The 53749-nt window shown below is 72.3% G+C and carries 63 protein-coding genes, 1 tRNA gene and 2 pseudogenes (2 of these 66 running past the window's edge); 27 read left to right on the top strand and 39 right to left on the bottom strand.

All coding sequences use genetic code 11. The annotated features are described in order from the left end of the window. On the top strand, positions 1-168 hold the final stretch of the coding sequence (locus ACLQ21_RS06935; protein ID WP_425662530.1) for a glycoside hydrolase family 13 protein. 1497 nt of this gene lie to the left of the window's left edge; only the last 168 of its 1665 coding nucleotides appear in the window; its start codon lies off the left edge, out of view; the stop codon is at positions 166-168. A 57-nt stretch (positions 169-225) separates the two neighbouring features. Here the strand turns inward: ACLQ21_RS06935 and ACLQ21_RS06930 are convergent, their stop codons facing one another. Further along, entirely contained in the window at positions 226-1425 is a 1200-nt protein-coding gene (locus tag ACLQ21_RS06930; protein ID WP_425662529.1) for a M23 family metallopeptidase, read from the bottom strand. 182 nt (positions 1426-1607) lie between these two features. Continuing rightward, positions 1608-2411, bottom strand: coding sequence for an inositol monophosphatase family protein (locus tag ACLQ21_RS06925; RefSeq protein ID WP_425662528.1), 804 nt, complete (start codon positions 2409-2411; stop codon positions 1608-1610). A 92-nt stretch (positions 2412-2503) separates the two neighbouring features. On the opposite strand from ACLQ21_RS06925, the gene ACLQ21_RS06920 reads away from it, so the two are divergent. The 4 genes from ACLQ21_RS06920 to ACLQ21_RS06905 all read left to right on the top strand — a co-directional run bounded on the left by ACLQ21_RS06920 (position 2504) and on the right by ACLQ21_RS06905 (position 5185). Next, a tRNA-Tyr gene (locus tag ACLQ21_RS06920) sits at positions 2504-2585 on the top strand. Between the two features lie 62 nt (positions 2586-2647). Beyond that, a complete protein-coding gene (locus ACLQ21_RS06915) occupies positions 2648-3028 on the top strand; it encodes a nitroreductase/quinone reductase family protein (protein ID WP_425662527.1) in 381 nt (126 codons plus the stop codon). A 213-nt stretch (positions 3029-3241) separates the two neighbouring features. After that, positions 3242-3730, top strand: coding sequence for a YajQ family cyclic di-GMP-binding protein (locus ACLQ21_RS06910; RefSeq protein ID WP_425662526.1), 489 nt, complete (start codon positions 3242-3244; stop codon positions 3728-3730). Between the two features lie 9 nt (positions 3731-3739). Continuing rightward, complete coding sequence (locus ACLQ21_RS06905) at positions 3740-5185, top strand: phospholipase D-like domain-containing protein (RefSeq protein WP_425662525.1); 1446 nt, start codon at positions 3740-3742, stop codon at positions 5183-5185. Positions 5186-5199: 14 nt separating this feature from the next. On the opposite strand, the gene ACLQ21_RS06900 is transcribed toward ACLQ21_RS06905, so the two are convergent. From ACLQ21_RS06900 to ACLQ21_RS06885, 4 genes are all read right to left on the bottom strand, one after another. Next, positions 5200-5964, bottom strand: coding sequence for a sulfite exporter TauE/SafE family protein (locus tag ACLQ21_RS06900; protein ID WP_425662524.1), 765 nt, complete (start codon positions 5962-5964; stop codon positions 5200-5202). A 1-nt stretch (position 5965) separates the two neighbouring features. Beyond that, a complete protein-coding gene (locus ACLQ21_RS06895; protein WP_425662523.1) occupies positions 5966-7318 on the bottom strand; it encodes an FAD-dependent oxidoreductase in 1353 nt (450 codons plus the stop codon). 67 nt (positions 7319-7385) lie between these two features. Next, positions 7386-8396 (bottom strand): polyprenyl synthetase family protein, encoded by a 1011-nt coding sequence (locus ACLQ21_RS06890; protein ID WP_425662522.1) that lies wholly within the window; start codon positions 8394-8396, stop codon positions 7386-7388. Then, entirely contained in the window at positions 8396-9157 is a 762-nt protein-coding gene (locus tag ACLQ21_RS06885) for a class I SAM-dependent methyltransferase (RefSeq protein WP_425662521.1), read from the bottom strand. Before ACLQ21_RS06885 ends, ACLQ21_RS06890 begins: the two co-directional genes overlap by 1 nt. A gap of 67 nt (positions 9158-9224) precedes the next feature. Here ACLQ21_RS06885 and ACLQ21_RS06880 point away from each other — a divergent pair, with 67 nt between their 5' ends. From ACLQ21_RS06880 to ACLQ21_RS06870, 3 genes are all read left to right on the top strand, one after another. Further along, entirely contained in the window at positions 9225-10433 is a 1209-nt protein-coding gene (locus tag ACLQ21_RS06880) for an isochorismate synthase (protein WP_425662520.1), read from the top strand. Positions 10434-10523: 90 nt separating this feature from the next. Further along, a complete protein-coding gene (locus tag ACLQ21_RS06875) occupies positions 10524-11003 on the top strand; it encodes a hypothetical protein (protein WP_425662519.1) in 480 nt (159 codons plus the stop codon). A gap of 3 nt (positions 11004-11006) precedes the next feature. Continuing rightward, positions 11007-11210, top strand: coding sequence for a helix-turn-helix transcriptional regulator (locus ACLQ21_RS06870; RefSeq protein ID WP_425662518.1), 204 nt, complete (start codon positions 11007-11009; stop codon positions 11208-11210). Between the two features lie 438 nt (positions 11211-11648). On the opposite strand, the pseudogene ACLQ21_RS06865 reads toward ACLQ21_RS06870, so the two are convergent. The 5 genes and pseudogenes from ACLQ21_RS06865 to ACLQ21_RS06845 all read right to left on the bottom strand — a co-directional run. Beyond that, a pseudogene (locus ACLQ21_RS06865) lies at positions 11649-12479 on the bottom strand (PPK2 family polyphosphate kinase); the annotation flags it as partial. A 64-nt stretch (positions 12480-12543) separates the two neighbouring features. After that, positions 12544-13698 (bottom strand): AI-2E family transporter, encoded by a 1155-nt coding sequence (locus tag ACLQ21_RS06860; RefSeq protein WP_425662517.1) that lies wholly within the window; start codon positions 13696-13698, stop codon positions 12544-12546. Then, positions 13698-14585, bottom strand: a complete 888-nt coding sequence (locus ACLQ21_RS06855) for an SDR family oxidoreductase (RefSeq protein WP_425662516.1) — start codon at positions 14583-14585, stop codon at positions 13698-13700. The genes ACLQ21_RS06860 and ACLQ21_RS06855 overlap by 1 nt, the downstream gene beginning before the upstream one ends. Beyond that, positions 14569-16260 (bottom strand): 2-succinyl-5-enolpyruvyl-6-hydroxy-3-cyclohexene-1-carboxylic-acid synthase, encoded by a 1692-nt coding sequence (gene menD / locus ACLQ21_RS06850; protein WP_425662515.1) that lies wholly within the window; start codon positions 16258-16260, stop codon positions 14569-14571. The genes ACLQ21_RS06855 and menD overlap by 17 nt, the downstream gene beginning before the upstream one ends. Further along, the gene (locus tag ACLQ21_RS06845; protein WP_425662514.1) at positions 16253-16690 is read right to left on the bottom strand and encodes a PLDc N-terminal domain-containing protein; all 438 of its coding nucleotides are present in this window, start codon (positions 16688-16690) and stop codon (positions 16253-16255) included. Before ACLQ21_RS06845 ends, menD begins: the two co-directional genes overlap by 8 nt. 48 nt (positions 16691-16738) lie before the next feature. Here ACLQ21_RS06845 and ACLQ21_RS06840 point away from each other — a divergent pair, with 48 nt between their 5' ends. Next, the gene (locus ACLQ21_RS06840) at positions 16739-17038 is read left to right on the top strand and encodes a DUF4229 domain-containing protein (RefSeq protein ID WP_425662513.1); all 300 of its coding nucleotides are present in this window, start codon (positions 16739-16741) and stop codon (positions 17036-17038) included. Between the two features lie 16 nt (positions 17039-17054). Here ACLQ21_RS06840 and ACLQ21_RS06835 read toward each other — a convergent pair whose 3' ends face one another. The 10 genes and pseudogenes from ACLQ21_RS06835 to ACLQ21_RS06790 all read right to left on the bottom strand — a co-directional run bounded on the left by ACLQ21_RS06835 (position 17055) and on the right by ACLQ21_RS06790 (position 25146). Next, positions 17055-18026, bottom strand: a complete 972-nt coding sequence (locus tag ACLQ21_RS06835; protein ID WP_425662512.1) for a 1,4-dihydroxy-2-naphthoate polyprenyltransferase — start codon at positions 18024-18026, stop codon at positions 17055-17057. Positions 18027-18043: 17 nt separating this feature from the next. Continuing rightward, complete coding sequence (locus ACLQ21_RS06830; protein ID WP_425662897.1) at positions 18044-18286, bottom strand: AMP-binding enzyme; 243 nt, start codon at positions 18284-18286, stop codon at positions 18044-18046. A gap of 285 nt (positions 18287-18571) precedes the next feature. Continuing rightward, positions 18572-19051: pseudogene (locus ACLQ21_RS06825) on the bottom strand (AMP-binding protein); the annotation flags it as partial. A 25-nt stretch (positions 19052-19076) separates the two neighbouring features. Next, complete coding sequence (locus tag ACLQ21_RS06820; protein WP_425662511.1) at positions 19077-19976, bottom strand: 1,4-dihydroxy-2-naphthoyl-CoA synthase; 900 nt, start codon at positions 19974-19976, stop codon at positions 19077-19079. 78 nt (positions 19977-20054) lie between these two features. Next, entirely contained in the window at positions 20055-21056 is a 1002-nt protein-coding gene (locus tag ACLQ21_RS06815) for a hypothetical protein (protein WP_425662510.1), read from the bottom strand. Positions 21057-21072: 16 nt separating this feature from the next. Beyond that, complete coding sequence (locus ACLQ21_RS06810; protein ID WP_425662509.1) at positions 21073-22125, bottom strand: hypothetical protein; 1053 nt, start codon at positions 22123-22125, stop codon at positions 21073-21075. Between the two features lie 43 nt (positions 22126-22168). After that, the gene (locus tag ACLQ21_RS06805) at positions 22169-23242 is read right to left on the bottom strand and encodes a hypothetical protein (RefSeq protein WP_425662508.1); all 1074 of its coding nucleotides are present in this window, start codon (positions 23240-23242) and stop codon (positions 22169-22171) included. Between the two features lie 48 nt (positions 23243-23290). Next, positions 23291-24325, bottom strand: a complete 1035-nt coding sequence (locus ACLQ21_RS06800) for a hypothetical protein (RefSeq protein WP_425662507.1) — start codon at positions 24323-24325, stop codon at positions 23291-23293. A gap of 47 nt (positions 24326-24372) precedes the next feature. Next, positions 24373-24768: a hypothetical protein gene (locus ACLQ21_RS06795; protein WP_425662506.1), complete on the bottom strand. Its 396-nt coding sequence runs from the start codon at positions 24766-24768 to the stop codon at positions 24373-24375. Between the two features lie 45 nt (positions 24769-24813). After that, positions 24814-25146 carry a hypothetical protein gene (locus ACLQ21_RS06790; protein WP_425662505.1) on the bottom strand — a complete coding sequence of 111 codons (333 nt, stop codon included), beginning with the start codon at positions 25144-25146 and terminating at the stop codon, positions 24814-24816. A 34-nt stretch (positions 25147-25180) separates the two neighbouring features. On the opposite strand from ACLQ21_RS06790, the gene ACLQ21_RS06785 reads away from it, so the two are divergent. Continuing rightward, on the top strand, positions 25181-26149 hold the full coding sequence (locus ACLQ21_RS06785) for an o-succinylbenzoate synthase (protein WP_425662504.1): 969 nt from the start codon (positions 25181-25183) through the stop codon (positions 26147-26149). Between the two features lie 226 nt (positions 26150-26375). Here the strand turns inward: ACLQ21_RS06785 and ccsB are convergent, their stop codons facing one another. Genes ccsB through ACLQ21_RS06760 form a run of 5 tightly spaced genes read right to left on the bottom strand, consistent with a single transcriptional unit; the run spans position 26376 to position 30915 of the window. Further along, positions 26376-27251 (bottom strand): c-type cytochrome biogenesis protein CcsB, encoded by an 876-nt coding sequence (gene ccsB / locus ACLQ21_RS06780; RefSeq protein ID WP_425662896.1) that lies wholly within the window; start codon positions 27249-27251, stop codon positions 26376-26378. 47 nt (positions 27252-27298) lie between these two features. Further along, positions 27299-28927, bottom strand: coding sequence for a cytochrome c biogenesis protein ResB (gene resB / locus ACLQ21_RS06775; RefSeq protein ID WP_425662503.1), 1629 nt, complete (start codon positions 28925-28927; stop codon positions 27299-27301). Further along, positions 28911-29693 carry a cytochrome c biogenesis CcdA family protein gene (locus ACLQ21_RS06770; RefSeq protein ID WP_425662502.1) on the bottom strand — a complete coding sequence of 261 codons (783 nt, stop codon included), beginning with the start codon at positions 29691-29693 and terminating at the stop codon, positions 28911-28913. The genes resB and ACLQ21_RS06770 overlap by 17 nt, the downstream gene beginning before the upstream one ends. Then, positions 29690-30250, bottom strand: a complete 561-nt coding sequence (locus tag ACLQ21_RS06765) for a TlpA family protein disulfide reductase (RefSeq protein WP_425662501.1) — start codon at positions 30248-30250, stop codon at positions 29690-29692. Before ACLQ21_RS06765 ends, ACLQ21_RS06770 begins: the two co-directional genes overlap by 4 nt. A gap of 11 nt (positions 30251-30261) precedes the next feature. Continuing rightward, positions 30262-30915 carry a histidine phosphatase family protein gene (locus tag ACLQ21_RS06760; protein ID WP_425662500.1) on the bottom strand — a complete coding sequence of 218 codons (654 nt, stop codon included), beginning with the start codon at positions 30913-30915 and terminating at the stop codon, positions 30262-30264. A gap of 106 nt (positions 30916-31021) precedes the next feature. Here ACLQ21_RS06760 and ACLQ21_RS06755 point away from each other — a divergent pair, with 106 nt between their 5' ends. Together ACLQ21_RS06755 and aspS are read left to right on the top strand one after the other, a co-directional pair. Beyond that, on the top strand, positions 31022-31315 hold the full coding sequence (locus ACLQ21_RS06755; protein ID WP_425662499.1) for a hypothetical protein: 294 nt from the start codon (positions 31022-31024) through the stop codon (positions 31313-31315). A gap of 40 nt (positions 31316-31355) precedes the next feature. Further along, a complete protein-coding gene (aspS, locus tag ACLQ21_RS06750) occupies positions 31356-32663 on the top strand; it encodes an aspartate--tRNA(Asn) ligase (RefSeq protein WP_425662498.1) in 1308 nt (435 codons plus the stop codon). A gap of 144 nt (positions 32664-32807) precedes the next feature. On the opposite strand, the gene ACLQ21_RS06745 is transcribed toward aspS, so the two are convergent. The 3 genes from ACLQ21_RS06745 to ACLQ21_RS06735 form a co-directional block, all read right to left on the bottom strand. Further along, the gene (locus ACLQ21_RS06745) at positions 32808-33071 is read right to left on the bottom strand and encodes a glutaredoxin family protein (protein WP_425662497.1); all 264 of its coding nucleotides are present in this window, start codon (positions 33069-33071) and stop codon (positions 32808-32810) included. Positions 33072-33216: 145 nt separating this feature from the next. Next, positions 33217-33315 (bottom strand): 30S ribosomal protein bS22, encoded by a 99-nt coding sequence (locus ACLQ21_RS06740; RefSeq protein WP_021011861.1) that lies wholly within the window; start codon positions 33313-33315, stop codon positions 33217-33219. Positions 33316-33441: 126 nt separating this feature from the next. Further along, entirely contained in the window at positions 33442-34143 is a 702-nt protein-coding gene (locus ACLQ21_RS06735; protein ID WP_425662496.1) for an ArsR/SmtB family transcription factor, read from the bottom strand. 131 nt (positions 34144-34274) lie between these two features. Between ACLQ21_RS06735 and ACLQ21_RS06730 the strand changes: the two genes are divergently transcribed. Genes ACLQ21_RS06730 through ACLQ21_RS06720 form a run of 3 tightly spaced genes read left to right on the top strand, consistent with a single transcriptional unit; the run spans position 34275 to position 36766 of the window. Then, entirely contained in the window at positions 34275-35702 is a 1428-nt protein-coding gene (locus tag ACLQ21_RS06730) for a TrkH family potassium uptake protein (protein ID WP_425662895.1), read from the top strand. Continuing rightward, positions 35695-36366 (top strand): potassium channel family protein, encoded by a 672-nt coding sequence (locus ACLQ21_RS06725; protein WP_425662495.1) that lies wholly within the window; start codon positions 35695-35697, stop codon positions 36364-36366. Before ACLQ21_RS06730 ends, ACLQ21_RS06725 begins: the two co-directional genes overlap by 8 nt. 10 nt (positions 36367-36376) lie before the next feature. Then, positions 36377-36766, top strand: coding sequence for a YchJ family protein (locus tag ACLQ21_RS06720; RefSeq protein WP_425662494.1), 390 nt, complete (start codon positions 36377-36379; stop codon positions 36764-36766). A gap of 1 nt (position 36767) precedes the next feature. On the opposite strand, the gene proC is transcribed toward ACLQ21_RS06720, so the two are convergent. Beyond that, positions 36768-37592, bottom strand: coding sequence for a pyrroline-5-carboxylate reductase (gene proC, locus ACLQ21_RS06715; RefSeq protein WP_425662493.1), 825 nt, complete (start codon positions 37590-37592; stop codon positions 36768-36770). 63 nt (positions 37593-37655) lie between these two features. Between proC and ACLQ21_RS06710 the strand changes: the two genes are divergently transcribed. After that, a complete protein-coding gene (locus tag ACLQ21_RS06710; RefSeq protein ID WP_425662492.1) occupies positions 37656-38618 on the top strand; it encodes a cation diffusion facilitator family transporter in 963 nt (320 codons plus the stop codon). A 32-nt stretch (positions 38619-38650) separates the two neighbouring features. Further along, a complete protein-coding gene (locus ACLQ21_RS06705) occupies positions 38651-39067 on the top strand; it encodes a hypothetical protein (protein ID WP_425662491.1) in 417 nt (138 codons plus the stop codon). A gap of 72 nt (positions 39068-39139) precedes the next feature. Here ACLQ21_RS06705 and tadA read toward each other — a convergent pair whose 3' ends face one another. Further along, positions 39140-39601, bottom strand: a complete 462-nt coding sequence (tadA, locus tag ACLQ21_RS06700) for a tRNA adenosine(34) deaminase TadA (protein ID WP_425662490.1) — start codon at positions 39599-39601, stop codon at positions 39140-39142. 50 nt (positions 39602-39651) lie between these two features. Between tadA and upp the strand changes: the two genes are divergently transcribed. Both upp and ACLQ21_RS06690 read left to right on the top strand, forming a co-directional pair. Then, on the top strand, positions 39652-40290 hold the full coding sequence (gene upp, locus ACLQ21_RS06695; RefSeq protein WP_425662489.1) for a uracil phosphoribosyltransferase: 639 nt from the start codon (positions 39652-39654) through the stop codon (positions 40288-40290). A 417-nt stretch (positions 40291-40707) separates the two neighbouring features. After that, positions 40708-41445, top strand: coding sequence for a winged helix-turn-helix domain-containing protein (locus ACLQ21_RS06690; protein WP_425662488.1), 738 nt, complete (start codon positions 40708-40710; stop codon positions 41443-41445). 192 nt (positions 41446-41637) lie between these two features. Here the strand turns inward: ACLQ21_RS06690 and ACLQ21_RS06685 are convergent, their stop codons facing one another. Beyond that, positions 41638-42399, bottom strand: coding sequence for an alpha/beta fold hydrolase (locus ACLQ21_RS06685; RefSeq protein WP_425662487.1), 762 nt, complete (start codon positions 42397-42399; stop codon positions 41638-41640). 73 nt (positions 42400-42472) lie between these two features. Between ACLQ21_RS06685 and ACLQ21_RS06680 the strand changes: the two genes are divergently transcribed. Continuing rightward, positions 42473-43165, top strand: coding sequence for a type 1 glutamine amidotransferase (locus tag ACLQ21_RS06680; protein ID WP_425662486.1), 693 nt, complete (start codon positions 42473-42475; stop codon positions 43163-43165). A 19-nt stretch (positions 43166-43184) separates the two neighbouring features. On the opposite strand, the gene ACLQ21_RS06675 is transcribed toward ACLQ21_RS06680, so the two are convergent. Next, positions 43185-44141: a CPBP family intramembrane glutamic endopeptidase gene (locus ACLQ21_RS06675; RefSeq protein ID WP_425662485.1), complete on the bottom strand. Its 957-nt coding sequence runs from the start codon at positions 44139-44141 to the stop codon at positions 43185-43187. Next, a complete protein-coding gene (locus ACLQ21_RS06670) occupies positions 44138-44950 on the bottom strand; it encodes a CPBP family intramembrane glutamic endopeptidase (RefSeq protein ID WP_425662484.1) in 813 nt (270 codons plus the stop codon). The genes ACLQ21_RS06675 and ACLQ21_RS06670 overlap by 4 nt, the downstream gene beginning before the upstream one ends. A 102-nt stretch (positions 44951-45052) precedes the next feature. Between ACLQ21_RS06670 and ACLQ21_RS06665 the strand changes: the two genes are divergently transcribed. Genes ACLQ21_RS06665 through ACLQ21_RS06655 form a run of 3 tightly spaced genes read left to right on the top strand, consistent with a single transcriptional unit; the run spans position 45053 to position 46986 of the window. Beyond that, positions 45053-45619, top strand: coding sequence for a helix-turn-helix domain-containing protein (locus tag ACLQ21_RS06665; protein ID WP_425662483.1), 567 nt, complete (start codon positions 45053-45055; stop codon positions 45617-45619). Further along, on the top strand, positions 45603-46289 hold the full coding sequence (locus tag ACLQ21_RS06660) for a hypothetical protein (protein WP_425662482.1): 687 nt from the start codon (positions 45603-45605) through the stop codon (positions 46287-46289). Before ACLQ21_RS06665 ends, ACLQ21_RS06660 begins: the two co-directional genes overlap by 17 nt. A 52-nt stretch (positions 46290-46341) precedes the next feature. After that, positions 46342-46986 carry a hypothetical protein gene (locus ACLQ21_RS06655; RefSeq protein ID WP_425662481.1) on the top strand — a complete coding sequence of 215 codons (645 nt, stop codon included), beginning with the start codon at positions 46342-46344 and terminating at the stop codon, positions 46984-46986. Here ACLQ21_RS06655 and ACLQ21_RS06650 read toward each other — a convergent pair. The 4 genes from ACLQ21_RS06650 to ACLQ21_RS06635 form a co-directional block, all read right to left on the bottom strand. After that, complete coding sequence (locus ACLQ21_RS06650) at positions 46983-47900, bottom strand: asparaginase (protein WP_425662480.1); 918 nt, start codon at positions 47898-47900, stop codon at positions 46983-46985. The two genes, ACLQ21_RS06655 and ACLQ21_RS06650, sit on opposite strands and share 4 nt — an antisense overlap. A 78-nt stretch (positions 47901-47978) precedes the next feature. Beyond that, a complete protein-coding gene (locus ACLQ21_RS06645; RefSeq protein ID WP_425662479.1) occupies positions 47979-48593 on the bottom strand; it encodes a methylated-DNA--[protein]-cysteine S-methyltransferase in 615 nt (204 codons plus the stop codon). Then, positions 48586-49050, bottom strand: coding sequence for an RNA polymerase sigma factor (locus tag ACLQ21_RS06640; protein ID WP_425662478.1), 465 nt, complete (start codon positions 49048-49050; stop codon positions 48586-48588). The genes ACLQ21_RS06645 and ACLQ21_RS06640 overlap by 8 nt, the downstream gene beginning before the upstream one ends. Next, positions 49047-49565 carry a methylated-DNA--[protein]-cysteine S-methyltransferase gene (locus tag ACLQ21_RS06635; protein WP_425662477.1) on the bottom strand — a complete coding sequence of 173 codons (519 nt, stop codon included), beginning with the start codon at positions 49563-49565 and terminating at the stop codon, positions 49047-49049. The genes ACLQ21_RS06640 and ACLQ21_RS06635 overlap by 4 nt, the downstream gene beginning before the upstream one ends. Before the next feature lie 92 nt (positions 49566-49657). On the opposite strand from ACLQ21_RS06635, the gene ACLQ21_RS06630 reads away from it, so the two are divergent. After that, a complete protein-coding gene (locus ACLQ21_RS06630) occupies positions 49658-50203 on the top strand; it encodes a histidine phosphatase family protein (protein WP_425662476.1) in 546 nt (181 codons plus the stop codon). Continuing rightward, on the top strand, positions 50200-51543 hold the full coding sequence (locus ACLQ21_RS06625) for an FAD-binding oxidoreductase (RefSeq protein WP_425662475.1): 1344 nt from the start codon (positions 50200-50202) through the stop codon (positions 51541-51543). The genes ACLQ21_RS06630 and ACLQ21_RS06625 overlap by 4 nt, the downstream gene beginning before the upstream one ends. A gap of 146 nt (positions 51544-51689) precedes the next feature. Here the strand turns inward: ACLQ21_RS06625 and ACLQ21_RS06620 are convergent, their stop codons facing one another. Next, complete coding sequence (locus ACLQ21_RS06620; RefSeq protein ID WP_425662474.1) at positions 51690-52061, bottom strand: FKBP-type peptidyl-prolyl cis-trans isomerase; 372 nt, start codon at positions 52059-52061, stop codon at positions 51690-51692. A 99-nt stretch (positions 52062-52160) separates the two neighbouring features. Here ACLQ21_RS06620 and ACLQ21_RS06615 point away from each other — a divergent pair, with 99 nt between their 5' ends. Further along, a complete protein-coding gene (locus ACLQ21_RS06615; protein WP_425662473.1) occupies positions 52161-52583 on the top strand; it encodes an OsmC family peroxiredoxin in 423 nt (140 codons plus the stop codon). Between the two features lie 334 nt (positions 52584-52917). Further along, positions 52918-53749: the 5' portion of a hypothetical protein gene (locus tag ACLQ21_RS06610; RefSeq protein WP_425662472.1), read on the top strand. 14 nt of this gene lie beyond the right edge of the window; the window shows 832 of its 846 coding nt (coding positions 1-832); the start codon lies at positions 52918-52920; its stop codon lies beyond the right edge, outside the window.

The following is a 53749-nucleotide window of genomic DNA, read 5'->3' as shown; positions in this document are numbered from 1 at the left end:
GACGTGGGGCCGACCGCGCTCGCCTTCCGCAACGGCTCGGTGACGGTCGTCGCGAACCTCGGTCACGACGCGATCGACGTGCCGCGCGGCGAGATCCTGCTCACGTCGTCGCCGCTCGACGCCGCATCGGTCGCGGCCGATGAGGTCGTCTGGGTGCGGACGGCGTAGCCGTCGACGACGAAGGCCCGCCGATCCGATCGGCGGGCCTTCGTCATGGAGTTAGGGTCAGCGGGACTCGAGGTTCATCTCGCGCGTCTGCAGCCAGAGCACCGGGTCGAACGAGACGTAATCGCTGTTCTTGAGCTCGAGGTGCAGGTGCGGGCCGGTGGAGCGGCCGGAGTTGCCGACCTGACCGACGACCGTGGTGATGTCGATGACCTGGCCGACCTCGACCGTGATCGAGCCGGGCAGCATGTGGCCGTACCAGGACTGCACGAACTGGCCGTCGATGTTGTGGTCGACGAAGACCGAGTAGCCGCCGCCGCCGGGGTTGTTGCCGTGGAACACCGCCGACACGACGCCGTTCGCGATGGGTCGGATGTCGGTGCCGACCCCGGGGATGAAGTCACTGCCGCCGTGGAAGCCGCCGGGTCGGTAGCCGAAGCCGCTCGACATCGGGACCTGGTCCATGCTCGGGAAGGGCGTCTGCACGAAGCCGGTCTCGAGCATGCCCCACACCTGCGGGAACGCGGGGTCGCCGGTGTACGACGGACCGGGGGCCTCGGCGTCGGCGACCGCCTGATAGGCGGCGAGCTCGCCGGGAGCCATGCGAGCCGCGGCGATCTGATCGTTGACGGTGATGTCGTCGCGCTGGAAGTAGCCGGTGGTCTCGGCGTTGACGCCCTCGAGCGTCTGCGCGCCCTCGCTCATCTCGGCCACCTCTGCCGTGATGCCGCCGGGCGACTGCACGGCCTGGGCCGGCAGCGACGTGACGACGACGAGCGAGCCGATGAACAGCAGCGCGCCGCCGGCCGTGATCTTCTGCACGATCTTGCGTGCGCCCTGCTTCGCCTTGGCAGGCGGCGCGAGGGGCGCGGTGCGGATGGTGCGGGGGGCCAGCGCGCGGGTCGGCAGCGCACGGGGCACGGGACGCACGCCCTGGATCAGGTCGCCGCCGTTGCCGAGCGACGGCGCGTCGACGATGATGATGGGCGATGTGAAGGCCGACTCGGCGATCTGCACCGGCAGCTCTCGAGCGACCCGCGTCGCGGCGTCGCGCATGGCGCGGCGGGTCGTGTAGAGCGGCGCGGAGCCCTCGACGACGGTGACCCGCTCAGCCGCGCGAGCCTCGCTCGCGGTCAGCGCGATGGCCTCCTCGGCGCGCTCGCGCTCCCGCACGGCGCGCCTCGTGACCGGCTGCGCCGCATCGGGTCGAGAAGTGCCCTCCTGGGACGAGCTGAATGCTCGTCGGGTGGGATGGGTCACGCTGGATGCCGTCCTGATGCTCGGGGTCGTGGGGGGCGCGCAGTGCACTCGACGGCGACTGGCGGCCGCGCCGGGATCGATGCTTGCACGAACCGGCGGCTCCCGGCAACGGCGCGCGGTGCGCGCACCTGCTGCTCGGTACGAATATCAAAGATAACGGATTGATAACGACGTGGCAAGGGTCAGACCTCGTGCGGGCGCAGCGGCGCGAGCAGCGCGGCCAGCTCGTCGGCCAGATCCGCGTGCGCCGCGAGCAGGAACGCGTCGCTCGCCGGAGCGCCGTCCCAGCCGCGCACGACCCCGCCGGCCTCCTCGACGAGCAGCGCGCCGGCCGCCATGTCCCATGGCTGCAGGCCGCGCTCGTAGTACCCGTTGAGCCGCCCGCACGCCACCGACGCGAGGTCGAGCGCAGCCGATCCGATCCGCCGGATGTCGCGCACCGAGCCGATGAGGCCCTGCACGACGGCGGCCTGCCGCTCACGGCGGAGCGCGTCGTACCCGAATCCCGTGCCGACGAGCGCCATCGACGCCGGGACGGCATCCGCCACCCGGATCTCGCGGCCGTCGAGCCGGGCGCCCTCGCCGCGGCGAGCCTCGAAGCGCTCCCCCGTCGCGCCGTTGATGACGACGCCCGAGAGCGCGCGCCACGTCGTCGGCTCGGGCTCGCCCTCGACGAGCGCGATCGAGACGGCGTACGCGGGGATGTCGTAGAAGTAGTTGACGGTGCCGTCGATGGGATCGATCACCCAGGTGAGCCCGGAGGTGCCGGCGACGCTCGCGCCCTCCTCGCCGAGGATGCCGTCATCGGGGCGTGCCGCGAGCAGGCGCTCGACGACCATGCGCTCGACCTCGCGGTCGGCCTCGGTGACGATGTCGACCAGGCTCGACTTGCTCGCCGCGACGTCGACGCCCTCGTGCCGTCGCGTGCGGGCGAGCTCAGCGGCCTCCACGGCGACGCCGACGACCAGATCATGGAGCTCGCGCATGCGTCGAACCTATCGCGCACGCGGCAGCCACCACTGGAGTCGTCGGGCCGGCTGTGAGCCATGTATCCTTGTCGACGGCCTGTCTCGGCCACGGCGAGTTACCCAAGCGGCCAAAGGGATCTGACTGTAAATCAGACTGCTCAGCATTCGGGGGTTCGAATCCCTCACTCGCCACGTTCCGGAGCCCCGTCCATGCGACGGGGCTCCGTCGTTGCACCGCGGTGCATGATGGCCGCATGCGGCAGGCATGGCTCTGGCTCATCAAGCACACGCTGAATCGCCTCACCGCGCGCGTCGCGCGCTCACCGGGCGGGCCCTTCTCGCTGGTGCGACATGTCGGCCGGCGGAGCGGTCGCTCGTTCGAGACGCCGATCATCGTCGCGGCCGTGCCCGACGGGTTCGTCTGCGAGCTGACGTATGGCGCCGACGTCGACTGGTACCGCAACATCGTGGCCGCGGGGCGCTGCGAGCTGGTCGTCGACGGCGAGCTGCACCAGGTCGTGGCCGTCGAGCGGATCTCCGCGGAGGCGGGGCGCCGGGCGTTCCCCGCGCCCGCCCGGTTCGTGCTGCGGCTGCTGCGCCGCCGCGAGTTCCGGCTCCTGCGGACGGCTTCCTGAGCCGCTCGGCGGGGCGGCCCCGCGGACCCGAGTTCGGCAGCCGGACCCGCGATCGCGGGTCCGGCCGCCGCGGGGGGGGGCGCCCCCCGCCCCCCGCGGGCGCCCCCGCCCCCCCCGGGCCGGGGGCGGGCGGCCGAACTCGGGTCCGGCTGGCGTGCACCTCGGGGCGGAACGGGGCGATCGCTCCGAGCGACCGTGTTCTAGGGTGGCGTCATGGCAGATTCCTCGTTCGATGTGGTCAGCAAGGTCGACAAGATGGAGGCCGAGAACGCGGTCAACCAGGCCCGCAAGGAGGTCGAGCAGCGCTACGACTTCAAGGGGGTCGGCGCCGACGTCTCGTGGAGCGGCGACAGCCTGCTGCTCAAGGCCTCCAGCGAGGAGCGCGTGAAGGCGGTGCTCGACGTCGTCCAGTCGAAGTTCATCAAGCGCGGCATCGACCTCAAGATGCTCGACGCCGGCAAGCCCTACGCCTCGGGCAAGGAGTTCCGCATCGAGGTCGGGCTGAAGGACGGCATCTCGACCGAGGACGCGAAGAAGGTCACGAAGCTCGTGCGCGAGCAGGGCCCGAAGACCGTCAAGACCCAGATCCAGGGCGACGAGGTGCGCGTCACCTCGAAGAGCCGCGACGACCTGCAGGCCACCATCCAGCTGCTCAAGGGCGCAGACCTCGACATCGACCTCCAGTTCATCAACTTCCGCTGACGTCCGTCTGTGGAGCTGACGCAGGCGCTCGGCGCGCTCTGGATCGCCCTCGACGTGGCGCTGCGCCTGCTGGCGCTCGTCGTCGTGCCGCATAACCGCCGCCCGGCCACCGCGATCGCGTGGCTGCTCGTCATCATGATCCAGCCGGTCGTCGGCTGGATCGTGTTCCTCCTGCTCGGCAACAACCGCGTCTCGCGCGGACGGCACGCCAAGATGTCGGCGATCCAGGAGCTCATCGGCGAGAGCACCATCTCGATCGACGACGCGGAATCGCCTCGCGACCGCCCGGACTGGCTGCCCGGCGTCCTCGCCCTCAACCGCACGCTGTCGTCGATGCCGCACGGCGGGCCGGCGGAGGGCATCGTCTGGGGTGAGTTCGACGCGCAGCTCGAGGCGATGGCGCGCCGCATCGACGAGGCCGAGCACTGGGTGCACGTCGAGTTCTACCTGATCGTCGCCTCCCCGCGCACCGAGCCCTTTTTCGCGGCGCTCGAGCGCGCCGCCGAGCGCGGCGTCGTCGTGCGCGTGCTCGTCGACCACTTCACGAGCCTGCGCTACCCGCGTCGGAAGCAGACGCTCGCCCGCTTGAGGGGCATGGGCGCCGAGGTGCGCGACATGCTGCCGCTGCGGCCGTGGGCCGGCCAGTGGCAGCGCCCCGACCTCCGCAACCACCGCAAGCTCGTCGTGGTCGACGGCCGTGTCGGCTTCACCGGCTCGCTCAACCTCATCGACCCGTCCTATCTGCTCCGCCGCAACCTCCGCCGCGGACTGCAGTGGCGCGACACCTGGCTCGAGCTCGTCGGCCCGCCCGTCCGTGCGCTCGACGTGCTCTTCTGGTCGGACTGGTGGGCCGAGACGAACGAGCTCGTCGAGCTCGCGACCACCGCGTCGGAGACCGACGGCGACCTGCTCGTCTCGGCCGTCCCCTCTGGTCCGGGCTTCGAGGGCGAGATCAACCTGCGCGTCTTCGTCGAGCTCGTGCACGCCGCCGAGGAGCGGATCACGATCGTGAGCCCGTACTTCGTGCCGGACGACGCAATGCGGTACGCCATCACCTCCGCGGCGATGCGTGGCGTGGAGGTCGAGCTGTTCGCGAGCGAGGTGGGCGACCAGTTCTGGACGTACCACGCGCAGCGCTCGTACTACGAGGAGCTGCTGCGCGCGGGGGTGCGCATCAGCCTGTTCGCGAAGCCGACGGTGCTGCACTCCAAGTTCATGACCTTCGACGACCGGGTCTCCGTGATCGGCTCGTCGAACATCGACCTGCGCTCGTTCGGGCTGAACTTCGAAGTGTCGATGCTGATCGAGGGCACGTCGATGGTGGCGCAGCTGCACGGCATCTCGGAGGCCTACCGCCGGCAGTCGATCGAGCTCACGCTGGATGACTGGATGGCGCGGCCGCGGGTCGCGCAGCTCTTCGACAGCGTCGCGCGGCTGACCTCCGCGCTGCAGTAGCGCCGAGGTGGCCGTCAGGTCAGCAGCATCGAGAGCGCCACGACGAGCGCGAACGCGATGACGACGACCCGCAGCGCCCACGACGGCACGCGCCGCGAGAGCCATCCGCCGGCGAGCCCGCCGACGAGGGAGCTCGCGAGCATCACGAGCACCACTCCCCAGTGCACGAGTGGCGAGAACGCCAGGATGACGGCGCCCGTGCCGTTGATGACGGCCGCCATCACGTTCTTGAGCGCGTTGTGGTGCTGCAGCGAGTCGTGGATGAGCAGCCCGAGCATCGCGAGCATCATGACGCCGATGCCGGCGCCGAAGTAGGAGCCGTACACGCCGATCCCGACGAACGCGGCCTTCGCGGCCCATCCGCCGGTGGAGTCGACCGCGAACGGGTCATCGGCGCTGCGCCCGAGCTGCCGGGCGACGAGCGGCTGCGCCGCGAACAGCACGGCCGCCGCGAGCACGAGCCACGGCACGATCGCGGTGAACGCGTCGGACGGCGTGAGCAGCAGCAGCACCGCCCCGATCGCCCCGCCGACCGCAGCGAACGGCGCATTCGCGAGGAAGCGGCGGCGCTGGCGGCGGAGCTCCGCGCGGTAGCTCCACGCCCCGCCGACGGTGCCGAGCAGCAGCCCGATCGACGAGGTCATGTTCGCCGCGAGCGGGCTCATGCCCGCGGCGAGCATCGCCGGGAACGTGATGAGCGTGCCGCCGCCGGCCGCCGCGTTGATCGCGCCGGCACCGACCGACGCGAGCGCGATCAGCAAGTAGCCCGGCAGCTCCACGTCAGCGTTCGCCGCGCGAGACGCCGATCATCTCGCCGCGGTCGACGACCTTGACGCGGGCGCGCCCGTGCGGGGCGCCCAGGCCGATCTCGTGCTCGTCGAGCCGGATCCAGCCCGCGATGTCGGTCCATGCGACGCCGCGCTCCTCGAGCAGCCGAGGCACCGCATCGACGTCGTACGGTGCCGGCGTCCACCAGGAGTGCTCGTCGCCGAGCAGGTGCTCGACCGTCTCCTTGGCGTCGGACTTGGTGTGGCCGATCAGGCCGACCGGCCCCCGCTTGATCCAGCCGGTCGCATACATGCCGGGCATGGGGCGGGAGCCGTCCTGCACCCGGCCGGCGATGTTGGGGATGACGCCGCGGCGCTCGTCGAAGGGGACGTCCGCGAGGGGTGAGGAGAAGTAGCCGACAGCGCGGTAGACCGCCTGCACGGGGATCTCGCGGTACTCGCCCGTGCCCTCGAGGCCGTGCTCGGTCGGGCGGGTGCGCTCGATGCGCAGCGCCTCGACTCGAGTGTCGCCGACGATCGCGTCGGGGCGCGACCAGAAGTGCAGGTGCAGCCGGCGCGACGCCTGGCCGACCTCGCGCTGGCGCCACTGGTCGAGCACGCGCGAGATGACGAGGATCTGCTTGTTCTGCTTGAGCGACTCCTCGTCGGGGTCGACGCCGAAGTCGTCGTCGTGCAGGATCATGTCGACGTCGCGCAGCTCGCCGAGCTCGCGCAGCTCGAGCGGCGTGAACTTGACGTGCAACGGTCCTCGGCGGCCGAACACGTGAACGTCGGTGACAGGGGACGCCTCGAGGCCGGCGACGACGTTGGCGGGCACCTCGGTGGGCATGAGGTCCTCGGGATGCTTCACGAGCATCCGCGCGACGTCGAGCGCGACGTTGCCGTTGCCGATCACCGCGATCTCCTTGGCCTCGAGCGGCCACTCGCGCGGCACGTCGGGGTGGCCGTCGTACCAGGAGACGAAGTCGGCGGCGCCGTAGGAGCCCGGCAGGTCGACGCCCGGGATGTCGAGCGGGGCGTCCTTCGTCGCGCCCGTCGCGAAGATCACCCCGTGGTAGAGCCGCTCGAGGTCGTCGAGGGTGATGTCCTCGCCGAAGCGCACGTTGCCGAACAGCCGCACGACGCCCGACTCGAGCACCTCCCGCAGCGCCTGGATGATGCCCTTGATGCGCGGGTGGTCCGGGGCCACGCCGTAGCGGACGAGCCCGTAGGGCGCGGGCAGGTGCTCGAACAGGTCGATGAGCACCTCACGGCCGGTCTCGGCCGCCGACTTCTTGAGGATGTCGGCGGCGTAGATGCCTGCGGGTCCTGCGCCGACCACGGCGATGCGGAGCGGTGCGCTCACGGTCCTCCTCGGGTGCGGGGCGGCCTGGCCGCCGGTCCTGGCTGACGAGTCAGCAACTGCGTCTGGTTCAGCGGGTGCGCGAGACGACGTGCTCGGCGAAGGTCTCGAGGCCCCGGCGCACCGTGCCCTCGGGCAGCGGGCTGAGCGCCTCGAGCGCGCGGCGCTGCCAGCGCTCGGCCTCGGCGACCGTCTCGTCGACGACCGGATGCGCGGCGAGCTCCGCGACCGCGGCCGCGAGGTCCGCGTCGTCGCTCGGCGACTTCAGCCGGCCGCGGAGGCGGATGGAGGCCTCGTCGTCGCGCTTCGCGAGCAGCAGCACGGGCAGCGTCGCGACACCGGCGCGCACGTCGTTCCCCTGGTCCTTGCCCGTCCCCGGGTCGGCGGAGAGGTCGATGACGTCGTCGACGATCTGGAAGGCCACGCCGATGCGCTCGCCGAACAGCCGCAGCGGCTCGCGGTACGCGTCGTCGGCACCGCTCACCACCACGCCCAGCTCGGCTGCGGCCGCGATGAGCGAGCCGGTCTTGTCGGAGAGCACCTGCAGGTAGTGAGCGACCGGGTCCTCGTCGCCGGGCCCGAGCGTCTCGTGCAGCTGGCCGAGGCACAGCCGCTCGAACGTGCGCGCCTGCAGCACCGCGACCTCGCTGCCGAGCGGCGCCGCGATCTGGCCGGCGCGGGCGAAGAGCAGGTCTCCGGCGAGGATCGCGACGGAGTTGCCCCACACGGTGTGCGTCGACGGCACCCCGCGACGGGTCTCCGCCTCGTCCATGACGTCGTCGTGGTACAGGCTCGCGAGGTGGGTGATCTCGACGACCTCGGCGGCCGACAGCACGTCGTCGTCGACCCCCGTGCCGAGGTGCGCGGTGAGCAGCAGCAGCAGCGGCCGCGCTCGCTTGCCGCCCGCCTCCAGCAGGTAGCGCGTCACGGCATCCGCGACCGGGTCGGCGATGCGCAAGTGGTCCTCGAGGCGCGCCTCGAGGTCGTCGAGGCCGCGGTCGACGCTGTCGACGACGCGCAGGTCGGCGGGCGCCGCAAGCCGCGGCCCCCTGAGCCCGAAGGCCTCAGCGATCGACGGCATCAGCTGCCCTGCTCCTCCGCGTGCGCGTGACGCGCGATGCGCATCGCGCCGGTCTGCTCGGTGGGCTTGCGGCCGCGGTGCAGCGCGACGACACCCATGGTCAGGTTGCGGTGGGCGACGCGGGTGAAGCCGGCGGTGCGGATCCACTGCGACAGCACCTGCTGGTCGGGCCACGAGTTGATCGACTCGACCAGGTAGCGGTAGGCCTCGGGGTTGGAGCTCGCGGCCTTCGCCATGCCCGGCAGCACGGTGCCGAGGTAGAGCTCGTAGCCCTTGCGGACGACGTTGATCGGCGGCTGCGAGAACTCGCAGATGACGACCCGACCGCCGGGCTTGAGCACGCGCAGGAACTCGCTGAGCGCTGCCCGCGGGTGCTGCACGTTGCGCAGGCCGAACGAGATGGTGACCGCGTCGAAGGAGTCGCCGTCGAAGGGCAGCTCCTCGGCCGAGCCGTGCACGAACTCGATGTCGGCGTGGCGCTTGCGTCCCTCCTCGAGCATGCCGTGGCTGATGTCGAGTGCGGTGACGAGCGCGCCCGCCTTGGCCATCGGCGCGGCGGACGCGCCGGTGCCGGCGGCGACGTCGAGGATGCGCTCCCCCGGCTGCGGGCGCACGGCGCGCTGCATGTGGATGCGCCAGAGCCGGTCGTTGCCGCCGGACAGCAGCGTGTTGAGCAGGTCGTAGCGCTTGGCCGTCGCGTCGAACATGCCCGCGACCGCTTCGGGGTCCTTCTGCATGTCTGCTCGGCTCACGTCCTCCATCCTAGGCGTCCCCGGTCACCGCCCACCCGGCGGTCGTCCAGGCAGGCGGCGGCGTAGGCTGGCAGGCATGCCGGCCCTGCGGGCGCGCACCGAGCGCGCGGAGCTCGGACGCCTGCTGGAGCACGCCGACCCGCGCGCACCGCTCGCCGTCCGTCGCGGCGCCGACGGCATCGTCGGTCGCGGCGAGGCGCTGCGGCTCGAGTTCCACGGCCCCTCCCGGCTGTCGGATGCGGCGGATGCGTGGCGCGAGGTCGCGAGCGCAGCGCACGTCGACGACGCCGTCGGGGTGCCCGGCACGGGGCTCATCGCGTTCGGCGCCTTCGCGTTCGACGACGAGTCCGCCGCCACGAGCGTGCTGATCGTGCCGCAGCTCGTCGTCGGCCGGCGGGGCGACGACGAGTGGATCACCTGGATCGGCGACGAGGCGCGGCTGCACCCGACGGCGATCGACGAGGTGCGCGTCGAGCTCTCCGACGGCGACATCGGCCCCGACCGCTACCGCGCGATCGTCGCGGAGGCGACCGAGCGCATCCGCGCGGGCGCGGCCGAGAAGGTCGTGGTCGCGCGCGACCGGGTCGGGCAGCTGCCGCCCGAGGGCGACATCCGGTCGGTGGTGGTCGGGCTGGGTCGCCGCTACCCGGATGCGGTGGCGTACGCCGTCGACGGCGTGGTCGGCGCGAGCCCGGAGACGCTCATCGCCGCCCACCGCGGGCACTTCTTCTCGCGCGTGCTCGCCGGCACCGCCGCGCGAGGTGCGACGCCGACGCTCGACGCCGAGATCGCGGAGTCGCTCGCGAGCGGCGACAAGGATCTGCGCGAGCACCGCTTCGCCGCCGACTCCGCCATCGACGTGCTCCGCGAGCTCGCGCCCGACACTCGGGCGTCCGAGCCGTTCCCATTGCGGCTGCCGAACCTGTGGCACCTCGCGACCGACATCACCGGCACGCTCGGCGGCAGCTCGACGCTCGACGTGCTGGCCCTGCTGCACCCGACGGCCGCGGTGGCGGGCACGCCGCGCGCGGCCTCGCTCGCCATCATCCGCGAGCTCGAGGACGTCGACCGCGGCCGCTACGCGGGTCCGGTCGGATGGGTCGACGCCGAGGGCGGCGGCGAGTGGGTCATTGCGCTGCGCGGCGCCGAGATCGACGTCGATGGGCGCATCCGCGCCTTCGCGGGCGCCGGCGTCGTGGCGGGCTCCGACCCGCAGGCGGAGCTGGTCGAGACGGCCGTGAAGCTGAGGCCCATCACCGACGCCCTCGCGGACCCGCTCCCCTGACCCTCGCCTGCCCGCTTGCGTAAAGCGTGCTTGACATGTAAAACTTCCTTGACAGCGCGGCGACGGGCCGCCACGACGAGAGGGACGAGCATGGCGCAGCAGGATGGATCGGCGACGGGCGCGACGGATGTGCGGTCGACGTGGGGGCGGATGCGCTTCGGCGCCCGGCGATCGGCACTGCTGATCGCGGTGCCCATCGGGATCGTGCTCGCCGCGGGCGTTGGCGCGCTCGCCGTCTGGACCGGCGTGGCCGGCGATGACCCGCTGCCGGGCGGTGTCGCGTTCGCGGTCGTGACGGTGTGGCCGCTGACGGCGGCGGCGTGGATCGCGGTCGTCGACCGGTCCTCGCTCCGGGGCGCGCTCGAGCGCCCCGAGGAGTCGGTCGAGTCGTCGTGGATCGAGACGGCGTCGCAGCGCGCGTTCACCGACACCCTGACACTGGCCGGACTCGGCACCGCCGCGCTCGTCGTCACTGGCGCCGAGCTCCCCGGCTCCGTCGCGCTGCTCGCGGTGGTGCTCGTGGGGATGGCGAGCTTCGGCACGCGCTACCTCATCGCCCGCCGAGGCTGAGCCGTGCGCAACACGCTGCCGGAGCTGCGGCGCGATCGCGGCTGGTCGCAGCAGCGGCTGGCCGACGAGCTGGGCGTCTCGCGCCAGACGGTCATCTCGATCGAGAAGGGCCGGTTCGACCCGAGCCTGCCGCTCGCGTTCCGCGTCGCCGCCCTCTTCGACTGCCGCATCGAGGACGTCTTCGCGCCCGAGGACGACGCCGACTGAGGAGGACATCCACGAGCGGAGGCGATCCCGGTCGCGGTGCTCGAGCCGAGGCGATTCCCGCCTCCGTCGACATCGGCACCGCTCCCGGCGGACCTCGCAGCCCTACAGCGCGGCCCTCCGAGCGGCATCGCCCTGCGAGCGCACCTCCTCCTCACCCTCGGTCCCGCTCGCCCCCTTCTTCCCGGCTCGCTTCCCTGCCTTCTCGTCCTTCTGCTCCCGCTTGCTCTTCTTGTCCTGCTTGCCCCTCTTGTCCTTCTTCCCCTTCTTGTCCTTCTTGTCCTTCTTGTCCTTCTTGTCCTGCTTGTCCTTCTTGTCCTTCTTGTCCTTCTCGGCCTTCCTGCCCTGCTTGCCCTCCTCGGGCTCCTCGGCCCTCTCGCCCAGGGTCTCCACCTCCGCGTCCTCGCTCGCCGACGCATCCGCCACCACGGGCACGTCCCCGGTCGCGATGAGCCGCTCGCGCTCGACGGCCACGTCGAAGTCGGCGACCGGCCACTGCGGATCGATGCCCTCGAGCGCCTCGACGAGCAGCTCGTGCACCGCGAGGCGTGCGAACCACTTCCGGTCGGCTGGCACGACGTACCAGGGTGAGGTCGGCCCCGCGGTGCGGTTGATCGCGACCTGGTACGCCTCCATGTAGGCGTCCCACTGCTCTCGCTCGTCGACGTCGCCGGGGCTGTACTTCCAGTGCTTGTCGGGACGGTCGAGCCGCTGGAGCAGCCGCGCGCCCTGCTCGGCCCTCGAGATGTGCAGCATGACCTTGACGAGCGCGATGCCGCGCTCCGCGAGCCCTCGCTCGAAGTGGACGATCTGGGCGTAGCGCTCCTCGATCACCTCGGGCGCCGAGAGGCCGCGCACGCGGTGGATGAGCACGTCCTCGTAGTGCGAGCGGTCGAACACACCGACCATGCCCGGCTCCGGCAGCTCCCGCTCGATGCGCCAGAGGAAGTCGTGGCTCCGCTCCTCCTCGGTGGGCGCCTTGAACGCCTTGATCCGCACGCCCTGCGGGTCGACCTGCCCGACGACGTGGCGCATGATCCCGCCCTTGCCGGAGGTGTCCATGCCCTGCACCATGAGCAGCACGGAGCGGTCGCCGCCCGCCCGGCTCGCCGCGAACAGCCGCTCCTGCAGCTCCTCGAGCCGGTCGGCGCCGGCCGCGAGCGCCACCGCTCCGGCGGCCTTGTCGCCGTCGAAGCCGGGGGTGGATGCGGGATCCACGTCGGCGAGGCGGACGGATCGGGTGATGCGGAGCGCGTCGGTGATCGCTGTCATGGCCAGAGCGTAGTGCGCGCCGCTCAGTTCCCGCCGGGTGATGCCCGGGCGTCGGCGCCCGGCCTCAGCGCCTGCCCTGCACGCCCGGCGAGACGGCGCGGCCGAGCCTGCCCTGCCGAGGCGGGTCGAGCTTGTTCGACATGAACGTGCTCACCCACGCGAGGCGCGGATCCGGGTCGACGATGAGCGTCTTGACGGCGAGCGTCGCCGGGAGCGCGAGCAGCGCGCCCACCGGCCCGAGCGCGAACGCCCACACGAGCAGCGACAGGAACGACGTCGCCGGCGTGACGCCGACCGCATCCCCCGCGACCTTCGGCTGGACGAGCGACTGCATCACGAAGTTGATGACGCTGAACAGGATCGCGGTGAGCAGCGCGTTGATCGGCCCGTTCGCGAGCAGCGCCATGAGCGTCGGCGGGATGACGCCGACGACGAAGCCGACGTTCGGGATGTAGTTGGTCACGAACGCGAACACGGCCCAGACGAGCGCGAGGGGCACGCCGAGCGCCGTGAGCGCGACCAGGTCGAGCGCCGACACGATCAGGCCGAACAGCGTCGTGACCACCCAGTACCGCTGCACGCCGGCCGCGAAGCGGTCGAGCCCGTGCACGATGCCGGGATTGCTGGTCGCGATGCGCTCCATGCGCTCGGGCAGCTGCATCGAGTCCCAGGCGAGGAAGAACACGACGACCGTGAGGGTGGCGAGGAACGCGAGCACGGTGCCCGCGTTCGACAGCACGCTCGTGAGTGCGCTCGCGATCGCCCCGGGGCTCAGGGCGCCCTGCAGCTGCTGCAGCGCCTCGTCCTGCGAGACGCCGAAGCCCTCGAGCCAGGCGAGCAGCCCGCGGTACATCGTGTTGAACTCCGGGCCGTAGCCGGGCAGCTCCTGCACGAGCGACTGCACCGACCAGTAGAGCGACCAGAAGAGTGCGGCGAGGAAGACGTAGACCGTGAGCAGGGCGGCGAGCGCGGCGACGATCTTCGGCGCTCCGATGCGCAGCAGCCACTGCTGCAGCGGCATGACGGCGATCACAAGATTCACGCCGAGGAAGATCGGGGCGACGAAGGTCGCCACCTGGCTCAGCAGGATCAGCGCCGCGATCGTCGCGATGATCGAGAGCAGGATGATCAGCGTGCGCGGCAGCATCCAGCGGCGCTCGACCAGCTCGGTCCGCTGCTGCACGACGGGCAGCTCGCGCCGCCGCCACGGCCATCGCATCAGGCGTGCCTGGCGCGCGGCCGCGGCTCGTCGGCCGGCTCCCGGCCCGTGAACCCGTCCATGCCCTCGTTGACGCCGAGCGCATCCGCGAGCCGGTCGGCGACCGCCGGCGGCAGCACCTTGAGGGCGGGCACGAAGCGCACGAGCGGGGGCAGCGCGAGCAGCGAGCGGCGTGACTCGATCGCGGCGAGGATGCGCGTGGCGACGGTCGCGGACGACAGGATCGGCAGCAGCGCCGGCACCTTCGTCGTGACGCCCGCGAACATGCCGGTGTCGATGTAGAAGGGAGCGACCGTGAGGGTCGTGATGGGCGACCCCTGCTTGCGCAGCTCGGCCCGCAGCGACTCCATGAAGCCGACGGCCGCGAACTTGGAGGCTGCGTAGTCGGTCTGGCCGGCGACGCCGATGAACCCCGCGGCGCTCGCGACCGTCACGATGCGGCCGCGGCCGGCGTCGCGCATCGCCGGCAGCAGCGCGCGGGTGACGAGGATGGGCGCGATCGCGTTCACGCGCATGGTGCGCTCGATCTGCTGCGTGGTCAGCTCGGTGAGCGGTCGCCCGGAGACGACGCCGGCGTTGTTGACGAGCACGTCGACGGCGCCGAGCATGAGCGTCTCGGCGGCGGCGAGCTCGATCGCATCACTGTCGGCGAGGTCGACGACGACGGCGGTGCCACGGCCGCCGAGCGCGGTCGCCTCGTGCGCGACCGACCGGGCGGCGTCGCCGTCGCGGTCCCAGAGCACGACGTGCGCGCCCTTCCGGGCGGCGCCGAGCGCGACGAGCCGGCCGATGCCGCTGCCGCCGCCCGTGATGACGATCGTGGTGCCCGGCGTGATCGACGCCGTGCCGAGCGCGCCGCGACCAGCGGCATCAGAGCGGTTGCGCATCCGTCTCCCCTTCCAGCACTGCCTCGATGATGCCGGGTGCTGACTGCGAGAGCGCCCTGCGGAGCCCCGCGCGATCGACCACCCGCTCGAAGGGCCAGCCGAAGGCGGCCGCGAGGTGCTCGAGGTCGACGTCGTGGGGGGTGCGCTGCACGCGCGAGAAGTCGCCCGGGTCTGCGGTGCCGGCGACCTCGAGCAGCTCGAACAGCGAGCCGCCCCGGTCGTTGCCGACGATGATCTGCAGCCGCGGCCGCGGCTCGCCCGGCGGCACGTTGAGCCCGCCCGCGTCGTGCAGCAGCGCGAGGTCGCCGATCAGCAGCCGGGTGAGGCCGCCCTCCCCGGAGCGCTCGTGGGCGATGGCGACGCCGGATGCCGTGCTGATCGTGCCGTCGATGCCGGCGAGCCCGCGGTTGGCCCTGGCGGTGACCGCCTTGGGACCGGCGAAGGCGTCAAGCTCGCGGATGAGCCGCGAGGCGGCGACGACGAGCCGGTCGTGCGGCCAGGTGCGGTCCCACACCGCGGTCACGAGGTCGCGGCGGGAGATGCGCGTGCGCCCCTCGGCGAGCTCTGCCTTCGCGTAGTCGGCGCGCGCCAGCCCGGAGTCGGGCGCCGACTCGGCGTCACGCTCGACCGCGAGCCGCCGTCCGGCGGCGACCCAGCGCTCGACCCACTCGCGGTCGGGCTCGTCGGCCTCGGCGACCGCGATGCGGCCGGCGAGCAAGCTGCCGGCGCCCGTGCCGCGCACGTTGTCCTGACCGGCCCGGCCGATCGTCACGACCTCGACGTCGGACCGGCGGATGAGCCCGGTCACCGACCGCGCGAGCGTCGGGTGGCCGACGACCACGACCCGCTTCACCTCGTCGGCGAGCGCCGGGATGACGTCGCGCCCGTGCGGGACGAGCATGGGGCCGAAGCGGGCCCCGGAGGTCGGCTCTGCGATGAGCGGGGCGCCGATCGCCTCGGCGAGGTCGACGGCGGCCGGGCCGGCGTCGGCGCCCGCGATCACGACGGTCCGCTCGGCCGCCTCGAGGGTCGCGGTCGGCATGGGCGGCCGACCGACGCGCTCGACGGCCGGGCCGATCGCGGGCTCGCCACCCGAGAGCGGCTCGCGGAAGGCGATGTTCAACTGCACGGGGCCCGGCTCGGTGTGCGCGAGCTCGCTATGCGCAGGCTCGGTGTGCCCGTCGCCGTCGCGCCAGCCGAGCGCCGCGCGCACGGCGGCGACCGCGTCGCCCTCCGGGTCGCGCAGCGCATCCGCGGACACGTCGAGCACCACCCGGGCCGCGTCGCCGAACATGCCCGGCTGCCGCGCCGTCTGGTTGGCGCGGATGCCCTGCAGCTCGATGGGGCGGTCTGCGCTGATCGCGATGAGCGGCACGTCGCTGTGGTGCGCCTCGAGCATCGCCGGGTGCAGGTTCGCGACGGCGGTGCCGCTCGTCACCACGATCGCCGCCGGCGCACCGCTCTCGCGCGCGAGTCCGAGTGCGAGGAAGGCGGCGGAGCGCTCGTCGATGCGCACGTGCAGCGCGAGCTCGCCGGCGCGGTCGGCCCGTGCGGCGGCGAGCGCGATCGCCTGCGAGCGGGAGCCCGGAGAGACGACCAGGTCGGCGACCCCGGCTGCGGCGAGCGCGGCGACCAGGCGGTCGGCGTATGCGGCGGCCCCGAGGGCCTCAGGCACGCGCGGCGTCGCCGTCGTCAGGTGCCCTGTGGCCCTGCCCGTCGGTGTCGTCCGCGGGGGGTTCGGGTTCCGGCGTGGGCTCAGGCTCCGGCTCGGGCTTCGTCGGCCGCACGATCTCGACCTCCGCGTCGAGCGCGGCCAGCTGCGCCTCGATCTCGGCGATGCGGCGATCCGCCTCGGCGTCGGTCACGTCGGGCGAGCGCGAGAAGGACGGGTCGTCGTCGGGCGCCATCGGGCGCGCGTCGGAGCGCGGCCCCTTGCCCCACGCGAGCCAGCCGAGCGGGCCGATGACGGGCAGCACGACGATGAGCACGACCCACAGCACGCGATTCAGGCGTCGGATGCGTCGATCGTCGGTGACCGTGAGGTCGACGAGCGCGTAGACCGTGACCACGAGGGCCAGGACTCCGCCTACGATCAACCACCTCATGCCCCTACCCTACGTCGCTTGGCTATGGGTCGCTCATAGACTTGGTACATGGCTCCCTCGATGCGCTACCTCGTCGTGCGCGCCCTGCTGTTCCTCGTGCCGTTCGCGGTGCTGATGATCGCACAGGTGCCGTGGTGGCTGTCGCTGCCGGTGTCGATCGCGTTCGCCTTCGCGGCGAGCATCGTCTTCTTCGGCACGCTCCGGCAGGAGGCCGCGGCCGACCTGCAGCAGATGCGCGAGGGCCGAGGGCGCGAGGGCGCGAGCGCCGACGACGGCGAGGTGGAGGACGCGGCGCTCGACGACCGGCCGGCCGACGGCGACGAGCCCGACGCATCCACCCGCCGGTAGCGCGTCGGTCGGGGCGTCAGCCGCCGGGCGTCGGCACGGGCGCGAAGCCCGCCGGCCCGCCCCAGATCGCGATGGCGAGGCCCACGCCGTAGAGCAGCGCCGACATCCCCGTGAGGCCGAGCGCCGTGATGAGGTCGCGCGACGAGCGGGCGAGCAGCACGATGACGATCGCGGGGCCCGCGAGCAGCAGCACGGCGAACACGAGGAAGCCGTAGGCGAGGGCGTACGAGAACACCCAGAGGATGCCGAAGGGCACGAGCATCAGCAGCACGTAGAGCGCCTTCGACGCGCGCCTGCCGATGAGGGTCGGCAGGCTGCGCTTGCCGGCGGCACGGTCGGTGTCGATGTCACGCAGGTTGTTCGTGAGCATGAGCGCGGCCGAGAAGCAGCCGATCGCAACGCCGAGCGCGATCGAGTCCTCGGTGACGCGGCCGATGATCGCGTAGGTCGTGCCCATCACCGCGACCGGGCCGAAGAACACGAACGACATGAGCTCGCCGAGGGCGAGGTAGCCGTAGGGGCGCTTGCCGCCCGTGTAGGTCCAGGCGGCGACGATGCAGACCACGCCGATGAGCAGCAGCCACCAGCGACCCGAGAGCAGCACGACCACGAGGCCGGCGAGCGCGCCGGCTGCGAGGAAGCCGATCGCGACGTTGCGCACCGTCCGCGGCTCGGCCTTCCCGGCGCCGACGAGGCGCCCGGGGCCGACGCGCACGGCATCCGTGCCCTTCACGCCGTCGGAGTAGTCGTTCGCGAAGTTGACGCCGATCTGCATGCACAAGGCGAGCGCGAGGCAGGCGAGCGCGATGCCGAGGTGGTAGCCCTCGGCGTTGAACGCGGCGGCGGTGCCGAGCGCGACGGGGGCGATCGCCATGCCGAGTGTGCGGGGCCGGGCGGCGGCGATCCAGTCGCGGCGGGTCGCCGGGCTCGGGGCGCTGCCGTCCTGCTGCGCGCGTCGTGCGGGGTTGCCGGAGCGTGGAGGAGCCATCCCCTCCATGCTAGGCGTCAGCCGAAGATGCCGCGGCGGCGGCGCTCCTGGGTGCGACCGGCCACGAGCCGCGCGAGCCGCTTGCGGTCGGGCTTGCCGGATGCGGTGGTCGGCATCACCGACACCGTCACGAGGTGGTTGGGGCGGGCGGGCTTGCCGAGCGCGTTCGCGACGGCCGCGCGGATCTCGGCGAGCGACGGCTTGAGCGTCGTCACGACCGCCGGCACCTCCCCCCACTCGGGATGCGGCGCGGCGACCACGACCGCGTCGGGCGCGAAGGTCTGCACGACGTGCTCGACGGCCGCGAGCGAGACCTTGATGCCGCCGGAGTTGATGACGTCGTCGATGCGGCCGGACACCTGCAGCGTGCCGCCGATGAGCGATCCGGCGTCGCCCGTGCGGTACCAGCGGGTGCCGGTGCCGTCGGTGATGAAGCGCTGCTCGGTGAGCTGCGGATCGTCGTAGCCGTCGGCGAGCTGGGGCCCGGAGATCTCGATCTGGTCGGTGAGGCGCACCTTGACGTCGCGCAGCGGCCGGCCGTCCCACACGCATCCGCCCACCGTCTCGGTGGCGCCGTAGGTGCGGGTGATGCGCCAGCCGAGCCGGGCCGCGCGCTCGATGAGCCCGAACGGCGCACGCTGACCGCCGAGGAGGATGCGATCGAGGCGCGCGATCGGGCCGATGAACGAGCGGTCGAGCAGCGCGGCGTCGACGAGCCGCGCGAGCTGCGTGGGCACGAGCGACGTGTACTTGCGGTCGTGCTCGAGGCTCTGCACGGCCTCGACGAACGCCTCAGCCGTGAACGCGCCCGCGGTGCGCACGAGCGGCGCACCCGAGACCTCGTTGCGCCAGATGACGTTCTTGCCCGCGATGAACTGCTCCGGCAGCGCGAGCACCCACTGGCCCGGCCCGCCGAGCCGGTCGATCGCGGCCTCCGTGGAGGCGCGGATGGCCTCCTCCGAGATGATCACCCGCTTGGGCACGCCGCTCGAACCGCTCGTCTCGACGACGATCGTCATGTGCGCACCTCCGTTCGGGAAAGGACTCGTCTCAGTACTGCCAGGGGAAGGGGGACCAGTCGGGCTCGCGCTTCTCGAGGAAGGAGTCGCGCCCCTCGACCGCCTCGTCGGTGCCGTAGGCGAGCCTGGTCGCCTCCCCCGCGAAGATCTGCTGCCCGACGAGCCCGTCGTCCACCGCGTTGAACGCGAACTTCAGCATCCGGATGGCCGTGGGGCTCTTCGTGAGGATCTCCCGCGCCCAGTCGAGTGCGGTCGCCTCGAGCTCGGCGTGCGGCACGGCCGCGTTGATCGCGCCCGCAGCGAGCGCGCGCTCGGCGCTGTACTCGCGAGCCAGGAAGAACACCTCGCGGGCGAACTTCTGGCCGGTCTGGCGCGCCATGTAGGCCGAGCCGTAGCCGGCGTCGAACGACCCGACATCCGCATCCGTCTGCTTGAACCGGCCGTGCTCGGCGCTCGCGATCGTGAGGTCGCAGACGACGTGCAGCGAGTGGCCGCCGCCGGCCGCCCAGCCGGGCACGACCGCGATCACGACCTTCGGCATGAAGCGGATGAGCCGCTGCACCTCGAGGATGTGCAGGCGGCCGGACCTCGCCGGGTCGATCGTGCCCGCGGTGTCGGCCTCGGCATACTTGTAGCCGTCGCGGCCGCGGATGCGCTGGTCGCCGCCGGAGCAGAACGCCCAGCCGCCGTCCTTGGGGCTCGGACCGTTGCCGGTGAGCAGCACGACGCCGATGCGGCTGTCCTGGCGGGCCGCATCGAGAGCGCGGTAGAGCTCGTCGACCGTGTGCGGGCGGAACGCGTTGCGCACCTCCGGGCGGTCGAAGGCGATGCGGGCGATCCTGCCGTCGCGCGAGCGGTGGACGGTGATGTCGTCGAAGCCGGGCTCTGCGTCGGCCCATTCGGCCGGGTCGAAGAGGGGCGAGATGGTCACCTGCCAACCCTAGCCATCCACCCGTGCGCGCGGCTGATCGAGGACGCGCCGGGGTCGGACCGGCCGCCCAGCCGGCGGTCACGGTTCGCAGCGCTGGACCTGCTGCCACCCCGGCATGGAGCAGAGGAACTCGACCGGGAGGCCGCGGCTGTCGAGCCGCACGCGGACGATCACGTCGCGCCACTCCCAGCCGGCGTCGTCCCGAGCGAAGAGGGGCACCTTCACGTCGATCGCGCGCCCGTCGTCGAAGATGTCGAGGATGTCAGCGGCCCCGGCGCGCGTGAACGGCGCGCTCGTGCGGATCGCGCAGTCGGGTCGCTCGCGGCACGTGTCGACGGCGACGCTCGCGAGCTCGGCGAGGCGCTGCTCGAACGACGGCATGAGCTCCGACGACGCCTCGACGACCGTCGCGATGCCCGGATCGCCGTCGATCGCGAACACGCCGCCGCCCGACACGAAGAGCGGTCCCTCCACGACGTCGAGCCGATAGACGGCTGGGTACAGGTGCAGCCCTCGCAGTGGGACGCCGCCGAGCTCCAGGCGCGCGGTGGCGTCGACGGCGGACGCGCGAGGCGGCTCGGCGAGGGACGTCTCCAACCGCCAGCCGGCGGCGGTGGACGTCGCCCGCAGCGTGCGCTCGACCTCGGTGCCGCCGACCCGGTAGCGCACGTCGACGCTGCCCTCGTCGCCGTCGACGTGCGCCGTCGCGACGGACAGCGGCGTGAGGCGCCAGGCTGCGACGAGCACCGCCTGCGGCGCGAGCTCGCGGCCGACCTCGAGCGGCGAGAGCCGCGTGGCGCGATCGGCATCGCCGTCGGAGATCGCTTGCAGGTACTCGCTCGCGAGTGCCTGGAGGCTCGACTCGCGGGCGTCGACGGCAGACCGGCCAGCGACCTCCATCCCCGCGGCCGCCGAGCCGCCGAGCACGCCTCCCAGGAGCACCGCGACGGCGACATGCCGCCAGCCGAACGGGCTGCGCGGCCGCCGCTCGACCGGTCGCTGCGCGCTCCGGAGCCGAGCGTTCGATCCATGCACCCGGGCCGCGCGCTCCGGCATCGCGAAGTCGGGCATCCTCGCCACGTCTCCCTCCACCGGCTCACGTGCCGCAGGCCACCAGATCGGTGCCGTACTCCCCCGGAGCGCCGCACAGCCACTGGGTCGGCGCGCCGCTCTCGTCGAGCACGACCCGCACGCGGACCTCGAACCACTCCGGGCTTCCGCCGACTGTCGCGGTCACGGGCACTGAGAGATCGATCGACTCCATCGTCGAGCCGCTCCCCATCGGGTAGACCTCGCCGGCCGGCTCGAGCCGCGCCTCCGCCGGCACCGCGCAGCCGGGCTCCGCCTGGCACGCGGCGATTGTGACGAGCGCGAGCTCGGTGGCATAGTCGCTGATCTGCGGCACGATGCCGGCCGTGACATACGGCACCGTCGGCGTGTGCGGGTCACCGTCGACGACGAACACGTCCCCGCCGGTCAGGAAGATCGGGCCGGAGACGATGTCGATCGTGTACGTGCCCGGGTAGAGCAGCACTGGCGCCTCGCCCCCGAGCGGGACTCCCGCGATCTGCACGCGCGTGATCGGGTCGTAGTAGGCGAGGTCGGCGACCTCGGCGAGCGAGGTCATCAGCCGCCACCCGCTGCCCTCGCGCTGGGCCTGCAGCGTGCGGTAGACGTCGCTGCCGCCCACGCGGTAGCGCACCTCTGCGGTGCCGGCATCGCCGTCGACATGCACGAGGCGCACCTCGAAGGCCTCGATGCGCTCAGCGGCCTGCAGCACCGCGTCGGGCGCGACCGCACCCCTGCCCTCGAGCGGCACGACCTCGGAGGCGAGCGCTGCCCTGCCCTCGGCGATCGCGGTGAGGTAGTCGAGCGCCGCTGCCCGCAGCCCTTCGACGCGCGCCGCCGCGGCACTCCTCTCCGAGGCCTGGAACGCCGCCGGCACCGCGGCGCCGAGCAGCGCGCCCACGAGGCACGCGACGACCAGCTGCCGCCAGCCGAACCCGGCCCGCGGGCGTCCAGGGCGGGTCGCGGATGCGTCGCGCCGGCTGGGTTGGGCCGGCTCGGTGACGCTCGGCTCGTCGATGGCCGAGTCGGGCGGAGCGACCGCCTCCGGCGGCATCTCGAACTCCGGCATCGACATCGACACGCGACCATTGTCACGCTGTTACGGAAGGTTGGACAGAGCGGATTCAGGGGGCGCAGGGCTCCAGCGGACCGTACGGGTCGCCAGCCTCCGAGCACTCCCAGCCGAGGATGGTGCCGGCCTGGTCGAGCTGGGCGCGGAGCCGCAGCTCCTGCCCGTTGCCGCCGAATCCGGAGCCGAGGCCGAGGGGCAGCAGCAGGTCGATGGTGCCGCGCGCGGGATCGACCTCGGAGACGGCGATCGCGTCACCGGGGCGCGCGACGGTGTCGACGTCGATCGGGCACTCCGCGAGCAGCTGGCACACTCCGACCCGCGCCCGCGCGACGGCGGCCGCCGCATCCGCGAACTCCGCGGTGAGCGTCGTGCTCGCGAAGACGTCGGTCGGGGTCGCCGGGTCGCCGTCGACGTCGAACGCATCCCCGCCGGTGCGGAGCTGCCCCGTCTCGGTGAGGTCGACCCGGTAGCGGCCGGGGTAGAACAGGGTCCCCGCACCCGGCCGCACGACGACGCCACCGACGCTCACGCCCGCGGTCCCCTCGGGAGCCTGCGTCGCGCGCGCGTGCAGCGCGACCGGTTCGGCGAGGCTCGTCCCGAGCCGCCAGGACTCTCCGTCACGATCTGCCTGCAGCGTGCGCGTGACCTGCCGCGACCCGACCTCGAAGCGAACCTCGACGCTCGCGGCGTCACCGTCGATGGCCACGAGCCGGACCTCCGGTGCTGCAATGGGAGCAGCGGCCCGCAGCACGGCGTCCGGCGTGACGTCGCCGGAGCCCCGCGGCGGCACCATCGCGGTCGCGGTCAACGCCTCGCCCTCCGCGATCGCCGTCAGGTACGCCATGGCCGTCGAGCGAAGCCGCTCGGCATCCGCCTGCGCCTCCGCCTGCTCCATGGCCTGCAGTCCCGCGGGCAGCGCCGCCCCCACGAGCGCGCCGATGAGGCCGGCGATGGCCATGTGTCGCCAGGGCAGCCCTCGACGGGTGGCCGCGGCGGCCGCGGCGGTCGGCGGCCGGTCGTCAGCCGCTCCGGCGGCGGAGGCAGCAGCCGCCGGTGCCCGTGCCGCCTCCGACGCATCCGGCGGTGCCGCCGCCTCCCGCGGCATCACGAAGTCGGGACTCGCCACGCGCCCATCCTCCCGCCGAGGGGAAGCGGCCGCCAGCGGTCGATCCGCTCAGGGACCGCATGCCTCCAGGTCGTGGTGCGGCCGGCCGGGCTGCCCGCAGTCCCACGACACGAGCGCGCCCGCCTCGTCGACGTTGGCGCGCAGCGGCAGCTCCTGCCACTGCCCCATCGAGCCGACGTAGCCGAGCGGCACGACCACGTCGATCGTGCCGTCGGCCGGATCGATCCCCATGATGTAGAGCTCGGCTCGCGGCGGCACGGCTGTGTCGGCGTCGAACGGGCAGCCCTGCTGCTCGAGGCAAGCGGCGACCCGGGCGGTCGCGACGTCGACCGCGGCGTCGCGGAACTCGTCGGTGAGCATCGGGTTCGAGAACAGGTCGCTGGGCGTGTTGGGGTCGCCGTCGACCTCGAAGCGCTCGCCGCCCGAGCGCAGCAGCGGCGTCTCGACCTCATCCGCCCTGTACACGCCCGGGTAGAGCACGACAGACCGGTTCGCCGGCAGCGTGACGCCCGCGAGCGTGACGCCGGTGACGCCGTCGAACGAGTGGACGATCACCTGCTCGGCGAGCGACGTCGTGATCCGCCACTCCTCGTCCACCCGCTCCGCGGCGAGCTCGCGCACCTGCTCGGCGGCGCCGACCTCGAACCGGACGTCGATCCTCGCCACGTCGTCCTCGATCGTCACGAGCTGCACCTCGAGCTCCTCGATCCGCTCCGCAGAGCCGAGCACGACATCCGGAGGCATGTGGCCGTCGACCGGGACCATCGCCGTGGCGCGCTCGGCGTCGCCCTCCGCGATGGCGGTGAGGTACGCCATCGCGGTCGAGCGCAAGGCCTCCACCTGCGCGGCCGCCGCGGCGTCCTGCGCGGCCTGCACCCCCGCAGGCAGCGCCGCCCCGATCAGCACGCCCACGAGACCGGCGACGATCAGCTGCCGCCACGGCATCCGCGGAGCCGCGGCCGCACCCTCCGGCTCGGCGGTCGGATCGTGCGCGCGACCGGCGTCCTCCGGAGGCGCCGACTCCGGCGGCAGGGCCGGCGGCGCGACGGCCTCCGGCGGCATCACGAAGTCGGGCGAGGGCACGTGCTCATCCTGGCGCGCGAGCCCGCCCACCGCCAGGGCCTCGCGGATCAGACCGGTGCGGAGAGCGCGTCGAGGAAGCCCCAGCCGAACGAGGTCGCCGCGCCGAAGAGCACGAGGAGCCCCAGACCGAGGGCGGCGCCGAAGACGCCCGTGCGTCGCCCATCCGGCACCGTCGCGGCGACGCACCCGGCCACGACCCCGCCGAGGCCGACGAGCACCGCGGCGGCCACGCCGATCACGAGCAGGGGCAGCTCTCCCGGCTTCGGCACGAAGAGGTAGCTGAGCTGCTGCACGAGCGAGACGACCTGCAGCACTGCGGCTGCCGCGAGCAGCCAGAGCGAGAGGATGCCGAGTCTGGCGCGACGGCGGTCACGGTTTGAACGGTCGGGCGCCGAGGTCGCGGGCCGCGGCGCAGGGGTCTCGGTCAGCAGGTCTTCGAGCATCGACTGATGCTACGAGCCGCATCGGATGCGGGACGGGAGGCGCGCCTACTGCAGGAGGCCGAGCGCGAAGCCGATGACGAGGAACACGACGGGGTTCGAGATCACCAGGAGCCCGCCGCTGATGGCTGCCATCGTGATGTTGGCGGTGCCGCGCTTGGCCGCCGCGGTGATCGCGAACGCGAGCGAGAGCAGCGTGCACACGCCCCAGACGGGCAGCAGCCAGATGACCAGGCCGTCGAGATCGACGAAGGCGACGCCGATGGAGAAGAGCAGCGTCACACCGCACAGCACCGCCGCGACGAGCGCGAGCACGCCCCAGACCGGGTTGCGTCGACGCGGCGCGAGACGCGTGTCGATCACCCATGGCAGTTCGGTCACGCGACGATTCTGGCAGGCGTGCAAGCATGGCCGCGTGGACCTCGACCTCGAACGGCTCGCCGACCGCATGCACGTCGTCTCGCTGCCGCTCGTGACGAGGTTCCGCGGTGTCGAGGAGCGCGAGGTGGCGCTGTTCTCGGGCGCCGCCGGGTGGGGCGAGTGGAGCCCGTTCCTCGAGTACGAGCCCGAGGAGGCCGCGCGCTGGCTGCGGGCGGCACTTGAGGACGCGGATCTCGAGCGACCCGCGGTCGTCCGGGACCGCATCCCCGTCAACGCGACCCTGCCTGCCGTCGCGCCGGCCGCCGTCGCGGCCGTCCTCGCGCGCTACGACGGCTGCCGCACCGTGAAGGTGAAGGTCGCGGAGCGCGGGCAGACGCTCGCCGACGATGTCGCGCGCGTCGCGGAGGTGCGGTCACTGCTGCCGGATGCGCGCATCCGCGTCGACGCGAACGGCGGCTGGAACCCCGACGAGGCCGAGACCGCGGTGCGCGCGCTCGAGCGCTTCGACCTCGAGTACGTCGAGCAGCCGTGCGCGACAGTGCCGGAGCTCGCGGAGCTGCGGATGCGGCTGCACCGGCTGGCGATCCCGATCGCGGCCGACGAGTCGGTGCGGAAGGCGGAGGACCCGCTGCTCGTCGCGCGCGCCGGTGCGGCGGATGTGCTGGTCGTGAAGGCGCAGCCGCTCGGCGGTGTGCGCGCGGCGCTCGCGATCGTCGCCGAGGCGGGGCTGCCGGCGGTGGTCTCGAGCGCGCTCGACTCGAGCGTCGGGCTCTCGATGGGCGCGGCCCTCGCCGGCGCGCTGCCGGAGCTGCCGTTCGACTGCGGGTTGGGCACCGGCGCGCTGCTCGCCGCCGACGTCGCGGAGCCGCTCGTCCCCGTCGGCGGCACCATCCCGGTCACGCGCGTCACCCCCACCCCCGAGCTCCTCGCCGCGCACGCCGCGAACCCCGAGCGCACGGCGGCCTGGCGGTCCCGCCTGGCCGCCGCCCTCCCCCACCTCTAGCCCCTGCCGCCAGCCGCCCTTGCCGGCGAGTGTCGAGCTGCTGCTCGGGTGTCGCGACACGCGAGCACGGACTCGACACTTGCTTCTGGGAGTCAGCTCACGTCGTCCCCGAGTGTCGGGCTGTGGCACGAGTGTCGCGACACTCGTGCATCGAGCCGACACTCCTTGCCGGAGGCCGGCTGACCCCCGCGTTGCTCCGCGCGGCCGATCTGGCGAGAGCGAACCCCTAGAGGCCGCTGTAGGCGTGCAGGCCCTTGAAGAAGAGGTTCACGACCGTGAAGTTGAAGAGGACGGCGGCGAAGCCGACCAGCTGCAGCCACGCCGAGCGGGAGCCGCGCCAGCCGCGCGTCGCGCGGGCGTGGATGTAGCCGGCGTAGATGACCCAGATCACGAAGGTCCAGACCTCCTTCGTATCCCAGCCCCAGTAGCGGCCCCACGCGTGCTCGGCCCAGACGGCGCCGGCGATGAGCGTGAAGGTCCAGAAGATGAAGCCGATCACGCCGACGCGGTAGGCGAGGTCCTCGAGCTGCACGGCCGACGGCAGCGACCGCAGGAAGCCGCTGTCGCGGCGCTCCTTGATGAGCTGCAGGATGCTGAGGCCCGATCCGAGCGCGAAGAAGCCGGTGGCGAGCGTGGCGACGAAGACGTGGATGACGAGCCAGTACGACTGCAGCGCCGGCGGCAGCGGCGTCGGCGCGACGTAGAAGTTGACGGTCGCGACGCCGAGGAACACGGTCGCGAGGCCAGTGATGAACACGCCGAGGAAGTTGAGGTCGCGCCACAGCCGCGAGAGCACGAAGACGCCGACGATCACGGCGACGCCCGTGAGCGCGAACTCGTACATGTTGGCCCACGGCACTCGGCCGGCCGAGAGGCCGCGCAGGACGTCGCCGCCGACGTGCAGCACCCAGGCGAGCACGGTCAGCACGTAGCCGATGCGGGCGCCGCGGCCCGGCTTCGCGGCCACCGGAGCGACCACCGCGGGCTCCACCGGCGCGCCCGCGCCGACGAGCACCCGCGCCTCCGCGGCGGCCGGCTTGGCCGCCGAGCGGCGCGCCACGTCGACCGCGTAGGCGATGAACGCGAGCGTGTAGACCGCCATCGCGGAGTACACGAGCAGCAGCGAGAAGGAGTCGAGTTCTGCCGGCGTCACGAGTCCATCCTACGCTCGCCGTCCCCCGCGACCGGGGCGAGCACATCCGCCTCACGAGCCGGTGCCGCGTCGCCGATGCGCTTCGCGAGGTCGTCGACGGCGCGCTCGAGCGCGGGGTCCTCGCCGCGCGCGAGGCCGGCGAGCTCGAGCCCCTCGGGCGTCGCCTTCACCCACATGCGGCGGCGCGGGATGAGCAGCGAGCCGAGCAGCGAGAGGAACAGCACGACGGTGATCCACAGCACGGGCGTCTGCGTGTGGTCGACGTGCACCTCGATGACGCCGTAGCGCCGCACGTCCTCGAACGTGATCGTGCCGAGCCCGCCGGGGATGTCGATCGACTGCCCCGGCGCGATCGTGAGCGACTCGACGTCGGTGTCGCCGCCGGCGATCTGCGTCATCGCGTCGGTCTCGAGCGCGTACACCGACCGCGGAATGCCCGCGTCGAGCCCGAGGTCGCCGGTGAAGGCCTGCAGCGACAGCACGGGGTTCGCGAGATCGGGATAGGCGGAGGCGAGCGCCCCGGTCTCGAGCGACACCGCGGTCGGGTAGAAGAAGCCGCGCAGCCCCAGCTGCTCGTCGAGGCCGTCGGGCAGCTTGATCACGCCGAGGCTCGTCATCTGGTCGTCCTGCGCGAGGAACGGCGTGTACTGGTCGTACACGACCTGCCCGCTCGCGTCGCGCACCGAGATGCGCGGCGCGTAGCCGTTCGAGATCAGATAGAGATCGGCGCCCGCGACCGACAGCGGATGATTGACCTTGATCTCGTCCTCCCGCTCCGCGCCGTCCTCGGTCACCGACACGTTCGCGGTGAAGTCGAGCGGGGCGCCCACCGCGTTCGGGTTCTCGGTCTCGTAGACGACCTCGAGGTCGTCGAGCGCAACCGCGAACGGCTCCAGCTCGCCGTCGTCGAACCACTGCCCGGCGGTGAACGAGTCGTAGCTCGACAGCGCGTTCGCGAACCCGCTGCCCTCGACGAGCAGTCGCTGCCCCGAGTAGCCGAACCCCGAGCCGAGTCCCACGACGAGCAGCAGCGCGAGCATCGAGATGTGGAACAGCAGGTTGCCGGTCTCGCGCAGGTACCCGCGCTCGGCCGACACGGAGTCGCCGTAGCGGGTCGTGCGGTAGCCCAGCCGGCGCAGCACGCGGTCGGCGCGGTCGAGGTCGGATGCGTCGCCCGCGACGGTCTGGAACCCGACGAGCCGCGACAGCCGAGCGGGGGTGCGCGGCGGCAGCGCCCGCATCGCCTTCCAGTGGTGCGCGAGGCGGGGGATGACGCATCCCACGAGCGACGTGAACAGCAGCAGGTAGATGGCCGAGAACCACGGGCTCGAGTAGACGTCGTGCAGTGACAGCGCGTCGTACAGCCACACGAGCTCGGGGTTGTCGGCGCGCACCTGGATGACGCCGTTGGGGTCGGAGGAGCGCTGCGGCACGAGGCTGCCGGGCACGGCCGCGATGGCGAGCAGCAGCAGCAGCACGATCGCGGTGCGCATCGAGGTGAGCTGGCGCCACATGAAGCGGGCCCAGCCCCGGACGCCGAGCTTCGGGTCGCCGGGCTGCCTGGCGGGCGCCTCCGGCGAGTCGATGTGGTCGCCCGGCCGCAGCGGGTCAGATGATCGTGACAACGGAGGCGATCCATCCTTGAAGCGATTGCATGATGGCGTTCCACGCCCCGGTCACCATCAGCACGCCGATGGCGATGAGCATCGCACCGCCGGCGATGTTCACGGCCCGGATGTGCCGGCGCAGCCAGGCGACGGCGCCACCGGCCCAGCCGAGGCCGAGGGCGATGAGCAGGAACGGGATGCCGAGGCCGAGCGCGTACGCGAGACCGAGGATCGCGCCCTGCCACGCGGAGCCGGTGGTGACGGTGAGCGCGCTGATGGCGGCGAGCGTGGGGCCGGAGCAGGGGGTCCAGCCGAGCGCGAAGACGACGCCGACGACGGGCGCGGCCCACATGCCGCCCGCCTTGACCTGCTGCGGCTTCCAGACGCGCTGCAGGAACGAGAACTGGCCGACGAACACGAGCCCCAGCACGATGAGCAGCACGCCGAGCACGCGGATGATGGCGTCGCTGTGCTGGAGCAGGAACGAGCTGACGCCGCCCACGATCGCGGTGCCGAGCACGAACACGAGGGTGAAGCCGGCGATGAACAGCGCCACCCCGGCGACGAGCCGCCCACGGCCGCCCCGCTCCCCCACGAGCGAGCCCATGAGCCCCAGGTAGCCGGGCACGAGCGGCAGGATGCACGGGCTCGCGAACGACACGAGCCCCGCGAGCAGCGCGATGGGCACCGACACGAGCAGCTGACCGCTCAGCACAGCGCCGGCCGGGTCGAAGGCGGCGCCGGCCGGGTCGGCAGCGGCGGCGAGCGCGAGGGCGAGGCTCACCGCTCGAGCTCCTCCCGCAGCAGCGTCGAGAGGATGCTCGTGTCGGTCACCGCGCCCGAGACGCGGGCGGCGACGCGGCCGTCGGCGTCGAGGATGAGCGTCGACGGCACCGCGTTCGGCGCGACGATGCCGGTGAAGGCGAGCTGGGCGGAGGCCGTCTCGTCGTCGAGGATCGAGGGATAGTCGACGCCGAACTGCTCCTCGAACGCCGCCGCCTGCGCGGCGCCGTCACGGGTGTTGACGCCGAGGAAGTCGACCTCGTCGCCGAGCTCGGCGTGCAGCTCGGCCAGTACGGGCGCCTCGATGCGGCACGGCGGGCAGGCCGCGTACCAGAAGTTGACGAGCGTGACGCCGTCGAGCTCGGCGGAGTCGAACTCGCCGCCGTCGACGAGCGGGCCCGCGAAGGCTGCTGGCTGTGCGCGCTGCTCCGGTGCGATCTCGGTGACGATGCCGTCGCCCGCGATGTAGCCCGCGTCGCCGACCTGGCCCGCCACGCCGTCGGCCGACGCGCAGCCCGCGAGCGCGAGCGCAGCGAGCGCGATGCCGGCCACGCGCATCCGCCGGCGCGTCACACGGCCCCCGCGTCGACGGCGTCGACCGAGGCTGCGGGCTCGACGTAGTCGACCTCGACGAACCGGCCCTCGACGCGCCCGAAGCTCGTGATCGACGAGAGCTGGCAGCGGCGCGAGCGCGGGTCGTGCCACAGCGGCTTGCCGGCGAGCTCGAGGTGGGCCATCCAGATCGGCGACTGGTGGCTCACGAAGACGATGTCGCCGTCGTCGTCGGACTCGGCGAGCTCGTCCCAGGCGTCCTCCATCGCCGCGATCACGCGCTGCGCGATCGCCCGGTACGGCTCGCCCCACGACGGACGGAACGGGTTGCGCAGCAGCGGCCACGCCGTCGGATGCCGCAAGGCACCGCTCGCCTCGAACGTCTTGCCCTCGAAGCGGTTGGTCGGCTCGATGATGCGGCGCTCGGTGCGCACGTCGAGGCGGAACGCATCCGCCCAGTGCTGCGCCGACTGCTGCGCGCGCTCGAGCGGGCTGGCCGCGAGCCGCACGACGCGACGGGCGCTCGGCCCGGTGGCGAGGTGCTCGGCCGCCATCGCGGCCATGCGGTGCCCGCGCTCCGAGAGCACGAACCCCGGCATGCGGCCGTAGAGCACGCGATCGGGGTTGTCGACCTCGCCATGGCGCACGAGATGGAGGCGGCGGGCGGGCATGCCCCCAGTCTACCGGCGCGACCTATCAGCACCCTACGGCGGTCGGGCCGCGCGCATCCGCTCGCCGACGCGGATGCCGCGCACCGGAGCAGGGGATGATGGATCCGTGCCCCTCCTCGTCCCGCTCGCCATCGCGCTCGTCGTCGCGCTCGGGGCCAGCCTGATGTGGACGTGGGCGCGCTATCTCGCGCACCGGGCGTACGCGACGCCCGTCGCGCTGCTCGTCGGCGTGCTCGCCGCGGTCGGGGTCTGGTTGCTCGTCGCGTCGGACGGGACGGATGCGCAGGTCCCCGCTGCAGCCGGATGGGCGGTGCTGGCCGCATCCGCCGTCGCCCTCGTGGGCGGCTGGGTCGCGCTCGGGACCGTGGCCCCCGCCGCGACCGCGCGTCGCCGCCGCTGACCCCGCCGGGGCCCGCACGCCTGGCCGGTAGGATCGCCGGGTGACTTCTCGCACCCTCATCCATGACCTCGCATCGCTCCCCGACGGCCCCGTGAAGGTGCAGGGCTGGGTGGAGACGGTGCGCGATCAGAAGCGCGTGCAGTTCGTCATCCTGCGCGACGAGTCGGGATCGGCGCAGCTCGTCAACCCCGTCAACGAGGAGACGGCGGCGACCGCCGCGACCATCTCCGGGCTCATGCACGGCTCCTTCGTCACCGTCGAGGGCGACCTCAAGGCGGATGAGCGCGTCAAGCTCGGTGGGCTCGAGGTCAAGGTGCGCTCGCTGACGGTCGAGTCGGTCGCGAAGGACAGCCCGATCGCCGACGACTCGTCGATCGACAAGCGGCTCGACTGGCGCTTCCTCGACCTGCGCCGCCCCGAGGCGCAGCTGATCTTCCGCGTGCAGACCACCATCGAGCACGCGATGCGGCAGCACTGGATCGACGAGGGGTTCATCGAGCTCCACACGCCCAAGCTCATGGCGACGGCCTCCGAGTCGCGCGCCGAGCTGTTCGAGGTGCCCTACTTCGAGACGACCGCGTACCTCGCGCAGTCGCCGCAGCTGTTCAAGCAGATGGCGCAGTCCGCCGGCTTCGGCAAGATCTTCGAGATCGGCCCGGCCTTCCGCGCCGACCCCTCGTACACGAGCCGGCACGCGACCGAGTTCACCTCGATCGACAGCGAGATCTCGTGGATCGACAGCCACGAGGACGTCATGCAGCTGCACGAGCAGCTGCTCGCGAAGGCGGTCGCGGCCGTCGTCGAGCGCCACGGCGCCGAGATCGAGCAGCACTTCGGCATCCAGCTGGAGACGCCCGCCCTGCCCTTCCCGCGGATCCCGCACGCCGAGGTCAAGGCCATCGTCGAGGCCCGCGGCCACCGCATCGAGCGCGAGGACGGCGACCTCGACCCCGAGGCCGAGCGCCAGATCTCTGCCCATGTCAAGGAGACGATGGGGCACGACTTCGTGTTCGTCACCGAGTACCCGTCGGGCGTGCGGCCGTTCTACCACCTGCGCCCGGAGGGCGACGGCTCGATCACGAACTCGTACGACCTCATCTACAACGGGGTCGAGATCTCCACCGGCGCGCAGCGCGAGCACCGCATCGACGTGCTCGAAGCCCAGATCGTCGAGAAGGGCATGAATCCGGCGGAGCTCGAGGAGTACCTCGACTTCTTCCGCTACGGCACGCCCCCGCACGGCGGCTTCGGTATGGGCCTCGCCCGCGTCGTCATGCTCATGCTGGGCCTCGGCTCGATCCGCGAGTCGACGTACCTCTTCCGCGGCCCGACGCGCCTCACCCCGTAAGCCGCTCCCACCCGTCGGTTGAGCCGCTCCGCGCGCGAAGCGCGCTGAGCGTGTCGAAACCGGGCAGTTCGCTACTGGGGCTGGTTTCGACACGGTCAGGGCGCTGCGCGCCCGGACCGGCTCAACCAGCGGAAGAGGCGGCGGCTACTCGACGCCCGGGTCGTGGAGGCGGGCGCGGATGCGGTCACTCAGCTTCGCCTCGTCAACGCGCCAGGCGGAGTGCGGCCGGCCGTCGATGAGCACGACCGGGATGTCGTCGTGCCAGCGCGCCTCGAGCGCGGGGTCGTCGAGGATCGACAGCTCGGTGAGCGTCGCCTCCGGGTACGACGCGACCACTCGCTCGACGATCGGGCGGGCCTCGTCGCACAGGTGGCATCCGGGCTTGCCGATCAGGGTGATCTCGACCATGCGCCAAGCCTAGACATGCGAAAGCCGGGAGCCTGCAGCTGCAGGTCCCGGCTCACGGTACGAATCAGACCGAGGCCCGAGACGGGCCTCGGCGCTGGGGTCGCAGCGGAGGCCCGAAAGGGCCTCCGCCCCCAGCTCCACCGCGCTACTTGCGGTTGCGACGCTGGTGGCGCGTCTTGCGAAGCAGCTTGCGGTGCTTCTTCTTCGCCATGCGCTTGCGACGCTTCTTCACCACAGAACCCATAGAGGTTCCTCACTTCCGATCGGGATTGCTGGTCGATCTGCGCGATCTGTGACCAGCGCAGGGAAAACGCTCTCGGCATTCTAGCGGAATCCCGGCCACCGCCGCATGCCGCCGGTTCCGGCGGGGTCAGTCGAGCCGTGCGTCGTCCTGGTCGCGCGCGCTGCGGCCGTCGTCGAGCGCATGCTCCGCGCCGTCCTCGCCGACCGGGAGGTCGTCGCGGCGCATCTTGACGCGAGCGTCGTCGAAGCGCTGGGAGGCGCGCGCCTGCAGCTCGACGAGCCGCTCCTGCACGTCATGGATGCGGTCGCGGGCCTCCTGGACGCGCTCCTGCACGTCGTGCACGCTCTCGGCCGCGCGGCGACCCAGCGATGCGCCCACGGGCGCCGGGTGCTCGACCTTGCCGGCGACGCGCGCGAGCGCCTGCTCGGCAGCGACCCGCGCCTGCTCGGCTGCGATGCGCGCCTGATCGGCTGCGGCCCGCAGCGGTGCCTGCACGTTGACGCCCGCCCACGCGGCGAAGGCGGCGGCGCCGAGCGTCGAGTCGTCCTGGTCGCCCTCGGCGAAGATGAACGGCATCAACCAGTCGTCGACCTCGTCGAACGGCGTCAGCACGATCGCGTAGTGGCGGTGCTGGCCGTCCTCGCGGACGGTGACGAGGCCGGCGTCGCGCAGCGTGCGCAAGTGCTTCGAGACCGTCGGCTGCGGCACGCCGAGCGCGTCGACGATCTGGCTCACGCTCGCCTCGCCCGTCGTCGCGCGACGCTCGAGCAGGACGCTGAGGATGTCGCGTCGCGTGCTGTCCGCGATGACGGTGAAGATGTCGGCCATGCGCAAAGCATGCCAGCGCACGACGAGCCGCGACAAACCAGCCCGCGATCGGCTCGCGACAGAGAGGACTACAGTTGGCCCGTCCTGCGCCGCCCCGAGGCGCACCCTTCCCACGAGAGGCACGGCACGTGGTGGACCAGCGGTCGTCGAGAGCAGCGACGCTGCCCGGTCGGTCGAGAGATGCGATCGACCGCTTCGCCGGCTCCTACCCCGCGCGATTCGCGATCATGGTGTTCGCCGCCATGAACGTGCTGTTCATGCTCCTGCTCTCCACGCCCTGGGCGACCGCGAGCGGTGAGCCGACGGCGCCGGTCGACGCCTTCTTCCAAGCGGTGAGCGTCGTGTGCGTCACCGGTCTCACGGTCGTCGACATGGCCACCCACTGGAGCCCGTTCGGCAACGCCGTCGTGCTGCTGGGCGTGCAGGTCGGCGGCATCGGGGTGCTGACGCTCGCGTCGATCCTCGGCCTGACGGTCGCCCGCCGACTGGGCCTTCGGCAGAAGCTGATGGCCGCGAGTGACTCCAACCCGTCGCGCGTGCGCCGCGGCGTCGTGAAGGAGTCTCAGGCCATCCGCCTCGGCGAGGTCGGCGCGCTGCTGCGCACGGTCGCGCTGTCGGTCCTCGTCTTCGAGGCCGCGCTGATCGTGCTGCTGTACCCGCGCATCCTGCTCGAGGGCAAGAACCCGCTGCAGGCGCTCTACGAGGCGACCTACTGGTCCTTCATGGCGTTCACCAACTCGGGCTTCGTGCCGACCCCCGAGGGGCTCGAGCCGTTCGCGACCGACCCGTGGTTCCTCATCGTGCTCATGCTGGGCGTCTTCATCGGCTCGCTCGGCTTCCCGGTGTACTTCGTGCTGCTGCGCAACATCGGCAGCCCACGCCAGTGGTCGCTGCACGTGAAGCTCACGATCTCGGTCTCGCTCATGCTCTTCCTGGCCGGCGGGCTCGTCTTCCTCGTGCTCGAGTGGGGCAACGCCGACTCCTGGGGCACCGACGACTTCGGTCAGCAGCTGCTGCACGCCTTCTTCCTGTCGTCGATGGCGCGCTCCGGCGGCTTCTCGGTGAACGACCTCGGCCTGCTGCACAACTCGAGCCTGCTCGTGACCGACATGCTCATGTTCGTGGGCGGCGGCTCGGCATCGACCGCGGGCGGCATCAAGGTCACGACGCTCGCGATCCTGTTCCTCGCCGCCATCGCGGAGGCGCGCGGCCGCAAGTCGATGGAGGCGTTCGGCCGCCGCATCCCGTCGGATGTCCTCCGCCTCGCCGTCTCCGTCACGCTGTGGAGCGCGACGATCGTGGCGGGTGTGACGATCGTGCTGCTCGAGATCACCGGCGCGCCGCTGTCGTTCGTGCTGTTCGACGTCATCAGCGCCTTCGCGACGGTGGGACTGTCGACGGGCTTCACACACTCGGGGCTCGAGGACCCGGCCAAGGTCATCCTCGCCCTGACCATGTTCGTCGGGCGCATCGGTAGTGTGACGCTCGCGGCGGCGCTTGCGGCGAGCCAGACGACGCAGCTGTTCACACGCCCCGAGGAGAGGCCGATCGTTGGTTGACAGGATCCCCCACGACGCCCCGGTGCTCGTGATCGGACTCGGCCGCTTCGGCGCCGCGACCGCCGGGCAGCTCGCCCGCCTCGACCGCGAGGTGCTCGCGATCGACGGCGACATCAACCTCGTGCAGAAGTGGTCGGAGCGGCTGACGCACACGGTGCAGGCGGATGCGCGCTCGATCGACGCGCTCAAGCAGGTCGGCGCGCAGGACTTCGCGATCGCCGTCTGCGCGGTCGGCTCCTCGATCGAGGCGTCGGTGCTCATCGTCGCGAACCTCGTCGACCTGGGGATCCCGCAGATCTGGGCGAAGGCCATCAGCCAGTCGCACGGCAAGATCCTCAGCCGCATCGGCGCCAACCACGTCATCTACCCCGAAGCGGAGGCCGGCGAGCGGGTCGCGCACCTGGTCTCGGGGCGGATGCTCGACTACATCCAGTTCGACGACCAGTTCGCGATCGTGAAGATGTACCCGCCGAAGCACATCCGCGGCGTCACGCTCGCCGAGTCGAAGATCCGCTCGAAGTACCACCTGACGGTCGTCGGCGTGAAGAGTCCCGGCGGCGAGTTCACGTACGCGACGCCCGAGACGATCGTCTCGAACCACGACCTCATCATCGTCTCCGGCAACCAGGACGACATCGAGCGCTTCGCCGGCCTCGGCGCGTGACCGAGTGCCCGTGACGATCGACGACGCGAAGCGGTGCCCGTGCGGCACCGGACTCCCCTACGGGGAGTGCTGCGCGCCCATCCATCGCGGCGAGCGCGAGGCCGCGACCGCGGAGGCGCTCATGCGCTCGCGCTTCACGGCGTTCGCGCTCGGCGACGTCGACTGGCTGCTCGCGTCGTGGCACCCCTCGACCCGGCCGCGATCCCTCGAGCTCGACCCCGGCATCCGCTGGCTGCGCCTCGACATCCACGGCTCGAGCGGTGGCGGTCCCTTCGACCGCGAGGGCACCGTCACGTTCGAGGCGCACTGGGTCGCCGAGGGGCAGCGCGGCTCGATGCGCGAGGTGAGCCGCTTCCGCCGCGACAACGGCTGGCAGTACGTCGGCGGCGACGCCGCCTGACTCAGCCCACCGCGAGCTCCTGCGCTCGCGCGAGCGCGGCAGCGGTCGCCCGGTCGAACACGTCGCCCAGTCCGGCCTCCTGCAGCACCGCGACCGCGCGCTCCGTGGTGCCCTTCGGGCTCGTGACGCGGCGGCGCAGCTCGGCCGGAGCCGCGCCGTCGGCGGCGAGCAGCTCGCTCGCGCCGCGGAAGGTGCCCTGCACCATGGTGGCTGCCTGCTCCGGCGTGAAGCCCATCCGCTCCGCCGTGCCGGTCAGCTCCTCGATGAGCAGGAACACGTAGGCGGGGCCTGAGCCCGAGATGGTCGAGAGCGCGTCGATCTGCGACTCCTCGAGCACGATCACCTCGCCGACCGCCTCGAACACGCGCGCGACGAGCGCGACATCGTCGGCGGATGCGCGGCTTCCGCCCGCGACGCCCGTCACGCCGAGACCCACGTGCGAGGGGGTGTTCGGCATCGCGCGCACGACCGCGACGCTCGCGGGCAGCACCGCCTCGATCGACGCGGTCGTCGTGCCGGCCGCGATCGAGACGACCACGGCATCCGCCTCGAGGTGCGGAGCGATCTCGCGCGCGAGGTCGACGATGCCGGCCGGCTTCACGCCGAGCACCACGAGCCTCGCGCCGGCCACTGCGCGGGCGTTGCCGTCGGGCTCGTCGGCGAGCGCGATCGACTCGACGCCGTCGAGCCGGATGGCCGCGGCCTTCTCGGCGGTGCGGTTCGTGACCGCGATGCGCTCCGCGCCATGGCGGGCGAGGCCCGTCAGGATCGCACCGCCCATCGAGCCGACACCGAGCATCGCGATGGGAGGGAGGGTCGCAGCCATGCGGCCAGGCTATCCACGACGGGCGTCGGCATGCTCCCGACGTGCACTTGTAGACTCCCGCTCGTGAGCGCATCCCACGGTACGAAGGCAGTCGTCGCGGCGTTCCTCGCGAACACCGGCATCGCCATCACCAAGTTCATCGCCTGGTTCTTCTCCGGGTCCGCATCGATGCTGGCCGAGGCCATCCACTCGGTCGCCGACGCCGGGAACCAGTTGCTGCTGCTGCTCGGCGGCAGGCTCGCGAAGAAGCAGGCGACCCCCGACCACCCGTTCGGCTACGGGCGGGAGCGCTACGTCTGGGCCTTCATCGTCGCGCTCGTGCTGTTCTCGGTCGGCGGGCTGTTCTCGATCTCGGAGGGCATCTCGAAGATCCAGCACCCGCACGAGCTCGACATCATCTGGCTGCCGCTGCTCGTGCTCGGCATCGCGATCGTGCTCGAGAGCTTCTCGTTCCGGACGGCCATCAAGGAGGCCAACCAGGTGCGGGGCAAGGCCGGGTGGTGGGCGTTCATCCGCAAGTCGAAGAGCCCCGAGCTGCCGGTCATCCTGCTCGAGGACCTCGCCGCCCTCGTCGGCCTCGTGCTCGCGTTCGTGGCCGTCGGCCTCACCGCCCTCACCGGCAACCCGCTCTTCGACGCGATCGGTACGCTCTGCATCGGCGTGCTGCTCATCGCCGTCGCCGCGATCCTGGCGGTGGAGATGAAGTCGCTGCTCATCGGCGAGGGTGCGACCCGCGAGGACACCGCGACCATCGCCGCCGTGCTCAACGGCAACAAGGGCGTCGAGTCGATCATCCACATGAAGACCCTCTACCTCGGGCCGGACGAGCTCATGGTCGCCGCGAAGGTGGCCTTCCCACCGCAGTCCGACATCGAGCACGTGGCGCGCACGATCAACGACCTCGAGGCGGACCTCCGCACTCAGGTGCCGCACGCGCGGGTCATCTACATCGAGCCCGACCTGTACGTCGAGCAGCCCGAGACCGCGCCCTCGACCGACCACATCGTCATCCAGTCGGGCAACTGAGCGGGCACATCCCGGCTGTGTAGGCTGTCTGCATGGAGTTCCTGCACTCGCTGCTGCTCGCCGCCCACCTCGTGGGCCTGTCGATGCTCATCGGCACGTTCATCATCCAGATGCGGGCGAAGGCCGGCTACCACTTCACGATCCTGCTGATCGGCGCATCGATCCAGCTCGCGTCGGGCATCGGGCTCTACGGCCTCGCCATGGCCGGCGACGGCGACGTCAACCATGCGAAGCTCGGCATCAAGGCGCTCGTCGCCGTGGTCGTCTTCGTCGCGGCGCTCATCGGCTTCCTGCGGCAGCGCGCCATCCGCACCGAGAAGGCGCGCCTCACCACCGGCGGCGCCGTCTCGGTCGGCAACCTCGAGGTCGAGCGCAAGCTCGGGCCGTTCTTCCACACCGCCGGCGGGCTCGCCGCCGTGAACCTGCTCATCGCGGTGTTCTGGCGCTGAAAGACCCTCAACGTCGCGGGTGGTCGGACAGCGCCGCATAGCGCCTGCGCTACCACCCGCGACGTTGAGAAATCAGCGGCGGGGGGCGAAGAAGGCGCGCAGCTGAGCCTCGGCCTCGGCGGCCAGCACGCCCGCGACGACCTCGACGCGGTGCGGCAGGCGCCGCTCGCGCAGGACGTCGACGACGCTGCCTGCCGCGCCGGCCTTGTCGTCCCACGCGCCGAACACCACCCGCTCGACCCGGCTCGCGAGGATCGCCCCGGCGCACATGACGCACGGCTCGAGCGTGACGACGAGCGTGCATCCGTCGAGCCGCCACGACCCCACGCGCGCAGCCGCCTCCCGCAGCGCCACGACCTCGGCGTGCGCGGTCGGATCGTGGCGCAGCTCGCGCTCGTTGCGCCCCGTGCCGATGACGGTGCCGGATGCGTCGACGACGACGGCGCCGACCGGCACGTCGGCGGTGGTGGCGGCGGCCGCAGCCTCGTCGAGGGCGAGCCGCATGAGCGCCTCGTCGCGAGCCGCATGCCGCATCCGCACTCCTCCGTCGGGCGCCCGTGCCTGCGCCCACTACCCTGAACCCTATGCGAGTCCACGTCGCCGACCACCCGCTCATCACGCACAAGCTGACCGTGCTGCGGGACGAGCGCACGCCCTCCCCCACGTTCCGCTCGCTCGTCGAGGAGCTCATGACGCTGCTCGCCTACGAGGCGACCCGCAACGTGCGCGTGACGCCCAAGGAGATCAGGACGCCGGTGACGACGACGACCGGCGTCGAGATCGCAGAGCCGCGACCGCTGGTCGTGCCGATCCTGCGCGCGGGCCTCGGCATGCTCGAGGGCATGACCACGCTCGTGCCGACCGCCGAGGTCGGCTTCCTCGGCATGGCGCGCAACGAGGAGACGCTCGAGCCGTACACGTACGCCGAGCGCCTCCCCGACGACCTCTCCGACCGGCAGTGCTTCGTGCTCGATCCGATGCTCGCCACCGGCGGCTCGCTGTCGGCGGCCATGCGGTTCCTCTTCGACCGCGGCGCGGTCGACGTGACCGCCATCTGCCTGCTGGGCACGCCGGAGGGCATCGAGCGCGTCGAGCGCGACATGGACGGCCACGACGTGACGATCGTGCTCGGCGCCCTCGACGAGCGGTTGAACGAGCACGGCTTCATCGTTCCCGGCCTCGGCGATGCGGGCGACCGGCTGTACGGCACCGTCGGCGACTGAGCCCCGTCCCGCGGTCATACTTCGTCACATCCGCCGACAGCGTTGTTTGACATCGTGCGCTCCAAGCCGGGATACTGACTGGCATGACCACCACCACTGCCCTCCCGACCGTCTTCGCGGCCGAGCGGACGACCGGCATGATGATGCCGATGGTGGCCATGCGTCGAATGTGTGCTTGAGCGTCGCTCGCACCGTCCGATCGCTCCAGAGGCACGCTGACGCGCTAGCGCGTCGCCTCCCTCGGGCTTGAGCAGCCCCGAGAGCGATCCCCGAACCCTCCGCGGTTCGCACATGACACCTCGACACCCTGTGCCTCGGGACCCTTCGTCCCGTCGCACGCCGAGTCGGCGGCTCTCATCGCCTTCACCCGCTCCGGCGGGAGGCGCAGCCGCTGACCGCACGCCGGAAGGCCCTCCCATGACCATCACCGCTCTCCCCACCCGCACCCGCCGCCCCTCGCTCGAGACGCCGCGCTTCGACGGCTCCTCGGCCCTCGCGCCGAAGCGGGCCGTGGCTCCGCAGCCCGCGCCGCGCAGCGCATCCGCTGGACCCGCACCCGTCCGACCCGTTCCCGACGGCACCGAGGCCCGCGGCTTCGTGCTCTACGTCGGCCTCGGCGAGGACGCCGCCGCCGCCGACCACATCGAGCTCGCGCGCCTCGTCGGCGAGCTGCGCGCCCTGACCTCGCGCCTGGCCCCGAGCGCGGAGACGCACGCCGCGGTCGCGCTCGCCCCGGCCGGCGCGGGCGGCCGGGACGTCGACGTCGTGCGCCGCGCCCTGCAGGACCCCGCGGTGCAGCAGCCCGTGGCCGAGTCGAACCCCGGCATCGTCATCGACCTGACCCGCAAGCGCGTCGCGATCGGCGACGAAGTCGCGCCGCTCACCTACCGCGAGTTCGAGCTGCTGCAGCACATCGTGCTGCGCGAGGGATCCACCGTCGGCCGCTGCGCCATCATCGACGCGCTCTGGGACGCCGACGACGAGAACCGCCCCAACGAGCGCACGATCGACGTGCACGTGCGCCGCCTGCGCTCGAAGCTGGGCGACTACGCCGAGATCATCCGCACCGTGCGCGGTGCGGGCTACCGCTTCGACCGGCACGCCGACGTGACGGTGCTCGCGACGGCGACGGGCCCCAGCCCGGACCGCTTCTGAGCGGACGCAAGAGGGCCGATCGGGTTCTCCCGACCGGCCCCAGTCCCTTGCACCAAGCGAGGCATTCGCCTTCGCTTCCGTCGACCGCCACAGCACTACGGGCGACGTGCGAACAACGTATAACGGAGCGGTAACGAAGCGACCCAGAGCCGCCTGTGAGAACGCTGTGGTTGGCCGGTCACCGAGGGCCCGTCAGCCGCGCAGCCGCTCGGCGAGGAACCGCGTCGCCCCGCGTCGGAAGGACCCTGCCACCGGCGCGTTCACGTGGTTGCGACCGGGGATCTCCTCGAAGCGACCGTCCTGCAGCAGCGGCAGCAGCTCGCGGGTGTCGCTGGCCCGCCGATCCTTCTCCCCCGTCATCAGCAGCGTCGGCACCGACGGCGGCGCGAGCTCGGGGTCGAACAGCGTGTGCGAGACCTCGCCCGCGAGCGTCACGAGCGTGGCCGGGTCGTGCTCGGGGAAGATGCCGGCGAGCTCGACGACGAACGACTCCATCTCGCCCGGCTCCGCCTCGTCGCGGAGCGCCCGGTGCGCGAGCTCGGCGTCGAACCGCTCGAACGGGTCGCCGGCGGGCAGCCCGCCCAGCACGAGCGCGCCGAACGCGTGCGGACGCGTGCCCGCATGCCGCCACAGCAGCCGAGCGCCCATCGAGTAGCCGATGCCGCCGGGCGCCTCTGGGAGCGCGAGCTGCTCGAGCACCGCGTCGACGTCATCGAGGAAGTGCGGCACGGTGTAACCGGTCGACGGCCGATCGCTCTCGCCGTGGCCGCGGAGGTCCATCGCGATGCCGCGCAGCCCCGCCTCGGCGAGCGCGTCGCCCCACCTCGTGTCGATCCAGTTGCGCTGCGCATTCGACGAGAAGCCGTGGATCAGCAGCACCGGCGCGCCATCGGGGTCACCGAGCTCGTGCAGGGCGATGCGGGCTCCGTCCGGGGCCATCGCGAAGACGGTCATGCTGCTCCTCCTGGTGCGCGGCAGGGCGCATCCCGCCGGTCATAGGCTACGCACATCCGAGAGAGGGGCCGCGTTGCCACGTTCCGTCCTGTTCATCAAGCACATCGAATACGAGACGGGCGGGCACGCCACCAGGCTGGTCTCGCACCTGCCGACACGCGAGGCGGTGTTCCCCGCGGAGCTCCCGCCGCTCGACGAGATCGCGGGCATCGTCATCACCGGCGGCACGATGAGCGCCGCGGACGAGGCGACGCATCCGTCGCTCACGCGGACCGCCGAGCTCGCGCTGCGTGCGATCGACGCCGAGATCCCCGTGCTCGGGCTGTGCCTCGGGCACCAGATCCTCGGGCGGGCGCTCGGCGGCGAGCACCGGGAGGCTGCCGTGGACGAGGTCGGGATCATCGAGATCGACGTGCTCGAGCCCGACCCGTGGCTCGGCGGCCACGTCGGCCCGGTCGGCGCGATGCGCTGGAACAACGACGTCGTGTCGCTGCCGCCGGGCGCGACGCTGCTGGCACGGAGCGCGACGGTGGCCAACGAGGCGTTCCGCCTCGGCTCGGCGGTGGGCATGCAGTTCCACCTCGAGGCGGACGATCGCGTGATGCGCCTGTGGGACTCGGTGGCGTCACCGACGCTGTCGCAGCTGCGCAGTGCGGATGCGGTGGCCGAGTGGCGCAGGCACCTCGCGACCGACCCGACGCTGCTGGGCGTCGTCGAGCGGGGCTTCGGCGCGTTCGCGGAGGCGTGCGCGGCCCGACTCCCGTGAGCGCCGCGCCGCGCTGCGCTCATGCGCGGATCGCCTCCGTCCGCGGCGTGATGCCTGCAGCGCTGCCGCGTCGGGAGCGCAGCCACGCCCATGCCGCTGCCCCGATCACCAGCAGCACCGCCGCCCCCAGGAGCCCGAGCGGGCCACCGAGCACAGGCGCGGCATCCGGCGCCGCGATGAGGAACATCGGTGCGAAGGCGTTGAACATGCCGTGGGCAGCAGCCACCGGCAGCACGCTCGACGTCGCCTCCCGGATCGCCGAGAGCACGAACGACATCGCGATGCAGAACAGCACCATCGCGGGCACGCCGAGCAGCGGGTCGCCGTAGTTGTAGCCCTGCACGATGATCGGTGCGTGCCAGAGGCCCCAGGCCGTGCCGATGACCAGGTTGGCGCGCACCGCTCCGAGGTGACGCAGCGCATCCCACAGCAGACCGCGCCAGCCGTACTCCTCGCCGAGGCCGACCACGCCGTTGATCGTCCAGCCGGCGAGGACCGCTCCCCAGAGGGTCACGAGCAGCAGCACGGCGAGCGGCGGCGGCGTGCCGGCGCTGTCGACTGCCGCCTGGCCGAGCACTCGCGCGGCACCGACCATGAGCTCGGCCTCCGTCGTCGCCAGCCCGCCGAGCGCCGGCATGCCGAGGAGGTTCCCACCCAGGAGCTGCGCACCGGCGTAGAGCCCGACGAAGGCGAGCACCGCGGCGACCGGCGCCAACAGGAAGCCGAGCACCGGCCGCACACCGCGACGCGGCAGCCTGAAGCGGTCCCACCGGCTCCCCCGCTCGGCGATCACAGCGGCGACGAAGGGCGACGGCATGTAGAGGAGTGCCATCACGACGATGCCTTGGATCGAGTCGAGCGGCGTGCGAGTCAGGTGCAGACACGCGCCGACGACCGCCGCCCAGCCGAATGCGATGGTGAGGAAGGTGACGAGCGCGCGTCGCGATGGCCCCGTTCCGCGCGTGGACCGCGTCATCGGGCCACCGCCGCGATCGGCTCCGCCGAGTCGGTGCGGCGCGCGGTACGGCGCTCCAGCATCAGCACGCCGGCTGCTGTCGCCAGGGTGAGTGCGACGAACACCCAGAAGAGCGCCTCGTCCCCCCACAGCACGTTGGTCGCGGCCCACCAGGTGTTCATGGCGGCGTGGAACAGCGCCGCGATGAGCACGCTGCCGCGCGTGCGGTCGAAGATCCAGGTCATGATGACCGTGATCGAGACGGCGAGCAGGACGAAGCCGACGAAGGGATAGCTCTGACGGCTGCCGCTCAGCAGGAACAGGGGGATGTGCCACGCCGCCCAGATGGGACCGAGCACGAGGCTCGCGGCGAGCGGGCCGAAGCGCGCGCGCAGCCGAGGCAGCGCGAAGCCGCGCCAGCCGAGCTCTTCGGTGAGCAGGTGCAGCAGGATCTGCGTCGCGAGCAGCGGCGCGACCGCGGTCAGCGGCACGAGCGCGCCGGGGTCGTGGACGCCGCCGGCGGCACCGTGCACCGCAATCGCCCCGAGCGCCGGCACCGCGGGCGCGAGCAGGGCGACGAGGTACCACTTGGGATGCGCCCGCCAGATCGTGATGCGGCGGAGCAGCGCGCGCAGCTCCCGCTTGCCGCCGACCCAGATGCTGACGGAGACGGCTGCGACGGTGATCGCCAGGTACGACAGCGGGTCGCCGGGCAGTCGCCAGTCGAGCATCCCGAGCTGCTGGGCGAGGGCGGTGCCCCAGACGCCCCAGGACAGGACGAAGGTGGTGAGGAAGAACGCGATGAGCGCTCTGCGGTCGGAACGGGGCATGTCGGGGCTCTCTCTGATCGGGCGGACGCACGGCTCTAATGCCGGGCGGCGAGTGCATTCTCGCGATTGAGAATGTAACCACATCTGGTAACATTCTCAACTATGGGAATGAGACAGGCATCCAGAGCAGACGCGATCCTGCATCCCCAGCGGATGCGCATCGTGCGGGCGCTCGCCCAGAGGCCGCAGACGGCGAAGGAGCTACTGGCTGCGATGCCGGACGTCTCGCAGGCCTCGATGTACCGCCACGTCGCGCTGCTGCACGAGACGGGGATCCTCGCCGTGGTCGAGGAGCGTCCGCTGCGGGGCGCGGTCGAGCGCACCTACGGGCTCGCAGGCGAGGCGATCATCAGCGCGGCAGAGCTCGCGGAGGCGAGCCGTGACGACCACTTCCGCTACTTCGCGACGTTCGCCGCCGGCCTGATGGGCGAGTACGGCGCATACCTCGATCGGGAGGAGATCGATGTCGAGCGCGACGGTGTGGGGTACCGGGAGCACGTGCTGCACCTCACTCGCGACGAGCTCACCGACATGCTCGCCGAGCTGCGGGCGGTGCTCGCGGCTCGGCTCGAGAACGAGCCGTCCCCGGACCGCGCCCCACGACTCCTCGCCACCGTCACCATGCCCATCACCCGACAGGAAGAAGACCGCAATGACGCTGACCGCTGACGACCGCCTCGCGGCCAAGATGCGCCGCAATGCCCTCGCCGTGCTGCCCGTTCCGGTCGTGCTCGGGCTCGCGGCCCTCACGCTCGTCGGGCCCCCGCCGCTCCTGCCGCTGCTGCTGGGGGCCGCCGGCTGGCTGCTGGCGCTCGTCGTGCGGCAGCCGGTCGCCCTCATCGCGGCACGCTCCACCAGCCCTTCGCGCGCCGCCACGATCGTCGGCTGGTTCTCCGGCCCGGCCGAGGAGCTCGTGCGCCTCGCACTCGTGCTCGTCGCGCTGCGCTCGTTCGAGGACGCCGTGTGGGCAGGTTTCGGCTGGGCCACGATCGAGGTGCTGCTCATCGTCGTGAACGGGTTCGCCATCGCGGGGCTCATGACGAAGGACGACCCGAAGTCGGTGGAGGCGCGCGAGCTCCTCGCCGCCCAGGGCATGCTCGGCGCCCAGCATCCCGTCTGGGGCGTGCTCGAGCGAGTGAGCGCCACCGCCCTGCACACCGGCTTTACGCTCCTGCTCCTCGCGCAGCCGTGGCTCGTGCTCGTGACGCTGCCGGCGCACTCGGTGGTGAACATGCTGATGGCGCAATTCGCCAAGGCTCATCTCGCATGGGCCGAAGGCGCGTTCGCCGTCGTGGCGGCGATCGCGCTCGCGGCGGGCGTGCTGCTCGCGGCGGGCTGAACGCGCGGAGGTGCGCCTCGAGATCACGGACGCCGTTCTGCTATCAAGGGGCATGGCCCCTGCGTCCAGCGCACCGGAGCGCGAGTCCGCGATCACGCGGTCGCGCCCGTGGCGTGCCGCCCTGGCGCTCGTGGGTGGCGCGTGGGCGCTCCTCTCGCTGCCACTCGTCGCGGCGGACTGGTCGTGGCCGTGGGTGGCGACGCTCAGCGGCGCGGAGCCCTGGAGCTCGGTGCGCGCCGCCGTCGAGGACCCGTACGTCGTGTTCGGCGCGCTCGCCGGCCTCTCGTTCCTCGCGATCGGGATCGCGCTGCTGCCGGACCTCCGACGCGCAGGTTGGGGCGGCATCGTCATGCTCGTTGCGGTGCTCGCCGGAGCGGTCGTGAGCCCGCTGAGCTATCTCGGCACGCCGGAGTCATCGCTGCTCCACTGGCTGTGGGGCTCGGAGGGCCCGCTGCTCGTCGGGGTCGGGCTCGCGGGCGTGCTCGCGGCAGTCACTGCCCGCGGCTGGCCGCTGGCAGTGCGGCTGCTGCTCGGGGCGACGCTGCTCGTGCTCGTCGCCGGCACCCTCGCGCTCGGCTACTTCCCGCACGGGCCGCTGCTGGCCCTCGGGATCGAGGCCGCCGTGCTCATCCTGGGGGCCAGCAGGGCGAGCGAGCCCACGCTCGCGAGCGCGGACGGCGCCGCCGTTCCCGCCTAGACGACGGGGCGGAGTCGCCCGACCGGCACGTCGGCGCTCATCTGCACGAGCCCCAGGGGCTCCGCGAGCCGATCCGCCGTGCCAGCGGGAACCGCGCCAGCGCGCTCGAGCAGCGCGAGCGCGACGGGCGCCCCCGCGCGCCGGGCGCCGTCGGCGACCTTCACGACCGCGGTCGTGCCGTCCGGCGCGACGATCGCCTGCGTGCCCTCCGCGCCGAACTTCGTCGCGCATCCGGTCTCGGCGATCACGACGGCGTCGGGTCTGCCGGCGCCGTCGATGAGGGTCGGATGCGCGCGCATGGCGTCGCCCACCTCGCGGCCGCCGCCCATCGCGTCGGGCGCCAGCCCGCGGAACGCCCGAGCTAGCCCGACCGGCGAGGTGGGGAAGACGAGCGCGCCGCAGCCGTCGTGCGCGAAGGCCGTGATCGGCTCTCTCGCGGCGATCGCGATCCCCTCGCGCAGCACCGAGGCCAGCTGGTGGTCGTCAGACCAGTAGTCCGCCGAGGTGCCCAGAGCGCGAGCGGATGCGGCCAGCGCGATGTGCTTGCCGACGCACATGTGGGCGAACCGCCGGTGCGTGCCGTCCGGGGCCTTCATCGGCGGGCAGTACAGCGCATCCTCGGTGACGCCCAGCCGCGTCGCCATCGCTTGCGCGGTGTCGATGTGCTCCTGGTCGGCCCAGTGGCTCGCGCTCGCGAGCGCCGCGTGCGCGGGAGCCAGCTCGAGCAGCCCGGCGTCGAGGAGCGCGGCGGCGTACAGCGGCTTGAGCGCGCTGCGCGCCAGGAACGGCGCGTGGATGTCGCCGTGCGCCTCGATCACGGTGCCGCCGGGGTCGACCAGGACGGCGACGCCGCGGTGCTCGGACTCGGTGAAGCCGTCGCGCTCGACGACGGCGAGGAGCTCGGTGGAAGGCACGGGCTCAACGGTAGTGGGCGGCGGCGTCTCCCCCGCTGATCGAGTAGCTGCCGGGCGCAGCCCGGCCGCGTATCGAGATCATCCCGCGGACGCGGGCGGCGACTGCGCCGCCTCGACGTCGAGCAGCCGCCGCTTCGCGGCCACGCCGCCGACGTACTCGCCGAGCCCGCCGTCGCTGCGCACCACCCGGTGGCACGGGACCGCGATCGGCAGCGGGTTCCGCCTGCAGGCGGAGCCCACCGCGCGGACCGCCCGCGGCGATCCCGCCGCCGCGGCGACCTGCGCGTAGCTGCGCGTCTCGCCGTATGGGATCTCGCGGAGCCGCTCGACGACGCTGCGCCCGAAGCCGCGCGCGAGCGCGAGGTCGAGCGGGCCGTCGAACGCGCGGGCGCGGCCCGCGATGAGGTCGTCGAGCCGACGCGCCGCGGCGTCGAGTCGCTTCGGCGCCTCCAGCACGCGAGGGCTGATGGCGATCGCGAGCCGCTCGAGCGTCGCCTCCGGCTCGGCGCCGTCGAACGTCACCGACACGAGGCCCGCCGGGGTCGCGGCGAGCAGCAGCGTGCCGACGTCGGTGTCGAGCGACCGGTAGGCCACGTCGAGCAGCCCCTCCTCTGCCGCTCGATCGGCGAGCCGCGCGCGCAGCGCGTCGAGCGGCGGCTCGGGCAGCGCACCAGCGAGGTCGAGCTCAGGCATCGGTGACTCCCATCAGCTCGCGCAGGCGACGCACGCCATCGGACGACGCGCGACGGGCCGCATCCGCCGACGAGCCGAGCGTCGCCGCCACCTCGGCGAACGGCAGCCCACCGAGGTGGTGCAGCACCACCGCCTCGCGCTGCCGGGCAGGCAGCAGCGAGAGCGCTCGAGCAAGGTCGAGATCGCGCGTCGCTGCGGGCACCGGCCGGTCGGGCACCTCCCCCACCACCAGGCGCGAGCGGCGACGCAGCACGTCGATCGCCTTGCGATGCGCGATCGTCACGAGCCAGCCCTCCACTCGCTCATCGTGCGCGAGCCGCGGGTACGCCTCGAGCGCGGCGAGGAACGTCTCGCTCCAGGCGTCGTCGGCGTCGACCTCGTCGAGGAGCGCCCGGCACACGCGCCAGACCCTCGCGCCGTGCAGCGCGACGATCGTCTCGAACGGCGCACGCGTCACGCGACCGAATCTAGCCCGGAGCCCCCGAGCCCCATGCCGCCGAGCCCCGCGCCGCGCTCGTGATCGAGCAGGAAGCGCTTGCGCTCGACTCCCCCGGCGTAGCCGATCAGCTTGCCCGTCGATCCGACCACGCGGTGGCAGGGCACGACGATCGAGATCGGGTTGCGGCTGTTGGCGAGGCCGACCGCCCGCACGGCAGTCGGCTGCCCGAGCGATGCGGCGATCCAGCCGTAGGTGCGCGTCTCGCCGTAGGGGATGGTGCGCAGCGCCTGCCAGACGCGCTGCTGGAACGGGCTGCCCGCCGGATCGAGCGGGAGGTCGAACGCCCTGCGCTCCCCCGCCCAGTACTCGCCGAACTGCTGCACCGCATCCGCGAAGGCCGAGTCGTCGCGCGCGCCGAACGCCGCGTCGTCGGGCGCGGGACGGTGGTCGGGCATGAAGACGCCCGTGATGCCCCAGTCGCCGCGCACGAGCGTGAGCGGGCCGATGGGGCTATCGATGATGGTGTGGATCATGGCCGCATTCCTCTCATACCCAGCCAACGCGTCGGGCCCCCGGAATGTGAGCCTGTGGATGGATCGCGCCCCCGCCGCCCTAGGCTCTCACCATGGAGATCGCCCTCGTCCGCCACGGTCAGACCGACTTCAACCGCGACGGGAAGCTGCAGGGCACGAGCGACATCCCGCTGAACGAGACCGGGATCGCGCAGGCGCACACCGCCGCGCGGCTGCTCGCCGATGATCGGTGGGATGCCGTGGTGTCGTCGCCGCTCGAGCGCGCGGCCGTCACCGCCGACATCATCGCGGCGACGCTCGGCCTCGACGTCAGCGGCCGGTATGCGAGCCTCATCGAGCGCGCCTACGGCGAGGCGGAGGGGTTGACGAAGGAGCAGGCGGTCGAGCGCTTCGGCACCGACTGGCCCGGCGAGGAGGACTTCGACGACCTGCAGCGCCGCGCTGTCGCGGCCGTCGACGAGGTCGCGGCGCGGAACCCGGTCGACGCGCTCGTCATCGTCACGCATGGCACCTTCATCCGCGCCTTCGCCGACCACGTCACGGGCATCGAGACGCGCACGCCCGACAACGCCCACTCCGTGCGGTTCGCGGGCGTGCCCGGCGCCTGGCAGCTCGTCGACGGGCTGGTGCGCAAGTGAGCCTCGACGCGCTGCGGGCCGCGCTCCCCGCCCACGCGCTCGTCACCGACGCCGCCGCCCTCGACATCGCGCGCGCCGACAAGTCGGGACACCGCTCGATCGCGGCACCGCTCGCCATCGTCGAGGCGGAGGACGCCTCGCACGTGCAGGCGGCGCTGCGCTGGGCGAGCGAGCACCGCGTGCCGGTCGTGCCGCGCGCGGCCGGCACCGGCCTGGCCGGCGGCGCCATCGCGGGCGGCGGCGAGCTGGTCGTCTCGGTCGACCGCATGCGGCGACTGCTCGACGTGTCGGTCGTCGACCAGTCCTGCCGGGTCGAGCCGGGCATCCGCAACGCGGAGCTCAACGACCTCCTCGCCACCCACGGCCTGTGGTGGCCTCCCGACCCGGCGAGCCGCGCCATCTCGTCGGTGGGCGGCAACATCGCCACCAACGCGGGCGGGCTGCTGTGCGCGAAGTACGGGGTGACGCGGGAGTGGGTGCTCGCGCTCGACGTCGTGCTCGCCGACGGCAGCCTCATCTCGACCGGCCATCGCACCGTGAAGGGCGTCACGGGCCTCGACCTCACGGCGCTCCTGATCGGCTCGGAGGGCACGCTCGGCATCATCGTCGGCGCGACCCTCAAGCTGCGCCCGCTGCCCGAGGGCGGCGTGTGGACGGTCGGCGCATTCTTCGACGACGAGGCCGTGGCGGCCGCCGCCTGCACCGCGGTGACGGCCGCGCGCATCCGTCCGGCCATCATGGAGCTCGTGGGCCGTGACGCGGTCTCGATGCTCGCCGCCTACACGGGCCAGCCGATGATGGGCGCCTTCGTGCTCGTGCAGACCGACGAGCTCGGGGCGGAGGCGACGTCGGAGGTGGTGGCCGAGATCCTCGCCGCGCACGGCGGGCGGGTCGAGCGCACGGCCGATGCGGGGCGGTCGGATGTGCTGGTGCAGGTGCGCCGGCAGGTGCACTTCGCGCTCGAGTCGTTCGGCACCGTGCTGGTGGAGGACGTCTCGGTGCCGAGGTCGCGGATGGCCGACATGTTCCGCGCGTGCGACGAGGCTGCCGCGCGGCACGGGGTGCGGCTCGCGACGACCGCCCACGCGGGCGACGGCAACCTCCACCCGACGTTCGTCTTCGACGGCACCGAGCCGTCGGAGGCGATCTGGGCGTGCGCGAACGAGGTCTTCGAGGCAGGGATCGCGATGGGGGGCACGCTCACGGGCGAGCACGGCGTCGGCATCCTCAAGCGGCGCTGGCTCGTCGACGAGCTCGGGGAGCGGCAGCTCGCGCTGCAGCATGCGGTGAAGGCGGCGTTCGACCCGCTGGGCATCCTGAATCCGGGCAAGGCGATCTAGCACGTCGAGGGTCTGCGTCCGAGTCGACCTGCACTCGGACGCAAACCTTCAACCGGTCGACACGCCCCGCAAGCACGTCGAGGGTTTGCGTCCGAGTCGACCTGCACTCGGACGCAAACCCTCAACCGGTGGCGCGGGAGCGGTCGCTAGCGCACCGCGACCAGGTCGCAGACGAAGATGAGCGTCTCATTCGGGCCGATGACGCCGCCGGCACCCTGGGCACCGTAGGCGAGGTGCGGCGGGATGACGAGCTTGCGGCGACCGCCGACGCGCATGCCCTCGATCCCCTGCTCCCAGCCCTTGATGACCATGCCGACCCCGAGCGGGAACTCGAGCGGGGCGCCGCGGTTGTACGAGGCGTCGAACTCCTCGCCGCCCGAGTGGGTGACGCCCACGTAGTGGACGCTGACCTGCTTGCCCGACACCGCCTCCTCTCCGTCGCCGACGGTGATGTCGGTGATCTCGAGCTCTGCGGGTGCGGGACCTTCGGGGGCATCGATCTGGGGCTTCTCACTCATGCATCCATCAAAGCACGAGCCCTGTCGCCGGTCAGCCGAGATGCGTAGCCTGAGCAGGTCGGCAACGACGGCGCCGACGCGACATCAAGGAGGACCACCATGGCCATCACCTCGAACGCGAGCACCAGCTGGACCGGCGGACTGGGCAGCGGCTCCGGCACGACGACGCTGGGCACCGGCTCCACCTTCGACCTCACCTGGAAGGCCCGCGCGGAGGAGGGCGGAGCGACCACTCCGGAGGAGTTCCTCGCTGCCGCGCACGCCTCCTGCTTCGCGATGGCGCTCTCGCACACGCTCGAGGAGGCCGGGCACTCCCCCGAGACGCTGAACACCTCGGCGAAGGTCTCGTTCGTCGCGGGCAAGGGCGTCACGACGAGCGTGCTCACCGTCTCGGGTGTCGTGCCGGGCATCGACCAGGACCAGTTCCTCGACTACGCCCAGCAGGCCAAGGCCGGCTGCCCTGTCTCCCAGGCGCTGGCAGGCGTGGAGATCCAGCTCGACTCCGCCAGCCTCGACGCCTGAGGTTTGCCGTAGGTAAAACTTTGCAGTAGCGGAAAAGCTGATCTTGCTCTATAAAAAGAGCAGGCGAACCCCCGTCCACCCGCCTTCACAAGGAGCATCATGAAGTTCAAGCAGCCCTCGATCAGCCTTCCGACCCGCCGTGGTGACGACTACATCATCATGGGCGACGACTACATCATCATGGGCGACGACGACATCTAAACCACTCGTCGCATCCAGCGGCCGCGCGTCGACTCCCCGAGTCGGCCCGCGGCCGTTCTGCGTCCCGGGCGGATGCGTCGACTCCCGTCCGCCGGCCCTCGCAGCACGCGCTCGTCATCGGTAGGCTCCCGCCATGCTGCACGGGGAGTCCCCCACGCCCGCGCCGGGTCGTCGTGCGCTCACGCTGCTGGTCGCGTCCGTCATCATCGCCGTGCTCGTCGCCATCGCCAGCCTGCTCGGCCTGCTCACCGAGTGGCCCTACCGGTTGGAGACCGAGAACTGGCGCCTGCAGGCGAAGGGCCAGGACATCGGGAACCTGGCGGCGGTCGTCGTGCTCGTCGCGAGTGCCGTCAGGATGCGCGCCGGCTCGTCCCGCGCTGCCGAGCTCTGGCTGGGCACCTTGCTCTACCTGCTGTACGCGTACGTCGTCTACGCCTTCGCTGTGCACCTCGGCCGGCTATTCCTCGTCTACGTGGCGGTGCTTGGCCTCGTGTTCTACACGGTTCTCGCTGCGTGGCCCGCACTGCAGCCCGGACGAGCCGCGCGCGGCGGGGCGCGCGCGTTCGCCGGGTGGACGCTGGTCGGCATCGGCTGCCTCTTCGCGCTGCTCTGGCTCAGCGAGCTCATCCCCGCCGCCGTCACCGGCCGGGTGCCGGCGAGCCTCGAGCTGGCCGGGCTCGTCGTCAATCCGGTCCACGTGATCGATCTGGCTGTGGTGCTGCCGGGGATGATCGCCATCGGTGTGCTCACGCTGCGTGGACACGGCTCCGGCTCGATGCTGACGGTGCCCGCGCTCTGGTTCTCCGTGCTCATGGGGTCGAGCATCGTCGCCGCCATGCTGCTGATCCTCGCGAGTGGGGACGCGAGTGCCCTGGTCGCCATGGTGATGGTGCTCGTGGTCGTGGCGCTCAGCCTCACGGCGATGCTGACGTTCGCACGCTCGCAATCTCGGAGTGCCCGAGAGC

Source organism: Agrococcus sp. DT81.2, assembly GCF_049844935.1.
In the GTDB taxonomy this organism is placed as follows: Bacteria; Actinomycetota; Actinomycetes; order Actinomycetales; family Microbacteriaceae; genus Agrococcus.
The sequence above is the reverse complement of the archived record's forward strand: the minus strand, read 5'-3'. Positions and strand labels throughout refer to the sequence as shown.

Bases quoted from the DNA above. Each gene is read 5' to 3' on its own strand.
- ACLQ21_RS06840 (WP_425662513.1), top strand. From the start codon at position 16,739: ATGGCTCCCTCGATGCGCTACCTCGTCGTGCGCGCCCTGCTGTTCCTC.
- tadA (WP_425662490.1), bottom strand. From the start codon at position 39,601: ATGCGGCATGCGGCTCGCGACGAGGCGCTCATGCGGCTCGCCCTCGAC.
- ACLQ21_RS06620 (WP_425662474.1), bottom strand. From the start codon at position 52,061: ATGAGTGAGAAGCCCCAGATCGATGCCCCCGAAGGTCCCGCACCCGCA.
- ACLQ21_RS06635 (WP_425662477.1), bottom strand. From the start codon at position 49,565: ATGATCCACACCATCATCGATAGCCCCATCGGCCCGCTCACGCTCGTG.
- ACLQ21_RS06880 (WP_425662520.1), top strand. From the start codon at position 9,225: ATGCCGGCCCTGCGGGCGCGCACCGAGCGCGCGGAGCTCGGACGCCTG.
- ACLQ21_RS06615 (WP_425662473.1), top strand. From the start codon at position 52,161: ATGGCCATCACCTCGAACGCGAGCACCAGCTGGACCGGCGGACTGGGC.
- upp (WP_425662489.1), top strand. From the start codon at position 39,652: ATGCGAGTCCACGTCGCCGACCACCCGCTCATCACGCACAAGCTGACC.
- ACLQ21_RS06675 (WP_425662485.1), bottom strand. From the start codon at position 44,141: ATGACGCGGTCCACGCGCGGAACGGGGCCATCGCGACGCGCGCTCGTC.
- ACLQ21_RS06845 (WP_425662514.1), bottom strand. From the start codon at position 16,690: ATGAGGTGGTTGATCGTAGGCGGAGTCCTGGCCCTCGTGGTCACGGTC.
- ACLQ21_RS06915 (WP_425662527.1), top strand. From the start codon at position 2,648: ATGCGGCAGGCATGGCTCTGGCTCATCAAGCACACGCTGAATCGCCTC.
- ACLQ21_RS06760 (WP_425662500.1), bottom strand. From the start codon at position 30,915: ATGCCCGCCCGCCGCCTCCATCTCGTGCGCCATGGCGAGGTCGACAAC.
- ACLQ21_RS06740 (WP_021011861.1), bottom strand. From the start codon at position 33,315: ATGGGTTCTGTGGTGAAGAAGCGTCGCAAGCGCATGGCGAAGAAGAAG.
- ACLQ21_RS06665 (WP_425662483.1), top strand. From the start codon at position 45,053: ATGGGAATGAGACAGGCATCCAGAGCAGACGCGATCCTGCATCCCCAG.
- ACLQ21_RS06735 (WP_425662496.1), bottom strand. From the start codon at position 34,143: ATGGCCGACATCTTCACCGTCATCGCGGACAGCACGCGACGCGACATC.
- ACLQ21_RS06660 (WP_425662482.1), top strand. From the start codon at position 45,603: ATGACGCTGACCGCTGACGACCGCCTCGCGGCCAAGATGCGCCGCAAT.
- ACLQ21_RS06835 (WP_425662512.1), bottom strand. From the start codon at position 18,026: ATGGCTCCTCCACGCTCCGGCAACCCCGCACGACGCGCGCAGCAGGAC.
- ACLQ21_RS06705 (WP_425662491.1), top strand. From the start codon at position 38,651: ATGGAGTTCCTGCACTCGCTGCTGCTCGCCGCCCACCTCGTGGGCCTG.
- ACLQ21_RS06685 (WP_425662487.1), bottom strand. From the start codon at position 42,399: ATGACCGTCTTCGCGATGGCCCCGGACGGAGCCCGCATCGCCCTGCAC.
- ACLQ21_RS06875 (WP_425662519.1), top strand. From the start codon at position 10,524: ATGGCGCAGCAGGATGGATCGGCGACGGGCGCGACGGATGTGCGGTCG.
- ACLQ21_RS06745 (WP_425662497.1), bottom strand. From the start codon at position 33,071: ATGGTCGAGATCACCCTGATCGGCAAGCCCGGATGCCACCTGTGCGAC.
- ACLQ21_RS06885 (WP_425662521.1), bottom strand. From the start codon at position 9,157: ATGGAGGACGTGAGCCGAGCAGACATGCAGAAGGACCCCGAAGCGGTC.
- ACLQ21_RS06765 (WP_425662501.1), bottom strand. From the start codon at position 30,250: ATGCGCGTGGCCGGCATCGCGCTCGCTGCGCTCGCGCTCGCGGGCTGC.
- ACLQ21_RS06690 (WP_425662488.1), top strand. From the start codon at position 40,708: ATGACCATCACCGCTCTCCCCACCCGCACCCGCCGCCCCTCGCTCGAG.
- ccsB (WP_425662896.1), bottom strand. From the start codon at position 27,251: ATGGCGGTCTACACGCTCGCGTTCATCGCCTACGCGGTCGACGTGGCG.
- ACLQ21_RS06670 (WP_425662484.1), bottom strand. From the start codon at position 44,950: ATGCCCCGTTCCGACCGCAGAGCGCTCATCGCGTTCTTCCTCACCACC.
- ACLQ21_RS06925 (WP_425662528.1), bottom strand. From the start codon at position 2,411: ATGCGCGAGCTCCATGATCTGGTCGTCGGCGTCGCCGTGGAGGCCGCT.
- ACLQ21_RS06795 (WP_425662506.1), bottom strand. From the start codon at position 24,768: ATGCTCGAAGACCTGCTGACCGAGACCCCTGCGCCGCGGCCCGCGACC.
- proC (WP_425662493.1), bottom strand. From the start codon at position 37,592: ATGGCTGCGACCCTCCCTCCCATCGCGATGCTCGGTGTCGGCTCGATG.
- ACLQ21_RS06890 (WP_425662522.1), bottom strand. From the start codon at position 8,396: ATGCCGTCGATCGCTGAGGCCTTCGGGCTCAGGGGGCCGCGGCTTGCG.
- ACLQ21_RS06645 (WP_425662479.1), bottom strand. From the start codon at position 48,593: ATGCCTGAGCTCGACCTCGCTGGTGCGCTGCCCGAGCCGCCGCTCGAC.
- ACLQ21_RS06910 (WP_425662526.1), top strand. From the start codon at position 3,242: ATGGCAGATTCCTCGTTCGATGTGGTCAGCAAGGTCGACAAGATGGAG.
- ACLQ21_RS06855 (WP_425662516.1), bottom strand. From the start codon at position 14,585: ATGCGCAACCGCTCTGATGCCGCTGGTCGCGGCGCGCTCGGCACGGCG.
- ACLQ21_RS06860 (WP_425662517.1), bottom strand. From the start codon at position 13,698: ATGCGATGGCCGTGGCGGCGGCGCGAGCTGCCCGTCGTGCAGCAGCGG.
- ACLQ21_RS06630 (WP_425662476.1), top strand. From the start codon at position 49,658: ATGGAGATCGCCCTCGTCCGCCACGGTCAGACCGACTTCAACCGCGAC.
- ACLQ21_RS06655 (WP_425662481.1), top strand. From the start codon at position 46,342: ATGGCCCCTGCGTCCAGCGCACCGGAGCGCGAGTCCGCGATCACGCGG.